Origin of the sequence: Pseudescherichia sp. (assembly GCF_031998825.1) — a bacterium.
GTDB lineage: Bacteria > Pseudomonadota > Gammaproteobacteria > Enterobacterales > Enterobacteriaceae > Pseudescherichia.
In genome coordinates this window covers 1-57,671 of the sequence record NZ_DAMACX010000020.1, presented here as the reverse complement: position 1 = coordinate 57,671, position 57,671 = coordinate 1, and the positions used below count along the sequence as shown (strand labels likewise).

Here is a 57,671-nt window from a genome sequence, read left to right as displayed (position 1 = left end):
GGCAGTACCGGTCATCCCCGCCAGCTTCTCATACAGGCGGAAGTAGTTCTGGAAGGTGATGGAGGCCAGGGTCTGGTTCTCGTTCTGGATATCCACGCCCTCTTTGGCCTCAACGGCCTGGTGTAGACCATCGGACCAGCGGCGGCCCTGCATGGTACGGCCGGTGTGCTCATCAACGATGATGACTTCACCGTCTTTCACGATGTAGTCCACGTCGCGGGTGAAGAGCACGTGGGCACGCAGCGCAGCGGTAACGTGGTGCATCAGCATGATATTGCCTGGGGAGTAGAGCGACTCGCCCTCGTCCATGATGCCCTCACGCACCAGCAGCTCTTCAATCAGCACCAGTCCGCGCTCGGTCAGGTTTACCTGACGCGCTTTCTCATCCACGGAGAAGTGGCCTTCGCCCTGGAAGGTGTCAGAATCCTCTTTCTCCTGACGGATCAGGTTAGGGATGATTTTGTTGACGCGCTTGTACATGTCGGAGCTGTCTTCCGCCGGACCGGAGATGATCAGCGGCGTACGGGCTTCGTCGATGAGGATGGAGTCTACCTCATCCACCAGCGCATAGTGCAGCTTACGCTGAACGCGCTCTTCCGGGCTGAACGCCATGTTGTCACGCAGGTAGTCAAAGCCGTATTCGTTGTTAGTGCCGTAGGTGATATCTGCGGCATAGGCTTCACGCTTGGCCGGTGCTGGCAGGCCGGACATGTTGATGCCCACGCTCATGCCAAGGAACTCGAACAGCGGACGGTTGTTTTCGGCATCACGCTGGGCGAGGTAGTCGTTGACGGTCACCACGTGCACGCCTTTACCGCTCAGGGCGTTCAGATAGGCAGGCAGGGTTGCGGTCAGGGTTTTACCTTCACCGGTACGCATCTCGGCGATGCAGCGATCGTTAAGCACCATCCCGCCCAGCAGCTGGACGTCAAAGTGGCGCATGCCGAACACGCGCTTGCTCGCTTCACGCACCACGGCGAACGCTTCCGGGATCAGGCTCTCCACGGTCTCGCCTTTTTCCAGACGGGCGCGGAACTCGGCGGTTTTGGCTTTCAGCTCATCATCGCTGAGCTTCTCCATAGCCGGTTCCATACCGTTGATGACGGTGACGGCTTTGCGCATCCGGCGCAGGGTACGATCGTTACGGCTACCAAATACTTTTGTTAACAGTTTAATAAGCATAATAAATTCTCAAACGCCCCAAAATGGGCAGATAAATTAAGGTGTTGAAACGGTTAATTTAGCTGAGGCGTTGAGGTCCGGCGCGGATCCCCTGCACCTGCGCGAGCCAGTCAGCGACGGTAAACGCAGCGTGCGGCTCTGGAGTGACGAGGATGCGATGGCGAACAATAACCGGCGGCTTGCCCTCCTGGTTCAGCAGGGCGTTGAGCGTATCCAGCAGCGCCAGATGGTGCGCCTGGACGGGCAGCGGCTCTTCAGCAACCGACAGCGCCTGCGGTGCCATTGCAAAGGAGAGATGACGAATAACGGTGCGGATAGCGTGCTGATGCCAGTAGTCGACGGTAAAGGTCGGACGGCGGCTGGCTTCGAGCAGCGCGAGGCTGGTGAAGTTGACCGGGCTGGTGCGATTATGGTTGCTGGCGGTTGCCTTCTCAGGCTGGGCCGGGCGCTCCTGCGTACCGGGCGCGGGCAGGCCAAGACTCGCCGCGACCATCCCTAAAAAGAGATGCGGCCAGAAGTAGCGTCTGCCAAATTGTCGCCAGCGCGTCAGTAATCCGCTCACTTGCTCCACCATTAATGGGTTAAACCTACCCGATTCATATCAACATCCGTTATTTTGCGACCAAATATTACCATTAAAGGCGCTACACGGCAGTAACAATGAGGGGCATAGCCGGGTGAAAATGCTTAAGAAAACAGCGAACGCTCCGCTTTGGGCAGTAAATTATCTCTGGATTTGTGCATCAGGGGCGAGAAGAGAACCGGTAAAACCTGGAAACAAAAACGACTGGCGCCCCTGACCGGAGAGAGTGCCAGGTTAACCAGTCGAATTTTTACTAAACGGTCTGGAGGATTATGCCAGTACCGTTGAGGGTGCTTTGAATGCCAAAGGCAGTTCAGCGTCGTCCTGGAACGTCACATACTCCCAGGCTTCCTGTTTAGCCAGGACCGCCTGCAGCAGTTTATTATTCAGCGCATGACCGGATTTGTAAGCGGTAAATGCACCGATAATGTTGTGACCGCACATGAACAGGTCACCGATCGCATCCAGCATTTTGTGACGCACAAACTCGTCTTCAAAACGCAGGCCGTCTTCGTTCAGTACGCGATAGTCATCAACTACGATGGCACAATCGAAGCTGCCGCCCAGGCACAGGCCACGAGACTGCAGATACTCGATATCACGCATAAAGCCGAAGGTACGCGCGCGGCTAATCTGGCGCATAAATGCGTCGGCAGAGAAGTTCATCGCGTAGCGCTGGCTGCTGGCATCAATCGCCGGATGGTTGAAGTCGATGGTGAAATCGAGCGTAAAACCATTGTACGGCTTGAATTCAGCCCATTTGTCGCCGTCTTCGACGCGAACGGTCTCTTTGATGCGAACAAATTTCTTCGCACAGTTCAGCTCTTCGATACCCGCATCAAGCAGCAGGTAAACGAAGGGGGCTGCACTACCGTCCATGATCGGGATCTCAGGGGCGTCAACTTCAATCATGATGTTGTCGATACCCAGACCCGCCAGCGCGGCGTTGAGGTGCTCTACGGTAGAGATCCGCACGTCATGCTCGTTCACCAGGCAGGTGCAGAGCATGGTATCACGCACAGATTTGGCATCGGCCGGAAAATCTACCGGTGGATTCAAGTCAGTGCGACGATAGATGACCCCGGTGTTGGCCGACGCAGGTCGCAACGTCAGGGTGACTTTCTTGCCGGTATGCAAACCGACGCCAGTCGCCTGAACGATACGTTTAAGTGTCCTTTGTTTGATCATCGTATAATCTCGCCTAGTTACTAATCCAACCGAATTGTACTATACAACCGGCGGGCCAGTTTAGCACAAAGAGCGACAATGCCCAACTTCCAGCTAATTCTTAGTCAGCCTGCTTACGTAAAAATGCCGGAATATCGAGATAATCTGGCTCTTTTGCGGTCTGCGGCGTCGGGTCATTGACCACTTTCGCGGCCGGTTTCTGCTCCTGGCTCAGCGGTGCCATACCGTGCTGCTGGTAGCGATCCATCACCGGCTGCTGCTGCTGTTTGTTGGTCACCAGGGTAATTTCTGGACGCTTGTCCATACCGATACCGGTGGCAACAACGGTCACGCGCAGCTCGTCGTTCATCTCTGGATCCAGAGAGGTACCGATAACCACGGTCGCGTTATCTGACGCAAATGCACGGATGGTGTTACCCACGGTTTCAAACTCGTCCAGACGCAGGTCGAAGCCCGCCGTAATGTTGACGAGAACGCCGCGTGCGCCAGAGAGGTCGATATCTTCCAGCAGCGGGCTGGAGATGGCCATCTCGGCGGCTTCTTCCGCACGATCTTCCCCTTTCGCCACGCCGGAGCCCATCATCGCGTAGCCCATTTCGGACATCACGGTGCGCACGTCAGCGAAGTCGACGTTCATCAGGCCTGGACGGGTGATCAGCTCGGCGATGCCCTGGACCGCGCCTTTCAGCACGTCGTTGGCCGCGCCAAAGGCGTCAAGCAGAGAGATGCCACGACCCAGCACCTTCAGCAGCTTGTCGTTCGGGATGGTGATCAGGGAGTCAACGTGCTTAGAGAGCTCGGTGATCCCCTGCTCCGCAAAGGCCATACGCTTCTTGCCTTCGAAGTTGAAAGGCTTGGTCACGACGGCAACGGTCAGAATACCTAAATCTTTGGCCACTTCGGCAACCACCGGCGCGGCACCTGTGCCTGTACCCCCGCCCATACCTGCGGCGATGAATACCATGTCTGCGCCGTCAAGCGCTGCGCGCAGTGCTTCACGGTCCTCTTCGGCTGCATTGCGGCCGACTTCCGGGTTAGCACCCGCTCCCAAACCTTTGGTGATGCCGCCGCCGATCTGGATGGTCTGCCCCACCGCGGTCTTACGCAACGCCTGGGCGTCAGTATTCACTGCAAAGAATTCAACGCCTTCGATGCGCTCGCGCACCATGTGCTCAACGGCGTTACCGCCGCCGCCACCGACGCCGATGACTTTAATCACCGCATCGTTGGTCAGTTCCATAGGTTCAAACATAATTTTCTCTCCGATTTTACACATCATCCTGCAGACTGCTGTAAGACTGCAAGAGGGATTCAGTGTAAGTACCTGTCGCCTGAGACCACTAATTTTGTGCGGTCTCTGAAAATATTAAAACTCTTTTCGCAGCCAGCTGTTCAGACGTTTGATCCACGAGCCGACTGACGCACGTTTTTCCACCTCTGCTTCACCACTTAAATGGGACTCCTTCCCGTAGTGCAGCAGACCTACCGCCGTTGAATAGTACGGCTCCTGGGCATAGTCCGTCAGGCCCGTGATATTCAGCGGCGCACCTATGCGCACCTGTGTATGAAACACGCGTTGCGCACAGGCTGCAAGCCCTTCGATCTGCGCTGCGCCGCCGGTTAATACAATTCCTGCTGCAAGATGGTGCTTAACGCCTTGTTGCCGGAGCTGTTCTTGCAGCTGCAAAATTTCTTCGTTCACCAGGTTGAGCAGCTCGGTGTAGCGCGGCTCAATCACCTCCGCCAGCGTCTGACGCTGCAGGCTGCGCGGTGGACGTCCGCCCACGCTCGGCACCTCTACGCTTTCGTCTTTACCGACAATTGCGCCCAGGGCACAGCCATGGCGAACCTTAATGGCCTCGGCATCGCTTGGCGGCGTACCGAAGGCATAGGCGATATCGCTGGTCACCACGTTCCCCGCGTAGGGGATCACCTTGGTATGGCGCAGCGCACCGCCGGTATACACGGCGATGTCCATTGTACCACCACCGATATCCACTACGCAGACACCCAGCTCACGTTCGTCTTCCGTCAACACGGAATAGCTGGACGCCAGTCCGGCAAAAATGAGTTGGTCAACTTTCAGACCACATCGTTCAACCGCTTTGACAATGTTTTTTGCCATATCGTTGTGACATGTGATCAAGTGCACTTTTGCCTGCATCCGCACACCGGATAACCCTACCGGGTTTTTGATCCCTTCCTGGTAGTCAATGGCGTACTCCTGCGGAATAACATGCAGGACCCGGTGCTCGTCGCGCACACGCACCGACTTGGCGGTATGCACAACGTTTTCAACGTCTTCCTGGCTCACTTCCTCTTCGGAAATGGGTACCATGCCGATCTCATTCTGACAGCTAATATGCTTGCCGGAGAGCGCCAGGTAAACCGACGAAATCTGGCAGTCCGCCATCAGCTCGGCCTGGTCGATGGCGCGCTGCACGCACTTCACCACCGACTCTAAATCGTTGACTCCGCCTTTATCCATACCCCGCGACGGGCAACTGCCCACGCCAATGATATTGATCATACCGTCGGGCAGAACTTCCCCTACCAAAGCGGCGACCTTCGCGGTGCCAATCTCCAGTCCTACTACCAGTTTTCTGTCCGTCGCCTTGATCATTATTGCTCTGCCTGTGCCTGATTCTGTTGCTGATTAGGATCCACAATAGGTGCCGGTTTCCAACCGACCGCCGCGCCTGAGTCATAGCGCAGATCGACGTAGCTAATCTCTTTGCCGTCGGTTTGCGCCTGCTGCTGCAGAACAGGATAGAGTTCTACAAAGCGTGACAGACGTTTCATCGTATCCCCCCGGCCCAGGTTGAGCTTGATTCCATTGTTCAGCGTCAACTGCCAGGAGCGACGGGCGGTCATCGCCGCCTCTTTCAACGTAAACTTATCTTTTGCCAGCACCTGCCCCATGTCACGGAAGCCCTGCAACACTTCGCTTTCGCTCCCTTCCGGGCCAAACAGCAGCGGGAGACCCGGCTCTTTAGCACGATCGGTGGGCACGCTGAACGAATTTCCATCTGCATCCATCATGTGCTGATCATTCCACCGCGCAATCGGGACATATTCAACCAGATGAATCTTCAATTCGTCCGGCCACTGCTTTCTTACGCTGGCCTGCTTGATCCACGGCAGACGTTCAATCTGGCTTTGGATGATGTTCACATCCTGGGTCATAAAGGTCCCAGGGGCACCCAGCGCCAGAATCGACTGGCGTATATCATCGTTGCGCGTGTAGTGGCGCTCACCGGTGACCACAAGCTTCGACAGCGGTAGGCGCTGCGCATCGTCCATCCAGCCCAGAATCATCCAGCCGCTCACCAACACGGTGCACAGCACCGCCAGCAGAAACACAATTCCTGCAAGACGCGTTCCATTATTCCGCCGGGAGGCAACAACCTCCTCCTCTTCGCGGTTTCGCGTGTTTAGCGCAGCCTGCGACATATCAGTCCGCCAACTCCAGAATTCGTACAACCAATTGCGAGAAACTTAATCCAGCCTGGCGAGCCGCCATCGGGACCAGACTGTGGCTGGTCATTCCCGGCGAGGTGTTCGCTTCCAGCAGATAGAAGTGACCATCGCTATCCTGCATGGCATCGATTCGACCCCATCCACGGCAGCCTAATACGTTCCAGGCCTTTAGTACCAGATCGCGTAACAGCGCCTCGCGCTCCGCTTCTAATCCGCTGGGGCAGAAATACTGAGTCTCATCAGAGAGATACTTTGCCTCATAATCATAGAAGGTTCCTGCGGGTTGGATGCGAATTGAGGGTAAAATTTCTTCCCCTAATACTGCAACGGTAAATTCCGGCCCGCTCAGCCACTTCTCAACTAAGACTTCTTCATCGTGCTGAAACGCTAAAGCTAACGCCGCATCCAGCGCGCCAGCCTCGTCAACTTTAGACATGCCGACGCTGGAGCCTTCCCGGCTGGGCTTGACGATCAGCGGCAGGCCCAGGCTGGTGATGTGCTGAAGCACGCTCTCGTTCAGCCCCTGCTCAAACTCTTGACGCGTTACTGCCGCCCACGGCGCGACAGGCAAGCCCGCGCCCTGCCACAGCAGCTTGCTGCGCAGCTTATCCATTGAGATGGCCGAGGCCATCACGCCGCTGCCGGTATAAGGCAGACCGGTCAATTCAAGCAGACCCTGTAGCGTACCGTCTTCGCCACCGCGACCGTGCAGGGCGATAAAGACCTTGTCAAAGCCCATGCTCTTAAGCTGGGTGACGTCGGTGTCACGCGGATCGACCGGATGGGCGTCTACGCCACCCTCGCGCAGACCAGCAAGCACCGCTGCGCCAGAGTTCAGCGACACCTCACGCTCGGCGGAGGTTCCGCCCAGCAGGACTGCAACTTTATTAGCCATGACGCTCTTCCTCCTGCGGCTGCTGCGGCTTCAGTTTATTCTCGGCCAGGCTACGGGCGATTTTACCGATGTTGCCTGCGCCCTGAACCAGAATGAGATCGTTACCGGTTAATACCGGGGCCAGCATCGCCGCGACCTGGGCAGCGTCGGGAACCAGAATCGGATCGATTTTTCCCCGGCCACGAATGGTACGGCACAGGGAGCGGCTATCCGCACCTGGGATCGGCGTCTCCCCTGCGGCATAGACGTCCAGCATCAGCAGGGCGTCGACCTGGGTCAGCACGTTAGCGAAATCATCGTACAGGTCGCGGGTACGGGTGAAACGGTGCGGCTGAAAAATCATCACCAGATTCTTATCCGGCCAGCCCGCACGCGCGGCCTTGATGGTGGCATCTACCTCGGTCGGGTGATGACCGTAGTCGTCAACCAGCATGGCGCTGCCCGCTTTGCCGTTTACCTGCTCCAGCGGGAACGCGCCGAGGAAGTCGAAGCGGCGGCCGGTCCCCTGGAAGCTCTCCAGCGCCCGCAGGATCGCTTCGTCGTCAATCCCCTCTTCCGTCGCTACGGCCACCGCCGCCGCCGCGTTCAGGGCGTTATGGCGGCCCGGCGCGTTCAGCGTGACCTGTAAATTAGGTTTGTCCTGGCGCACCAGCACAAAGTGTCCCTGCGGCCCGGTCTGCTGGTAGCTCTCTACCCGCACGTCCGCGTCGTCGCTAAAGCCGTAGGTGGTGGTCTGGCGGCCAACGCGCGGCAGCAGCTCGCGGCACACCGGGTCGTCCACGCACATCACCGCCCGGCCATAGAACGGCAGGTTGTGCAGGAAGTTGATAAAGGTCTGCTTTAGGTTCTCGAAGTCGCCCTGGTAGGTATCCATATGGTCGGCTTCGATATTGGTGACGATGGCGACCATCGGCTGCAGATGCAGGAACGACGCGTCGCTCTCATCCGCCTCGGCAATCAGATAGCGGCTGTGGCCCAGACGGGCGTGCACGCCGGCGGCTTTCACCAGCCCGCCGTTAACAAAGGTCGGATCCAGTCCGGCCTCGGCATAGATACTGGAGACCATCGCGGTGGTCGTGGTTTTGCCATGCGTCCCGGCGATGGCGATGCCGTGACGAAAACGCATCAGCTCTGCCAGCATCTCTGCGCGGCGGATCACTGGAATGCGCGCTTCGTTCGCGGCGACAATCTCCGGGTTATCGGCAGAGATGGCGCTGGAGACGACGACGACGCTGGCGTCACGCACGTTCTCCGGGCGATGGTTGAAGTAGATGGTCGCGCCAAGGGCGGCCAGCTGCTGCGTAACCGGGTTTGGCGCAAGGTCGGAACCGCTGATCTGATAGCCTTCGTTCGCCAGCACCTCAGCGATGCCGCCCATGCCGGCCCCGCCAATGCCAACGAAGTGAATGTGCCGGACGCGACGCATCTCGGGCACGATAGAACGCAGTTTCGCCAGTTGTTGTGTATTCATTCTCTAAACGCCATAAACTTCTAAAATTCGTGCGACGCAAAAGGCGTCGCGATGGTTAAGCCTGTGCAGCAAGGCTTACGGCTTTTGCTACCCGGTCGGTAGCATCAGGAATGGCTGCGGCGCGCGCGCGCTCGGCCATCCCCAGTAACGTAACGCGATCCCAGCTCGCCAGCGTCTCGACGACGGAATCAACGGTAAACTGCGGCTGCTCAAGGATCTTCGCCGCGTGCGCCTGCTCAAGCGGCAGCGCATTCCAGTACTGCTGCCGATCCTTATGCTGGAACGGCACAAACAGCGCGGGCAGCCCGGCGGCGGCAATCTCACTCACCGTCAGCGCCCCGGAGCGACAAACCACCACGTCGGCCCAGGCGTAGGCCGCAGCCATATCATCAATAAACTCGGTCACGCGGTGCTGCGGCTGACCGGCGTCGGCATAGGCCTGCTCAACCGCCTGCTGCGCCCCTTTCCCGCTCTGGTGCCAGATGGTCACCGCATCGCCAAGCTTTGCGGCTACCTGCGGCAGCGTCTGGTTCAGCACCCGTGCGCCCTGCGAGCCGCCGACGACCAGCACCCGCACCGGCCCTTCACGGCCAGAGAGGCGATCCGCCGGTAGCGGTAGCGCCAGCACGTCGGTGCGCACCGGATTACCCACCACGTCGGCCTGCGGAAACGCGCCGGGAAAGGCCTGCATCACCTTGGTGGCGATCTTTGCCAGCCATTTGTTGGTCAGCCCGGCAATGCCGTTCTGCTCGTGCAGAACCACTGGAATGCCCAGCGACCAGGCGGCGAGGCCACCCGGCCCGGAGACGTAGCCGCCCATCCCCAGCACCACGTCCGGTTTGAAGCGCTGCATAATCGCCCGCGCCTGTCGCCAGGCGTTAAAGATACGCAGCGGTGCAAGCAGCATGGCCTTCAGCCCCTTCCCGCGCAGGCCGGAGATGCGAATAAAGTCGATCTCGATACCGTGTTTTGGCACCAAATCCGCTTCCATACGATCGGCGGTGCCCAGCCAGCGAACCTGCCAGCCCTGGGCCATTAAATGGTGCGCAACCGCCAGGCCGGGGAAAACGTGCCCGCCCGTGCCGCCTGCCATCACCATTAACCGCTTCGGTTGCCCACTCATCGAACACCTCGTGTAAACGCCTGGGCTTTTTCCAGACGCGTTTCATAATCTATACGCAACAGCATCATGATCGCCGTCGACATAATTAACAGGCTGGAGCCACCGTAGCTGATCAGCGGCAGCGTCAGACCCTTGGTTGGCAGCATCCCGGCGGCCGCGCCAACGTTGACGAGTGCCTGAAAACTAAACCAAATACCGATCGAACAGGCCAGAAAACCCGAGAAGCGATGGTCAATATCCAGCGCTTTCCGCCCGATAGACATCGCACGGAAAGCGACGAAGAATACCATCAAAAGCGCCAGTACCACACCGATATAACCCAGTTCTTCGCCGATAATGGAGAAAATGAAGTCGGTATGTGCCTCCGGCAGGTACTCCAGTTTTTGCACCGAGTTGCCCAGGCCCTGTCCCCAGAACTCGCCCCGGCCAAAGGCCATCAGCGACTGGGTCAGCTGGTAGCCGCTGCCAAACGGATCTTCCCACGGGTTCCAGAACGAGGTGACGCGGCGGATACGGTAGGGTTCGGCGAGGATCAGCAGCACTACGGCAGAGATGCCCATGCCGATGATGGCGATAAACTGCCACAGCTTGGCCCCGGCGAGGAACAGCATGGCCAGGGTGGTGACAAACAGCACCACCACGGTTCCGAGGTCAGGCTGCGCCAGCAGCAGCACCGCCAGCACCAGAATCACGCCCATCGGCTTTAAGAAGCCGCGCAGGTTATTACGCACCTCATCCACCTTACGCACCAGGTAGTTGGCGAGGTAGCAGAAGAGGGAGAGCTTAGTGAACTCGGCAGGCTGGAAGCGCATTACGCCAAGGTCAATCCAGCGCGATGCCCCGTTAATGGAGCTGCCTACCAGCAGTACCAGCAGCAGCATGACAATAGAGGCGATCAGCATCGCCGAGCTCCAGCGCTGCCAGAACTCCATCGGCAGGCGCAGGGTAATCATCGCCATACAAAACGCAAGGAAGATGTAGAGCGCATCGCGTTTGGCAAAGAAGAAGGGATCGTTGGTCAGGCGCTGCCCTACCGGCATCGACGCGGAGGTCACCATGATAAAGCCCACGGCCGCAAGGCCGAAGGTCAGCCACAGCAGCATTCGATCGTACATGACCAGGCTGTCGGTATCTTTCTCACGCGAGCCCATGACCCAGCCCTTGAGCGCCGCAAACAGCCACTCCAGGATACCGAGTCCCGGTAGACGCGGCATGCGCGGCAGTCTCAGGCGAGGGAGTGATAAGCGCATTAGCCTAACTCCTTCGCCAGACGGGTGAACTCATCGCCCCGTTGTTCAAAGTTCTTAAACTGATCGAGGCTGGCACAGGCAGGTGACAGCAGCACCATATCGCCCGGCTTGAGCTGCGGCGCGATAAGGCGCATCGCCTGCTCCATCGTCTCGGTCTGTGCGGCAATCTCAGGACGTAACGCCGCCAGCTCTGCGCCGTCACGGCCAAAGCAGTAGAGGCGCACGTTACTCCCGTTCAGGTAGCGGCTTAGCGGTGAGAAGTCTGCCGACTTGCCGTCGCCGCCCAGCAGCAGGTGCAGCGTGCCGTCAACGTGCAGGCCGTTAAGCGCCGCTTCGGTGCTGCCGACGTTGGTGGCCTTGGAGTCGTTGATCCAGCGCACGCCGTTGTGCTCCAGCGCCAGCTGGAAACGGTGCGCCAGGCCGGTAAAGGTGGTTAACGCCTTCAGGCTGGTGGCACGCGGCAGGCCAGCGGCATCCGCCAGCGCCAGCGCCGCCAGGGCGTTAGTGTAGTTGTGCTGGCCGCTGAGCTTCATCTCTTTAACGTTAAGCACTTTTTCACCCTTCACCCGCAGCCAGGTCTCGCCCTGCTGGCGGTTGAGGTGGTAGTCACCCACGTCGACGCCAAAGCTGATGCAGCGCTCGTCCGCGCCACGAACCGGCATGGTCAGGGCATCGTCGGCGTTGACCACACAGACTTTGGCGTTCTCAAAAATACGCAGCTTGGCGGCACGGTACTGCTGCAGGCCAAACGGATAGCGATCCATATGGTCTTCGGTGACGTTGAGGATTGTCGCCGCCACGGCGTGCAGGCTGGAGGTGGTCTCAAGCTGGAAGCTGGAGAGCTCCAGCACGTACAGCTCGCGGTTGCTGTCGAGCAGCATCAAGGCCGGCAGACCAATATTGCCGCCCACGCCGACGTTAACGCCCGCCGCTTCCGCCATCTCGCCCACCAGCTTAGTCACGGTGCTCTTGCCGTTAGAGCCGGTGATCGCAATCACCGGTGCCTGGGCTTCACGCACGAACAGCTCGATATCGCCGACGATCTCCACGCCAGCCTCGGCGGCCGCGCTCAGCGACGGGTGCGCGAGAGCGAGACCGGGGCTGGCAACGATCAGATCCGCCGCCAGCAGCCAGTCGTCATTCAGACTACCAAGGTGGCGCTCCACCGACTCCGGCAGCTTCTCCAGCCCCGGCGGCGCGGTGCGCGTATCCATCACCCGCGGCGTCACGCCACGCGCAAGGAAAAAGTCCACGCAGGATAGGCCGGTTAACCCTAACCCAATGATGACGACCTGTTTACCCCGGTAATCTGCCATGATTAACGCACCTTCAGCGTAGCCAGGCCAATCAGCACCAGCATCAGCGAAATAACCCAGAAGCGCACAATGACCCGCGGCTCCGGCCAGCCTTTCAGTTCATAGTGGTGATGGATCGGGGCCATACGGAAGATACGCTGTCCGCGCAGCTTAAAGGAGCCCACCTGCAGGATCACCGACAGGGTCTCTACCACAAATACGCCACCCATGATCACCAGCAGGAACTCCTGACGCAGCAGCACGGCGATAATGCCCAGCGCGCCGCCCAGCGCCAGCGAACCGACATCGCCCATAAAGACCTGCGCCGGATAGGTGTTAAACCACAGAAAGCCCAGCCCTGCCCCGACGATAGCCGTACAGACGATCACCAGCTCACCGGCGTGACGCAGGTAGGGAATATGCAGATAGCTGGCAAAGTTCATGTTGCCGGTTGCCCAGGCCACCAGCGCAAAGCCTGACGCCACCAGCACGGTAGGCATGATAGCCAGGCCGTCGAGGCCGTCGGTGAGGTTCACGGCGTTGCCGGTACCGACGATGACGAAGTAGGCCAGCAGGATATAGAGGATGCCCAGCTGCGGCATAACGTCCTTAAAGAACGGCACCACCAGCTGGGTGGCCGGCGTATCGTTGCCCACCAGATAGAGCGCAAAGGAGACGCCCAGGGCGATAACCGACATCCAGAAATATTTCCAGCGGGCGATGAGACCCTTGGTGTCTTTGCGCACCACCTTCCGGTAGTCATCAACAAAGCCGATGATGCCATAGCCCACCAGCACCACCAGCACGCACCAGACGTAGGGGTTGGAGGGGTAAGCCCACAGCAGGACCGACACCACAATGGCGGTGAGGATCATGATCCCGCCCATTGTCGGCGTGCCGCGCTTGCTGAAGTGCGATTCCGGACCGTCGTTACGTACAACCTGGCCAAACGAGAGCTTTTGCAGGCGGGCGATCATGCGCGGCCCCATCCATAAGGAGATGAAGAGCGCGGTCAGCAGGCTGACAATGGCGCGAAACGTCAGATAGGAAAAGACGTTAAAGCCCGAATAATATTTGACCAAATGCTCGGCCAGCCAAACTAACATGTCCCATTCTCCTGTAATGCGCGTACTACCTCTTCCATGGCAGCACTACGTGAACCTTTCACCAAAATGGTAATAATCTGCTGCTCTGCAATCAGCGCCTTGAGGCGCGCGATCAGCGCAGCTTTATCGTTAAAATGTTCGCCAACGCCGCTGGCGTCGGAGATACCTTTGCTCTGGACGCCCACGCTCAGCACGCGATCGAGGCCGGAGGCTTTCGCCGCCTCCCCCACCTGCTGATGGCACGCTTCGCTCTCATCGCCCAGCTCGGCCATATCGCCCACCACCATCACCCGGTAGCCCGGCATCTCGGAGAGCACCTGCGCCGCCGCGGTCATCGAACCGACGTTGGCGTTGTAGGAGTCGTCGAGCAGCAGCTGGTTTTCCGCAAGCTGGATGGGGAACAGACGTCCCGGCACCGCCTTCAGCTTCGCCAGCCCGGCCTTCACCGCGTCCAGCGGTGCGCCCACCGCCATCGCCAGCGCCGTTGCGGCCAGCGCGTTAGCAATGTTGTGACGACCCGGCAGCGGCAGCAGCACCTCAACGTTGCCGGTTGGGGTTTGCAGCGTGAAGGTGGTCCCGTGCGAGGTCACATGCACGTTATTGGCAGTGAAGTCGCTGTTGGCCGCGTTCGGTGAGAAGCGCCAGATTTTGCACCCGCCGATGATGCTCTGCCAGTTCAGCCAGTCATTGTTGTCCGCATTCATGATCGCCACGCCGTCGAGCGGCAGGCCGGTAAAGATCTCACCCTTCGCTTTCGCCACGCCCGCCAGCGAGCCGAAACCTTCCAGATGCGCGGCCGCCAGGTTGTTGACCAGCGCCGCTTCCGGACGGGTCAGGCTAACGGTCCAGGCGATTTCGCCCTGGTGGTTAGCCCCCAGCTCGATCACCGCATACTGGTGCGCTTTCGTCAGGCGTAGCAGTGTCATCGGCACGCCGATGTCATTATTTAGGTTGCCGGCGGTATAAAGCGTATTACCGCACTCGCTGAGGATGGCGGCGGTCATCTCTTTCACCGAGGTTTTACCCGACGAGCCGGTGAGCGCGACCACGCGGGTCGGCACCTGCTGGCGCACCCAGGCCGCGATTTCGCCAAAGGCGAGACGGGTATCCTTCACCACCAGCTGGGGCAGATCGCAGTCGAGCTTGCGGCTGACCAGCAGCGCGCCCGCGCCGCCCGTCTTCGCCTGCTCGGCAAAGTCATGGGCGTCGAAGCGTTCACCTTTCAGGGCCACAAACAGGCAGCCCGGCGTCAGCTGGCGGGTATCGGTGGTGACGGCATCAATGGTCAGACTCTGACCGTGCAGCTCGCCGTTCAAGATCTGGGCAAGCTCGTTAAGGGTTACGCTAATCATGCCACCACTCCCAGCAGACGCGCGGCAGTGACGCGGTCGGAATAGTCGAGACGGCGGGTACCGACAATCTGATAATCTTCATGGCCCTTACCGGCCAGCAGCACGACGTCGTTCTCTTTCGCCTGCATAATGGCGCTGGTTACCGCTTCGGCGCGGCCTTCCACCACCCGGGCGCGGCCTGCATCGAGCATACCAGCGAGAATATCGTTAATGATGGCGCGTGGCTCTTCGGTACGCGGGTTGTCGTCGGTGACAACCGGAACGTCGGCAAACTCCTCGGCAATGGCACCCATCAGCGGACGCTTGCCCTTGTCACGATCGCCGCCGCAGCCAAAGACGCACCACAGCTTACCGGTGCAGTGCAGGCGCGCGGCCTGTAGCGCTTTCTCCAGCGCATCCGGGGTGTGAGCGTAATCCACCACCACCGTCGGTTTACCCGGCGCAGCGAAGACCTCCATGCGGCCGCATACCGGCTGCAGGCGCGACGCCGTCTTCAGCAGCTCGCTCAGCGGGAAGTCCAGCGCCAGCAGGGTTGCCAGCGCCAGCAGCAGGTTGCTGACGTTAAACGCCCCCATCAGGCGGCTTTCAATCTCGCCCTCCCCCCAGGAGGAGGTGAAGCGCACCGTGGCCCCGCTGTCGTGATAGCTTACCGCTTCGGCTTTCAGCCAGCGGCCATGACAGTTCGGGTTGATATGCCCTTCCATAGAGACCGCAACGGCGTCCGGCAGGTTAGCCAGCCAGCGGCGGCCCACTTCGTCATCGGCGTTAACGATCGCCTGTCCGTAGTGGTGTGCGGAGAAGAGCTGCCATTTTGCTGATTCGTAGCCCGCCATATCCCCGTGATAATCGAGGTGATCGCGGCTCAGGTTAGTGAATACCGAGGCACGGAACTTCAGGGCGGCGACGCGGTGCTGCACCAGGCCGTGGGAGGAGACCTCCATCGCGGCAAAGGTTGCCCCCTGCCCTGCCAGATCGGCAATCACATGCTGAACGTCAATGGCGGAGCCGGTAGTATTTTCGCTTGGGATCACCTTACCCAGCAGGCCGTTGCCTACCGTACCCATGACCGCGCTGGTTTCACCCAGCAGCTGAGCCCACTGCGCCAGCAGCTGGGTGGTAGTGGTTTTGCCGTTGGTGCCGGTGACGCCCACCAGGCTTAAACGCTCGGCAGGCTCATTATAAAAGCGTCCGGCCAGCGCGGAGAGGCGCTCGTTGAGCTGGCTAAGATAGATAACCGGCACGCCGTGAACTTCACGGATCTCACCGTCGGCGGCCTCGCCTTTTGCTTCCGCAATGATGGCCGCCACGCCCTGTGCTATCGCCTGCGGGATATACCGACGCCCGTCCGCCTGGTGGCCTACTACCGCCACAAAGAGATCGCCCGCTGCCGCTACGCGACTGTCGAGTGTCATTTCCCGCAAAGCTCGCGCAGGCAAATTCGCTACCCACGGAGCGAGAAGGTCGCGCAAATTACGATCTGCCACCTGTTCCCTCGCCTTCATTAATTACAAATTCACTTTTTTCGCCCGTTGCTAACGCGTCCGGCTCGATGTTCATGGTGCGCAGTACGCCCCCCATGATGGCCCCGAAGACCGGTGCGGAAACGGCACCGCCGTAGTATTTACCCGCCTGCGGATCGTTAATGACCACCACCAGCGCAAAACGCGGCTGGCTGGCTGGCGCGACGCCCGCGGTGTAGGCAATGTATTTATTGATATAGCGTCCGTCCGGCCCGACCTTTTTCGCCGTACCGGTTTTAATGGCGATGCGATAGCCTTTGATGGCGGCCTTCACGCCGCCGCCGCCGGGCAGCGCCACGCTCTCCATCATGTGCACCACGGTACGAACGATGGATTCCGGGAAGATACGCTCGCCCGGAACGGGCGGATCAACTTTGGTGATCGACAGCGGACGGTAGATGCCGTAGCTGCCGATCGTTGCGTAGACTCGCGCTAACTGTAACGGGGTTACCATTAGCCCGTAGCCGAAAGAGAAGGTGGCCCTCTCTATGTCAGACCACCGTTGTTTTTGAGGATATAAGCCACTGCGTTCTCCGACCAACCCCAAATTGGTCGCTTTTCCCAGGCCAAAACGCGAGTAAGTTTCTACCAGCGCTGAGGAGGGCATCGCTAACGCCAGCTTTGATACACCGACGTTACTCGACTTCTGTAGTACCCCGGTCAGGGTCAATTCGCTGTAGCGCGCCACGTCTTTGATCTCGTGGCCGTTAATACGGTAAGGGACAGTATTCAGAACGGTGTTCTCTCTGACCACGCCGCGCTGCAGAGCGGTCATCACCACCATCGGCTTCACGGTAGAGCCGGGTTCGAACACGTCGGTAATGGTACGGTTACGCATCACGTCTTTCTGCGTACCGCTGAGGTTGTTCGGGTTATAGGAGGGGCTGTTCGCCATCGCCAGCACTTCACCGGTGTTGACGTCTACCAGCACGGCGCTGCCAGACTCCGCCTTGTTAAAGGCCACGGCGTTGTTCAGCTCGCGGTAGACCAGCGCCTGGAGCCGCTCGTCGATGCTCAGGGCAAGGTTGTGCGCCGCCTGGCTGTCGGTGGAGGAGATATCTTCAATCACGCGGCCATAGCGGTCTTTACGCACGATGCGCTCGCCAGGCTGACCGGTAAGCCACTTATCAAAGCTCTTCTCAACCCCTTCAATGCCCTGGCTGTCGACGTTGGTAAAGCCAATGAGGTGAGCGGTTACTTCGCCGGAGGGGTAGTAACGACGCGACTCTTCCCGCAGATGAATGCCGGGCAGCTTCAGTTTTTTAATGTAGTCGCCGATATCCGGGTTTACCTGGCGCGCAAGGTAGATAAAGCGGCCTTTCGGGTTGGCGTTCACGCGAGCAGCAAGCTGATCGAGCGGGAGATGCAGCGCATCCGCCAGCGCTTTCCAGCGGTTGTCGAGCGTAATGCCGCCGGCGTCATGCAGCTCTTTCGGATCGGCCCAGATCGCCTTCACCGGCACGCTTACCGCCAGCGGACGGCCAGAGCGGTCGGTGATCAGGCCGCGAGAGGTAGAGACCTCCTGCACGCGCAGCGAGCGCAGATCGCCCTGACGCACCAGCATATCCGGGTTGATAACCTGTAACCATGCGACGCGCCCCAGCAGAAACGCCAGCGCCAGTAAAATACATCCGCAAAGCAACGCAAAACGCCAACTCACAAAGTTGGCCTGCTCTTCCTGACGTTTTGGTTTAAGCGTCTTCACCGCTGCTTTCATGCGTCGCGTAAGTCCTTATTTCTGTACTACGATGTTTTCTTGTGAAGGATCAACATGCTGCAGCTGCAGCTTCTCGGTGGCGATCCGTTCAACGCGGCTGTGATCGCCGAGGGCGTTCTCTTCAAGGATCAGGTTGCGCCACTCGATATCCAGCGCGTCGCGCTCCAGCACCAGCTGCTCACGCTGCGCCGTCAGCAGACGGGTATGGTGCGCAGTCGTTACGACCGTCACCGCCGTCACGATGATGCAGATGAACAGACAGAGCGGCAGTTTCCCAAAGCGCAAGAGATCGTCCGCGATCACGCCAGGCAACGCATGGCGCTCGGTGTTTCCTAACGACCCTTTTACTTTGCTAAAGGTCTCTGCCACCCTGCCGATCATGCGTTCGTCCTCTCTGCGATACGCAGCACTGAACTACGGGCGCGTGGATTCTCTGCCACCTCTTCTTCGCCCGGCATCAACTTGCCTAACGCTCGCAGATAACGGCCGCCCAGTTTACTGAGCTGCGCTTCAGTCATCGGTAACCCGGCTGGAACCTGTGGACCCCGGCTCTGCTCACGCATAAAGCGTTTCACAATGCGGTCCTCCAGCGAGTGGAAACTGATGATCGACAGTCGTCCCCCTGGGGCCAGCACGTCGAGCGAGTTTTTTAGCGCCTGCTCTATCTCCTCCAGCTCACTGTTTACCCAGATGCGCACCGCCTGGAAGGTACGGGTCGCGGGATGTTTATGCTTATCCTTCACCGGGGTAGCGGCGGCGATGACCTCCGCCAGCTCTTTGGTGCGGGTCATCGGCTCAATGCGGTTACGCTCCACGATGGCGCGGGCGATACGTTTGCCGAAGCGCTCTTCGCCAAAGGTTTTGATCACCCAGGCGATATCGGCTTCGTCAGCGGTTTGTAGCCATTCGGCGGCAGACTGGCCGCGGGTGGGATCCATACGCATGTCCAGCGGACCGTCGCGCATAAAGGAGAAACCACGCTCAGCATCGTCAAGCTGTGGGGAGGAGACGCCAAGATCGAGAAGGATACCGTCGATCTTGCCAGTGAGATCGCGCTCGCGAACGTAGTCCGCCAGCCCGGAGAAAGGCCCGTGCACAATTGAGAAGCGTGGATCGTCAATGGTTTTAGCGATAGCAATCGCCTCAGGATCGCGATCGATTGCCAGCAGCCGTCCTTCCGCCCCCAGCTGGGAGAGGATCAGGCGCGAGTGGCCACCGCGACCAAAAGTTCCATCTATGTAGATGCCGTCAGGACGAATGTTCAGGCCGTTTACGGCCTCGTCGAGCAGTACCGTTGTGTGTTTAAAATTTTCCATCATCGTTATAGAGACAAATCCTGCAATCGCTCTGAAAGTGGTTCAGAGCCTGACTGCTCAGCGTCGATATCTTCCTTGACCCGTTGATACCAGGTCGTTTCATCCCACAGCTCAAACTTGTTAAACTGCCCGACCAGCATCACTTCTTTGTTCAGTCCGGCATGGTGCCGTAAAACGGGAGCAATCAATAAGCGCCCCGCGCTATCCATCTGACATTCACTGGCATGTCCCAGCAGTAAACGCTGCACGCGTCGCTCTGCGGGATTCATGCTCGACAGACGCGATAATTTTTGCTCAATAATTTCCCATTCCGGGAGGGGGTAAAGCAGCAGGCAGGCGTGGTGGATGTCAATGGTACAGACCATCTGACCGGCAGCATGCTCGACAAGTTGTTCCCGGTAGCGAACAGGTACGGACAACCGACCTTTACTGTCGAGATTAACTAACGTTGCCCCACGGAACATGCCAGTTTCACCTCAAAATCAACCTTTCACCACTTTATCCCACAAATCCCCACCGAGGGAGTTTACGGAGCGGAGGAAAAGCTTGTCAAGCCAGCACTGAGGCTAACGAGCCCGAAACAACCACGATTAATAGTGGATAACAGGCCCGCACAAAATGCGCTCAACATGCGCTGCAAATTAACGTCATGAATATTTGCAAAAAAAATAATGCCTCCGCATGAGCCAGTTAAAGACCTCGGCCACGATACGGATTAAATATAAAGTGTCAGTTTGCGACGCGGGCAGCATTTTAAGCCATATTGTCAATGGTTAACAGCGCCAGTTGCAGGCGGAGCGACGTCAGAGGGGTCGTGACAAGCAGAAGTGAATTGTCATACTAACAAAAAGGTCATTAATTCAGCGGCTCTGCCGTAGATGTAACAAAACAATACAAAATTAACGCGCCGTTACCTCCTTTTCCCCTAAAAAAATGCGTTTTAAGAATAAAGGGAAATTTAAAAAATAGCGGCCTATGGATTTTAAGGATTAATCCGAGCCTTAATTTACGTTAATACGCGAATGGCTTTCATATAGAAGGAAGCGCTAAAAGGAAAAGGCAGCTCTCGCTGCCTTTAAAAAAATTCAAACCCGATTCAGCACGCCGCGGCGGTAGAGATTGCGCCGGATGCGGCTCAGGCCAGGTTTTGGCTTACGCGGTTCGTCGAGGCTGGCCAGCACGATCTCCAGCACGCGCTCTGCGACATCGCGATGGCGCTGGGCCACGGCCAGTACCGGACACTGCAGGAAGTCGAGCAGCTCATGATCGCCAAAGGTGGCAATCGCTAAGTTAGCTGGCAGATGGCCGTCGCGGCGCAGCGTCACATCCATCACCCCCTGTAACAGGGCAAACGAGGTGGTAAACAGCGCCTGCGGCATCGGGTTGCTCTCCAGCCACTTATCAAAAAGCTGTGCGGCGGCTTCGCGCTCGTAGCTGTTGGCGTAAAGGAAGCTTACCTCACGCGGATCGTCTTTCCAGGCGGTACGGAAACCCTGCTCGCGCAAAAAGCTGACCGAAAGCTCCGGGAGCGCCCCCAGATAGAGGACGTTCTCTGCCGGGAAGGTGCGCAGCTCCGCCGCCAGCATCTCGGCATCGTCCTGATCTGCACCGACCACGCTGGTGAAGTGCTCCCGGTCTAACGCCCGGTCGAGGGCGACGATAGGAAAAGCGTCGTTGGCCCAGCGCTGGTAAAAGGGGTGCTCCGGTGGAAGCGAGGTCGATACGATAATGGCATCGACCTGACGCTGCAGCAGATGCTCAATGCAGCGCATCTCGTTATCCGGCTGGTCTTCCGAACAGGCAATGAGAAGCTGATAGCCACGCTGGCGTGCCTGCCGCTCAAGGTAGTTAGCAATGCGGGTATAGCTGGTGTTTTCCAGATCGGGGATCACCAGGCCAATCGATCGTGTGCGTCCTGCCCGCAGCCCGGCGGCTACCGCGTTCGGATGGTAGTTATGCTCGCGTACGACGGCCATGACTTTTTCAACGGTTTTATCGCTGACGCGGTACTGCTTCGCTTTGCCGTTGATTACATAGCTTGCTGTGGTGCGTGAGACGCCGGCAAGCCGCGCGATTTCATCCAGTTTCACAATTGCCTCTCAAAAAAAAAGGAAACTCCATAACCTTTTTTGGAATATAGGTTTAATTCCATCACATCTAAACGCAGAATAGTCACTGCGGCAACCGCTTTCGCTCAGCCTTCCGTCTGTTTTCGCAAAAAAAAGCCCGACAGGATCCGCCGGGCTGCTCATTTTGCTTTTGCCTTCAACCTAACGCATGATTTTATCGCCGCGCGACAGCCCCACCACCCCAGAGCGGGCAACCTCAACGATTTTCGCCACGTCGCGGATAGAGGCCAGAAACGCATCCAGCTTATCGCTGGTGCCGGCAAGCTGAACCGTGTAGATCGAGGGAGTTACGTCAATGATCTGCCCACGGAAGATCTCCGCGTTACGCTTCACCTCCTCCCGACCATAGCCGCTGGCCTGGATCTTCACCAGCATGATCTCGCGCTCGACGTGTGCCCCCTGCCCCAGCTCGCTGACGCGCAGCACGTCCACCAGCTTATGCAGCTGCTTCTCGATCTGCTCCAGCACTTTGGCATCCCCCACCGTCTGAATCGTCATGCGGGAGAGGGTCGGATCGTCGGTTGGCGCCACGGTCAGGCTCTCGATGTTGTAGCCACGCTGGGAGAAGAGGCCAATCACGCGCGACAGCGCACCCGATTCGTTCTCCAGTAACACAGATAATATCCGGCGCATAATCAGGTTCTCTCCGTTTTGCTTAACCACATCTCATCCATACCGCCCCCACGGATCTGCATGGGATAGACGTGCTCACTGCCGTCAACGGTCACGTCGACAAACACCAGACGGCCATTTTTCACCTGCGTCAGGGCCTCGCTCAGCTTCGCTTCCAGCTCATCGGGACGGGTAATTTGGATACCCACGTGGCCGTAGGCTTCGGCCAGGCGGGCAAAGTCCGGGAGGGATTGCATATAGGACTGCGAGTGGCGGCCGGAGTAGATCATATCCTGCCACTGCTTCACCATCCCGAGATAGCGGTTGTTAAGATTCAGCACCAGCACCGGCAGCTCATACTGCAGCGCCGTCGACAGCTCCTGAATGTTCATCTGGATACTGCCGTCGCCGGTCACGCAGACCACCGTCTCTTCCGGCAGAGCCATCTTCACCCCCAGCGCGGCGGGCAGGCCGAAGCCCATCGTGCCGAGGCCGCCGGAGTTGATCCAGCGTCGAGGTTTATCGAAAGGATAATAGAGGGCGGCAAACATCTGGTGCTGGCCAACGTCAGAGGTCACATAGGCATCGCCATCGGTCAGACGCCAGATGGCTTCAATCACCGCCTGCGGCTTGATGCTTTCGCTCTGGGTGTCGTACTTCAGACACTGGCGGGCGCGCCAGGTATCAATCGTCAGCCACCAGTCGCGAATGTCGTCGAGGGGCTGAACGCTCTCCTCCTGAGCCAGCAGCTCCAGCATCTGCTCCAACACCAGCCGGGCGTCACCCACAATGGGAACGTCCGCCGCCACCGTTTTCGAGATCGAGGTCGGGTCGATATCGATGTGCAGCACCGTCGCGTTCGGGCAGTACTTCATTAAATTGTTGGTGGTGCGATCGTCGAAGCGTACGCCGACAGCAAAGATCACGTCGGAGTGGTGCATCGTCATGTTGGCTTCGTAGGTGCCATGCATCCCTAGCATCCCCAGCGCCTGTCGGTGAGTGGCCGGGAACGCACCTAAACCCATTAATGAGGAGACGACCGGCAGGTTCAGCTTCTCGGCCAGCTCGCGCAGCTGCTTATCGCAGGCGGCGTTGATCGCCCCGCCGCCAACGTAGACTACCGGCTTCTTCGCGGCGATCAGCGTCTGTAATGCTCGTTTGATCTGTCCCTTATGCCCCTGGGTGGTGGGGTTATAGGAGCGCATGCTCACCGACTCTGGCCAGACGTAGGGTAGCTTATTGGCGGGGCTCATGATGTCTTTCGGCAGATCGACTACTACCGGACCAGGACGGCCAGTGGAGGCCAGCCAGAAGGCTTTTTTCAAAATGCCGGGGATATCTTCCGCCTGCTTGACCAGGAAGCTGTGTTTCACCACCGGGCGGGAGATCCCCACCATATCGCACTCCTGAAAAGCGTCGTAGCCAATCAGCGAGGTGGCAACCTGCCCGGAGAGCACCACCAGTGGAATAGAGTCCATATAGGCGGTGGCAATACCGGTAATCGCGTTGGTTGCGCCAGGCCCGGAGGTGACCAGCACCACGCCCACTTCGCCGGTGGCGCGCGCCAGCCCGTCCGCCATATGGACCGCCGCCTGCTCGTGCCGCACCAGCACATGCTCAATACCGCCGACCGTGTGCAGGGCGTCGTAGATATCAAGGACGGCCCCTCCAGGGTAACCAAAGACCTGCTTTACCCCCTGATCGATGAGCGATCGGACGACCATCTCGGCTCCAGACAACATCTCCATGACTTGCCTCCAGGCTTTTGTTTAATGTCAGTTACCTTAACTGCTGATTACGGGGCAGGCAATTAGCAAACGATTAGCGTTGCAGCAGGTAAAAAGAGGAAGCTGGAGGTGAATAAAAAGTTATTAGTGGATTTAACTGCGATAAGGAGAGCTGATGATGCTTCATCGTTTGAAATGGGCCACGTACAGCCATTCATCCATTTTTCACCTGTCGGCAAAGGATAGATAAATATTACATTAGTCAAAAATAGCGCAGACGAGCCTGTTTGCAGCATAAACCGGATAGCAGCTATCCGGTTTTGATCGATAGCTTATACGCGACGGCAGACGTCGATTAATAGCTCTTCCATCCACTGATGGCCTTTATCGCGCCCGGCTGCCTCGTGCCATGACAGGAAACAGGTGCGGCTATTACGTTTTAACGGCAGCGGCATAATATGTAGCGCCAGACTGTCGGCAAATTTTTCGCTTAACCAGCGCGGGGCAATACAGACCAGCTGAGTTTGCGAAACAACGTTAAGCACGCTAACCAGCGCCATTCCCTGGTAGGCGATACGGCTCTGTTTATCTGGCGTGTCATACCACGGCTGGCTAAAAGAGGCATAACGTTCGAGAGAGACGACCGCATGCTCCTCATTATATATATCAGACTCGGTAAAGGGATTATAAATACGCGGATGTTTTTTACTGGCGACCAGCACCATTTCATCATTAAAAAGCGGCAGGCAGGAGAACTCCGGACGCTTAAACTCCTCATAACCAATAACAAACCCAGTTTCCTGATAGCGCAGCTGATGCTCAATATTTTTATCCAACGCTGAGCTAAAGACCAAATGAATGTTAGGCGCTTCCTTTTCAACACGATTATAGATAGTTGACGTCAGCCAGGTATCCAATGGGCTACAGATACAAATATGGAAAATACGCTCACTTTTAAGTGGATCAAAGCCAGAGCCGGGAAGCTCATTTTGAATAAGCTGTAATGCCTGGTGAACCGAGCCAAAAAGCTGATAGGCTCGTGCCGTAGGCTTGATCCCACGGCCATAACGGGAGAAGAGATCGTCATTAAACAGCACTTTCAACCGGGCTACCGCGTTGCTGACCGCCGGCTGCGACATGCCGAGATTGCGCGCGGCTCGGGTGATGTTTTGCTCCTGCATAACCGCATCGAAAACGGTTAATAAATTCAGATCGACCTGACGGAGCTTTGATTTCATATCATAGGGTATTGAGAGGTATTCATCTTTGGCTTCTGACATTTGTGACTCCACTGTCATGCTAAACTCCTTTTGCTGGCAAGCGAATCGCCGGGCTATAAATATGGTATGCAGAACATATAAATAGGCAAAAGCAGTATGTTACAAATTTAGAAAAAATACAGAGTAATTTTGGATAACCTGACGAGAGGAACACGCTCGACGCTACGTTCTTTTATTATCCAACGCATAACCTGAACAGTATGCGCGCAATAAAAACATAATCATCATGAATAATCAAAGCGATATATACTTAAAATGAAATTCAGATTTTCTAAAATCAATTAATTAAATATTGGTAAAATGAATATTGATTGTTCCATTTTTGTAATCAAACATATAAAAAAGAGATTATAAAAACATTAAAACCTGCTAAATCAAGCGAGTAAGCCGCCATTTTCATTTATGACAATGTATATATATTTGTAAGTAAAATATATTCCGCCACAGCCCTACGCAAAAATGCAGCGCGCATAATGAAAATGTTTTGCCTGAGGTGTCCTAAATAGCACAATAAACTAACCACCCCGATCCCACCGGCACCCTTTTTTCCGCCTCTACTGTTGACATCACTTAGCATATCCAGTACCACTAAAAGCATATCGATTTCATCTGGAGCCTGACGCATGATTCGCAACGTTCGTATCGCCGGTCTACTACTACTAAACGCATCCTCATTGCGCGGTGGACTGGTGGGCGACAAACAGAGTTAAGTCAGCTTACGGTTAAAACAGAGAACCCGCGCCAATGCGCGGGTTTTTTTATGCTCGTAGCACAAGGCGACTTCCGACAGACAAGGACCTAAACCATGAGCCAGCAGCACGTTACCATTTTCGACACCACCTTACGCGACGGTGAACAGGCGTTACAGGCAAGCCTGAGTGTAAAAGAGAAACTGCAGATTGCACTGGCGCTTGAGCGTATGGGCGTAGACGTGATGGAGGTAGGCTTTCCGGTCTCTTCCCCAGGCGACTTTGAGTCCGTACAGACCATCGCCCGCCAGGTGAAAAATAGCCGCGTCTGTGCTCTGGCGCGCTGCGTTGAGAAAGATATCGACGTGGCGGCAGAGTCGCTGAAGGTCGCCGAGGCTTTTCGTATCCATACCTTTATTGCTACCTCGCCGATGCACATCGCTACCAAGCTGCGCAGCACTTTGGACGAGGTGATCGAGCGTTCGATCTATATGGTGAAGCGCGCACGTAACTATACCGACGACGTCGAGTTCTCCTGTGAGGATGCGGGCCGTACCCCGATTGCCGATCTGGCGCGGGTGGTTGAGGCGGCGATTAACGCCGGAGCGAAAACCATCAATATTCCGGATACCGTTGGCTACACCATGCCCTTCGAGTTCGCCAATATCATTACTGGCCTGTATGAGCGCGTGCCTAACATCGATCAAGCCATCATCTCTGTCCATACCCACGACGATTTAGGCCTCGCCGTTGGCAACGCCATCGCGGCAGTCCATGCCGGGGCACGCCAGGTTGAAGGTGCGATGAACGGTATCGGCGAGCGCGCCGGTAACTGCTCACTGGAAGAGGTGATCATGGCGATTAAGGTACGCAAGGACATCATGAACCTGCAAACCCGCATCAATCACCAGGAGATCTGGCGCACCAGCCAGATAGTCAGCCAGATCTGTAACATGCCTGTACCGGCGAACAAGGCGATTGTTGGCACCGGCGCGTTTGCCCACTCCTCCGGTATTCATCAGGATGGCGTGCTGAAGAACCGTGAAAACTACGAAATCATGACCCCAGAGTCTATTGGCCGGAACCAGGTGCAGCTGAACCTGACCTCCCGCTCCGGCCGTGCGGCGGTAAAACACCGTATGGATGAGATGGGCTACAAAGAGAGCGACTACAGCCTGGATAACCTGTATGACGCCTTCCTGAAGCTGGCGGATAAGAAGGGTCAGGTGTTTGATTACGATCTGGAGGCGCTGGCCTTCATCAACAAGCAGCAGGAGGAGCCAGAGCACTTCCGCCTGGACTACTTCAGCGTGCAGTCCGGCTCCAACGCGATGGCCACCGCCTCGGTGAAGCTGGTCTGCGGTGAGGAGGTGAAAGCCGAAGCCGCCAACGGTAACGGCCCGGTGGATGCTGTCTACCAGGCGATTAACCGCATCACCGACTACGATATCGAGCTGGTGAAGTACCAGCTGAGCGCCAAAGGCCACGGCAAAGATGCCCTCGGCCAGGTGGATATTGTGGCGAACTATAACGGCCGTCGTTTCCACGGCGTGGGCCTGGCGACCGACATCGTTGAGTCCTCCGCCAAAGCGATGGTGCACGTGCTGAATAACATCTGGCGCGCCAACGAAGTTGAAAAAGAGCTGCAGCGTAAAGCAATAAAAGAAAACAACCAGGAAACCGTGTGATGTCTAAAAATTATCATATTGCAGTTTTGCCGGGCGACGGTATTGGCCCGGAAGTGATGGCGCAAGCCCTGAAGGTACTGGAAGCAATTCGTCAGCGTTTCTCCCTGCGCATCTCCACCAGCCACTACGACGTGGGCGGAATTGCCATTGACCGCCACGGTAACCCGCTGCCGCAGGCCACCGTTGCCGGCTGCGAGCAGGCCGACGCCATTCTGTTCGGCTCGGTCGGTGGCCCGAAGTGGGAACACCTGCCTCCGGCCCAGCAGCCAGAGCGCGGCGCGCTGCTGCCGCTGCGTAAGCACTTTAAGCTGTTCAGCAACCTGCGTCCGGCGAAGCTGTATCAGGGGCTGGAAGCCTTCTGCCCGCTGCGGGCGGACATCGCCGCTAACGGCTTTGATATTCTCTGCGTGCGCGAGCTGACCGGCGGCATCTACTTTGGCCAGCCAAAGGGCCGCGAAGGCAGCGGCCCGCATGAAAAAGCGTTTGATACCGAGATCTATCACCGCTTCGAGATCGAGCGCATCGCCCGCATCGCCTTTGAGTCCGCGCGCAAGCGTCGGAATAAAGTGACCTCTATTGATAAGGCTAACGTGCTGCAAACCTCCCTGCTGTGGCGCGAGATCGTTAACGAGATCGCTAAAGAGTACCCGGACGTTGAGCTGGCCCATATGTACATCGACAACGCCACCATGCAGCTGATTAAGGATCCGTCCCAGTTTGACGTTCTGCTCTGTTCTAACCTGTTTGGCGACATCCTCTCCGACGAGTGCGCGATGATCACCGGCTCAATGGGCATGCTGCCCTCGGCCAGCCTCAACGAGCAGGGCTTTGGCCTGTATGAGCCGGCAGGCGGCTCTGCGCCGGACATCGCCGGGAAAAATATTGCTAACCCGATTGCCCAGATCCTCTCCCTGGCCCTGCTGCTGCGCTACAGCCTGAATGCCAACGATGCGGCGGACGCGATTGAAGCCGCCATTAACCGCGCGCTGGAAGAGGGTGTGCGCACCGGTGACCTGGCCCGCGGCGGCGCGGCGGTCAGTACTGATGAGATGGGCGACATTATTGCCCGCTACGTAGCGGAAGGGGTGTAATCATGGCCAAGAGTTTGTATGAAAAGTTGTTTGATGCCCACGTGGTCTATGAAGCGCCAAACGAAACCCCGCTGCTCTATATCGATCGTCACCTGGTGCATGAGGTGACCTCCCCGCAGGCGTTTGATGGCCTGCGCGCGCACCATCGCCCGGTACGTCAGCCGGGTAAGACCTTCGCCACCATGGATCATAACGTCTCTACCCAGACGAAAGATATCAACGCCTCGGGCGAGATGGCGCGCATTCAGATGCAGGAGCTGATTAAGAACTGCAACGAGTTTGGCGTAGAGCTGTACGATCTGAATCACCCCTATCAGGGCATCGTCCACGTGATGGGGCCGGAGCAGGGCATCACCCTGCCGGGAATGACCATCGTCTGCGGCGACTCCCACACCGCCACCCACGGCGCATTTGGCGCATTGGCGTTCGGCATCGGCACCTCAGAAGTAGAGCATGTGCTGGCAACCCAGACCCTGAAGCAGGGCCGTGCCAAGACCATGAAAATTGAGGTGCAGGGCCACGCTGCACCGGGCATCACCGCAAAAGATATCGTACTGGCGATCATTGGTAAAACCGGCAGCGCGGGCGGTACCGGCCACGTCGTCGAGTTTTGCGGCGAAGCCATTCAGGCCCTGAGCATGGAGGGTCGGATGACCCTGTGCAACATGGCCATTGAGATGGGCGCGAAAGCCGGTATCGTCGCCCCTGACGAAACCACCTTTAACTACGTCAAAGGCCGTCTGCACGCGCCGAAAGGCAAAGATTTCGATGACGCAGTGGCTTACTGGAAGACGCTGAAGTCTGACGAAGGCGCGACCTTTGATACCGTCGTCACATTGCAGGCGGCAGAGATCGCCCCGCAGATCACCTGGGGAACTAACCCAGGCCAGGTGATCGCCGTAGGTGAAAACATTCCCGATCCGGCGTCGTTTGCCGATCCGGTTGAGCGCGCCAGCGCGGAGAAGGCGCTGGCCTATATGGGCCTGAAGCCGGGCATTCCGCTGACCGAGGTGAACATCGACAAGGTGTTTATCGGCTCCTGTACCAACTCGCGCATTGAAGATCTGCGCGCGGCGGCAGAAGTGGCTAAAGGGCGTAAGGTTGCGCCAGGCGTTCAGGCGCTGGTGGTACCCGGCTCTGGCCCGGTGAAGGCGCAGGCAGAAGCGGAAGGTCTGGATAAGATCTTTATCGAGGCGGGCTTTGAGTGGCGTCTGCCAGGCTGCTCCATGTGCCTGGCAATGAACAACGATCGCCTGAACCCAGGTGAGCGCTGCGCCTCTACCAGCAACCGTAACTTTGAGGGTCGCCAGGGACGCGGGGGACGTACCCACCTGGTCAGCCCGGCCATGGCTGCTGCCGCCGCCGTTACCGGCCACTTCGCTGATATCCGCACTATTAAATAAGGAGACCACCATGGCAGAGAAATTTACCCAGCATACCGGCCTGGTGGTCCCTCTGGACGCCGCCAACGTTGATACCGATGCAATCATTCCGAAGCAGTTTTTACAGAAGGTCACGCGTACCGGCTTCGGGGCACATCTGTTTAACGACTGGCGTTTTCTGGACGACAAGGGCGAGCAGCCCAATCCGGAGTTCGTGCTGAACTTTCCGCAGTATAAAGGTGCCTCAATCCTGCTGGCGCGGGAGAACTTTGGCTGCGGATCGTCGCGTGAGCATGCGCCCTGGGCCCTGACCGACTACGGCTTTAAGGTGGTGATCGCCCCGAGCTTTGCCGATATCTTCTACGGCAACAGCTTTAACAACCAGCTGCTGCCGGTCACGCTGAGCGATAGCGAGGTGGATGAGCTGTTTAACCTGGTGCAGAGCAATCCCGGCATCACTTTTGTAGTGGATCTGGAGGCGCAGAAGGTCATCGCCGGGGAGAAATCCTACAGCTTCAATATCGACGCGTTCCGTCGTCACTGCATGTTAAACGGTCTGGACAGTATCGGCCTGACGCTGCAACACGAAGAGGCGATTTCCGCCTATGAACAACGTCAGCCTGCTTTTATGAACTAATTTGCTCGCGGTTTTACCGACCATAAGCGGCGGGGAGCGATCCTCGCCGTTTTTTTATGCCTTGAATTCCTTAGCATTATTAAATTAGTTAATGGTCATTATAAAATAGTGTTGACGTGCATAGCCGATCGCGCCTATCATTTATCTATCGATCGTTAACTAATTAACGACCCCAGACAAAAATCAAGCTTAAGGAATACCATCATGAAATCGATTAAAACTCTTGTTGCCGCCGTTGCCCTCTCTACCCTCTCATTTGGTGCGTTTGCCCAGAGCGTTACTGCCAGCGGGACCACCATTGATGATGCCGAAGCGAAAATTGCCGCTCAGGCACAGCAGGCCGGTGCTTCTTCCTATAAAATCACCGAAGCTAACGTCAACAACAACGTGCATATGACGGCTGAGCTGTATAAATAAGTCGTTTAGTTTATTATCCGGCCTGCCATTTCGTAGGCCGGATAAGCGTAGCGCCACCGGGCGTTTTGTTGTCAATTACACATCCCTCACCCGCACTGTCAGCCCCAGCGTCAGCAGTGAAATCCCCGCAATAACCCAGTAGACCGCCCCGTGGCCATAGCTTTGCGCCAGCGCCCCCTGAATCACCCCCGCCAGAATCACCCCGGTAGAGATACTGTTGGTAAACAGCGTGGTAGCCGATCCCGCCCGTCCAGGCATCAGATCCTGAAACCAGAGCATGCCGATCCCGGCAACTATCCCGATAAACACCGCGTTAAAGAGCTGTAAGAGCAGCAGCGCCTGTTCGCTATGGAAGAAGAGCAGGCCAATATAGAACAGCACCCCCGCCGCGACCGCCAGAGTCATCATCCGCCGCTTGCCGATGCGTTTGACGTAGTAGCCAGCAAGGATCATTGCCGGGATCTCCAGCCCGGCGGCAGTGCCCATCAGGATCCCCGCCAGCCGGTCGGGCAGGCCGAGATCTCCACTGATCCACAGCGGCATATCAATGATGTACATGGTATTGCAGGTCCACATCAGCGTGGAGGCGATAAACAGCTTGCGCACGTTGCCATCGCGCCAGCCGCTAATCTGCGTCACCGCCACGTCCGCAGGCTGCTCTACTCGCGCCACCGAGGGCAGGATCAGCGCAATCAGCGCGAAGCTGATGATAAAGATCCCGGCGGCGATAGAGAACATGGCGGTAAAGCCGTAGTTTAGCGCCAGCATAAAGGCCAGCGGCGGGCCGATCACCCACGCCAGCGAGAGCTGGGCGCGCATTACGGAGCTGAACATCACCACCTCGCGGGCCGAGCTGTCGGCATACTCCCGGGCGAGGGCAAAGAGCTGCGGCATGGCGGTATTGGCCAGCGAGGCGAGCAGCACACCGCAGGTGATCAGCGTCAGGTAGTGACGGTTAAAGGCGAACAGCAGCGCATTGCCCACCGCCATCACACAGCAGAACATGATCAGCCTGCGGCGATCGCCCTGGCTGTCGGATCGTTTCGCCAGCCACAGGCTGACAAGGATCCCGGCGATAGCGTTGACGGTGTAGAACAGCCCGACCCAGAACGGCTCGGCGCCAACCTCGCGGCTAAGAAAGAGGCTGAGCGTGGGTGCCTGCAACGCCCCGGCAATGCCCATCATAAATGCAACGATCATAAACGCGGCGTAGACCCCGTTTAGCCGCCTTCCCATTGTCATCAGCCAGAGCATAAGCATCCTTTTAGGGTGTGAGAAAATAAAAAAGCCAGCAGAATCATAGCTGCTGGCGTGGCGATAAGCACCAATACTCAGTCACACAGATGAAAGCAGTTGGGCACCGCTTTCATCTGTAAGGATTATTGGCTTAATATAGGGAAAAATAAATTGCTGAGTTTTCGCCGGGAGTTCCCCTTTTATGTCCTCTGGTCGTCTGCAACAACAGTTTATCCGCCTGTGGCAGTGCTGTAACGGCGCATCCCGGGAGACAACGCTCAGCGAGCTGGCGGAGCAGCTAAGCTGTTCCCGCCGCCATATGCGTACCCTGCTCAATGCCATGCAGCAGCGCGGCTGGCTGACGTGGGAGGCGGAGGCCGGCCGCGGCAAACGCTCGCGCCTCTCTTTTCTCTATACCGGCCTCGCCCTCCAGCAGCAGCGGGCGGAGGATCTGCTGGATCAGGATCGCATCGATCAGCTGGTGCAGTTGGTGGGTGATAAAAGCGCCGTCCGGCAGATGCTGGTTTCGCACCTTGGCAGAAGCTTTCGTCAGGGTCGGCATATTCTGCGCGTGCTCTACTATCGGCCGCTGCGCAACCTGCTGCCCGGCACGGCGCTGCGCCGCTCGGAAACCCACATTGCCCGCCAGATCTTTAGCGCACTGACGCGGATAAATGAGGAAAATGGGGAACTGGAGCCGGATATCGCTCACCACTGGAAGTGCCTCTCTCCCCTGCATTGGCGTTTTTATCTGCGCCCCGGCATTCATTTTCACCACGGCCGCGAGCTGGAGATGAGCGACGTCATCACCTCCCTGCAGCGGGTTAACGCCCTGCCGCTCTACTCGCACATCACAGAGATCGTCTCCCCGACGCCCTGGACGCTGGATATTCACCTCTCCCAGCCTGACAGCTGGCTACCGTGGCTGCTGGGCCACGTGCAGTCGATGATCCTGCCCCAGGAGTGGCCGACGATGGAGAACTTTGCCAGCCTGCCGGTGGGCACTGGGCCGTATGCGGTCACGCTTAACAACAGCAACCAGCTGAAGATCCACGCCTTTGATGATTACTTCGGTTTCCGGGCGTTGATCGACGAGGTGAACGTCTGGGTGCTGCCCGACGTCAATGACGATCTCAGCGCGGGCCTGACGCTGGAGGGGCCTGGCGGGGAGGAGAAAGCGGTAGAGAGCCGCCTCGAGGAGGGGTGCTACTACCTGCTGTTTGATGCTCGCACCCATCGCGGGGCCAGCCAGCAGGTGCGGGAGTGGGTGAGCCAGATCCTCTCCCCGGCGAGCCTGCTGTATCACGCCGAGGAGCATCACCAGCGCTACTGGTTCCCGGCCTACGGCCTGCTGCCGCGCTGGCACCATACCCGTCCGGGTGGCAGCGAAAAGCCTGCCGGACTGGAGTCGCTGACGTTGACCTACTACCGGGATCATATTGAGCACCGGGTGCTGGCCCAGACCATGAGCGCCCTGCTGGCGGCGCATCAGGTCACCCTGAACATTCAGGAGGTCGACTACGATGAGTGGCACAGGGGCGACGCGGTGAGCGATATCTGGCTCAACAGCGCCAACTTTACTCTGCCGCTGGATTTCTCTCTCTTTACCCATCTCTATGAAGTGCCGCTATTGCAGAAATGCATTCCCCGTGACTGGCAGGCGGATGCCACCCAGTGGCGAGCGGGCGAGATGAATTTAGCCGCCTGGTGTCAGCAGCTGCTGGCGGGCAAGGCGATCGTGCCGCTGATCCACCACTGGCTGATGATCCAGGGGCAGCGCAGCATGCGCGGCCTGCGGATGAACACCCTCGGCTGGTTTGATTTTAAATCGGCCTGGTTTGCGCCGCCGGACCCATAAAGTATGCTTTCGGATTGCTGACATAATCACTACAATGAGGCCGTGCTCAACGGGGTGCTGCGCAATGCGTGTGCTGAGAAAATACCCGTCGAACCTGATCCGGATAACGCCGGCGAAGGGATTTGAGGCTACTGCTCAAAATCCTTTGCCACTCTCTTTCTATTGAGGTGCAAAGTGTTAAAAAAATGTCTGCCGCTGCTGCTGCTTGTGGCCTCCCCCGTTTTTGCCGCCCCGGCTGCTGATAAACCCGTTCTCACCGTCTATACCTACGACTCTTTCGCCGCCGACTGGGGGCCAGGACCCGCAATAAAAAAAGCCTTTGAGGCCGACTGCAACTGCGAGCTGAAGATGGTGGCGCTGGAGGATGGCGTCTCGCTGCTCAACCGTCTGCGCATGGAGGGCAAAAACAGCAAGGCCGACGTGGTGCTGGGCCTCGACAATAACCTGCTGGAGGCAGCCAGCCAGACCGGGCTGTTTGCCAAAAGCGGCGTGGCGGCCGATGCCGTTAACGTCCCCGGCGGCTGGAAAAACGATACCTTTGTCCCCTTCGACTACGGCTACTTTGCCTTTGTCTATGACAAAAACAAGCTGAAAAACCCACCGAAGAGCCTCAAGGAGCTGGTGGAGAGCGACCAGAAGTGGCGGGTGATCTATCAGGATCCGCGCACCAGTACCCCAGGGCTGGGCCTGCTGCTGTGGATGCAAAAAGTCTACGGGGATAAAACGCCTGAGGCGTGGCAGAAGCTGGCGGCGAAAACCGTCACCGTCACCAAAGGCTGGAGCGAAGCCTATGGCCTGTTCCTGAAGGGCGAGAGCGATCTGGTCCTGAGCTACACCACCTCTCCGGCCTATCACCTGATCGAAGAGAAAAAGGATAACTACGCGGCGGCAGACTTCAGCGAAGGCCACTATCTACAGGTAGAGGTGGCTGCCCGCACCGCAGCCAGCAAGCAGCCTGAGCTGGCGGAAAAGTTCCTCACGTTTATGGTCAGCCCGGCGTTCCAGAACGCCATCCCGACCGGCAACTGGATGTACCCGGTAAGCAACGTGACGCTGCCCGCTGGCTTTGACTCGCTGACGAAGCCGAAGACCACCCTGGAGTTCACCCCGCAGCAGGTCTTCTCCCAACGCGCTGAGTGGATCAATACGTGGCTTCGCGCGACCAGCCGCTAATTCCCGGCTGGCTGCTGCCCGGCGCTGCCGCTGCCACCCTGCTGGTGGCGGTCGCGCTGGCGGCGTTTCTTGCCCTCTGGCTCAACGCGCCGACCACCGACGTCTCGGCGCTGTGGCACGACAGCTACCTGCGTCACGTGGTGGCCTTCTCCTTTGGCCAGGCATTTCTCTCCGCCCTGCTCTCGGTAGTGCCCGCTATCTTCCTGGCCCGCGCCCTCTATCGCCGCCGCTTTCCCGGACGGCTGATGCTGCTCCGCCTCTGCGCGATGACGCTGATCCTGCCGGTGCTGGTGGCGGTCTTTGGTATCCTTACCGTCTACGGGCGTCAGGGCTGGCTGGCGTCGCTGTGCGATGCCCTCGGCCTGCCGTGGGGATTTTCGCCCTACGGGCTGAGCGGCATCCTGCTGGCGCACATCTTTTTTAACCTGCCGATGGCGACCCGCCTGCTGCTCCAGGCCCTGGAGCAGATCCCCGGCGAGCAGCGGCAGCTTGCCGCCCAGTTGGGGATGCGCGGTTTCGCCCTCTTCCGCTTCGTCGAGTGGCCGTGGCTGCGGCGACAGATCCCACCGGTGGCAGCGCTGATCTTTATGCTCTGCTTCGCCAGTTTCGCCACCGTGCTGTCGCTGGGCGGCGGCCCTAAAGCTACCACCATCGAACTGGCGATCTATCAGGCCCTGAGCTTCGACTACGATCCCGGCCGCGCCGCGCTGCTGGGGCTATTACAGATGATCTGCTGCCTGGGGCTGGTGCTGCTTAGCCAGCGCCTGAGCAAGGCTATTCCGGTAGGCAGCAGCCAAATCCAGGGCTGGCGCGATCCCGAAGACAGCCGGTGGGCCCGGCTAAGCGACGGCCTGCTGATGGGCCTGGCGCTGCTGCTCCTGCTCCCGCCTCTGCTGGCGGTGATCGTCGAGGGCGTTAATCGTAACCTGCCTGCGGTGCTGGCCCAGCCGGTGCTGTGGCAGGCGGTGTGGACCTCCCTGCGCATTGCCATGCTGGCCGGGCTGCTCTGTGTGATCCTCACCATGATGCTGCTCTGGAGCAGCCGCGAGCTGCGGGCGCGCGGACAGCCGCGCCGGGGCCAGGCGCTGGAGCTGAGCGGGATGCTGATCCTCGCCATGCCCGGCATCGTGCTGGCAACCGGCTTCTTTCTGCTGCTCAACAACTCTGTCGGCCTGCCCACCTCGGCGGATGGGATTGTGATCTTTACCAACGCCCTGATGGCCATTCCCTACGCCCAGAAGGTGCTTGATAACCCGATGCGGGACATTACCGCCCGCTACAGCCTGCTGTGCGAGTCGTTGGGCATGCGCGGCTTTTCACGTCTGCGGGGGGTGGAGCTGCGTGCGTTGCGGCGGCCGCTGGCCCAGGCGCTGGCCTTCGCCTGCGTGCTCTCAATCGGCGACTTCGGGGTAGTGGCGCTGTTTGGTAACGAAGAGTTCCGCACGCTACCCTTCTATCTCTACCAGCAGATTGGCGCCTACCGCAGCCAGGACGGCGCGGTGACGGCGCTGATCCTGCTGGCGCTCTGCTTTGCCCTCTTTACCGTTATTGAAAAACTTCCGGGCCGCCATGCTAAAACTGATTGATGTTACCTGGCTCTACCAGCATCTGCCGATGCGCTTTACCCTCGCCGTCGAGGCGGGCGAGCAGATTGCCGTGCTGGGACCCAGCGGCGCGGGGAAAAGCACGTTGCTCAACCTGATCGCAGGCTTTATTCAGCCGGTGAGCGGCACGATTATGATTGGCGAGCGGGAACATACCGCTACGCCGCCGTCGCGCCGTCCGGTATCGATGCTGTTTCAGGAGAACAACCTGTTCACCCACCTGACGGTGCGGCAGAACATTGGCCTCGGCCTGCATCCCGGCCTGAAGCTCAATGCCGGGCAGCAGCAAAAGCTGGCGGAGATTGCCGCCCAGATGGGGCTGGAGACCCTGCTCGACCGGCTGCCGGATCAGCTCTCCGGCGGTCAGCGGCAGCGGGTAGCGCTGGCGCGCTGTCTGGTGCGGGAGCAGCCCATCCTGCTGCTGGATGAGCCGTTTTCGGCGCTCGATCCGGCTCTGCGTCAGGAGATGCTGGCCCTGGTGCAGCGCGTTTGCCAGCGGCAAAACATTACTTTGCTGATGGTCTCCCACAGCATTGAGGATGCCGCGCGCATCGCCAGCCGGGCGCTGGTGGTAGCCGAGGGGCGCATCGCCTGGGACGGCGCAACCGCCGATCTGGTCAGCGGCCGCGCGCCCGTCTCGGCGCTGCTGGGGATTGAACGTCAGTGACCGGTGATGACCTTACCGAGAATCGTTAGATAGGCAGGCATCAGCGGATGGCGAGCCACCGCCACGCAGGCAATCACCGCCACGCCGAGCAGCAGCGGAGCCACCCACAGCAGCCGTCCGCGTGGCAGGTATTTTGTCAGCCGATCGCTGCCGGACTTGCCGCTGCGCCACAGTCGCCAGCAGAGCCACACTGCTACCCAGAGCAGCAGCGCCGCGCCCAGCAGCAGCCATTTGAACGCCCCGCTCTGCTCGTCGGCAGGAATATCAATCGCCGCCCCGGCGAGAATACCCGGTAAAAAGTAGAACGGCGGCCAGAGCAGGCAGCCGATAACGTTAGGCAGGATAAACTTGCTGACCGGGAGATCGAGCATCCCGGCAACCATCGGCACCAGCGGGCGGGTTGGCCCGACAAAGCGGCCGACCAGAATGGTAAACATGCTGTGCTGGTGCAGGGCATGCTCGGTCTTATCGAGCAGCGCCTTGTTCTTTTTCATAAACGACCAGCGGTGCAGCGGCTTTTTAAAGCGCCAGCCGAGCCAGAAGGAGATCCAGTCTCCCAGCAGGCAGCCGACAATCCCCGCCAGCCAGGCATACCAGAAGTTCACCTCGCCGCTGCCGATTAGCGCCCCGAGTCCGGCCATCATCACCGTGCCGGGCAGGATCAGTCCCACCAGCGCCAGCGACTCCAGAAAAGCCACAAGGGCGATCGCAATGAGCGTATAGGTCGCTGATTGCGTAATAAAATGTTCCAGAAATGCCTGCATACGCTGTCCGTTTTAGTGACGAAGCAGGGATTCTCCTGAGCCGGTAGCGCCTCGTCAAGCCTGCAATTGTCCGATTAGTTTACTGTCTGTATCAGACCTCGGCGGCGGCATTTCGTTTCTTTACGTTATTCACACCCCGCGCGGAACTCGCTCGGGCTGGCTCCGGTACATTTTTTAAACACCCGAGAGAAGTAGAGCTGATCCTCAAAGCCGACGTTGCGCCCGACGCTGGCGATGGGCATCCGCGTGGTGCTGAGCAGCAGCTTAGCCTGGCTGATGCGCTGATCCTCCCGCCAGCTGAGCACGCTGACCCCCAGCTGCTGGCGGAAGAGGTGCGACAGCCGCGACGGCGACAGGCAGACGTGCTGCGCCACGCCGGCAATATCGAAGTGGTTATCCGCCAGGTGATCGCTGATGTACTGGCAGGCGTCACGCACCCGGTTATCCAGCGGCGGATGCAGCGATTCGTTGATCGCATCCATACGCCGCAGCAGCACCTGCTCCAGCAGGTTGATCGCCAGTAGCTCGCTGTAGCGCCCGCCCCGCTGCCCTGCGCTGATGATCTGGGCAAACAGCTCGCTAAAGCTGGACTGATGGAGGTCGTCAGGACGGAAATAGCCGGTCTGGGCAAAAAGGGTTGGCCAGGTCAGCCACTCATGCCAGTAGGCGCGCGGCCGGAAGTAGACCCACTGGTGATACCACTCCCGCGCCTCAGGGTGACGGCCATAGTGGTGCACCTCGCCAGGCGGGAAAAGCAGGATATCGCCGGGGCGGCAGACAAACTGCCGACCGTTGTTGTTGACGATCCCCTCCCCTCGCACCGTCAGGTTAAGAATGTAGCCCTTCATCCCCAGCGGACGGTCGACAAAGAAATCGAGGTAGCCGTCGGCCTCGATGGGCGTCAGCCCGGCGACCAGATGGGCATTAAACGAATAGCCGGGCAGCAGAGGATCGTTTTGCAATTCAGCCATAAACAGCGCGCTCCAGGTGGTGGTCAAGGAAACCATTTGTCCATATTGGGTTTTATTTCATCACTCTGCTACTCTGCTCAACCTGCGACAAAAACCGCAGCGTGACAACCCCGCCAGATAAAAGCACTTTCCCCGTTTTGTCTAATCTACACCGATAAAAAGGGGTAACAAAAGTGTCTATAAACCCGGCAGAAATGTCCACATTGAATATTTGCAGTGAGTCACACTTTCCGCTGGAACAGCATTTTTATCCATAAGATTAGCGGATCCTGCCTGACGCTTTTTAGCCCCTGTCTCTAATGTTTCTCCATACGGTTATTTTGGATGGAGTAAGACGATGGCAATTGCAATTGGCCTCGATTTTGGCAGCGATTCAGTACGCGCGCTGGCAGTAGACTGCGAGCTCGGCACTGAGATCGCCACCAGCGTGGAGTGGTATCCGCGCTGGCAGGAGGGGCGTTATTGCGACGCTCCGCGCAACCAGTTTCGCCATCACCCACGCGACTATATCGAGTCGATGGAGGCGGCAATCAAGAGCGTGCTGGCCCAGCTGAGCGCCGAACAGCGCGAGCAGGTGAGCGGCATCGGCGTGGACAGCACCGGCTCGACGCCAGCGCCCATTGACGCCGAGGGGCGCGTGCTGGCGCTGCGCCCGGAGTTTGCCGACAACCCCAACGCCATGTTCGTGCTCTGGAAAGATCACACAGCGGTAGAGGAAGCCGAGGCTATCACCCGCCTCTGCCATCAGCCGGGCAAAACCGACTACTCACGCTATATCGGCGGGATCTACTCCAGCGAGTGGTTCTGGGCCAAGATCCTGCACGTCACCCGTCAGGATGCTGCCGTCGCCCAGGCCGCTACCTCGTGGATTGAGCTGTGCGACTGGGTTCCCGCCCTGCTCTCCAACACCGTTCGCCCGCAGGATATTCGCCGCGGGCGCTGCAGCGCTGGACACAAATCCCTCTGGCACGAAAGCTGGGGCGGCCTGCCCCCAGCCAGCTTTTTTGACGAGCTGGATCCCATCATCAATAAGCATCTCAGCTGGCCGATGTTTACCGAGACGTATACCGCCGATCTGCCGGTGGGCAACCTGAGCCCGGAGTGGGCGCAGCGTCTGGGCCTGTCGGAAAAAGTGGTGATTGCCGGCGGCGCATTCGACTGCCATATGGGCGCAGTGGGCGCAGGGGCGCAGCCGAACACGCTGGTGAAGGTGATTGGCACCTCAACCTGCGACATTCTGATTGCCGATAAGCCCAGCGTTGGCGATCGCGCGGTGAAAGGCATCTGCGGCCAGGTTGACGGCAGCGTGGTCCCGGACTTTATCGGCCTTGAGGCCGGGCAGTCGGCCTTCGGCGATATCTACGCCTGGTTTGGCCGCATCCTCGGCTGGCCGCTTGAGCAGCTTGCGCTCCAGCATCCAGAGCTGAAAACCCAGATCCAGGCGAGCCAGAAACAGCTGTTACCCGCCCTGACCCATGCCTGGGCGGAGAATCCTTCTCTCGATCACCTCCCGGTGATCCTCGACTGGTTCAACGGTCGCCGCACCCCCAACGCTAACCAGCGTCTGAAGGGGGTGATCACCGACCTTAACCTTGCCACCGACGCGCCGCTGCTATTTGGCGGGCTGATTGCCGCCACCGCCTTCGGCGCGCGCGCCATCATGGAGTGCTTTACCGACCAGGGGATCGCGGTCAACAACGTGATGGCCCTCGGCGGTATCGCCCGTAAAAACCGGGTGATCATGCAGGCCTGCTGCGACGTGCTCAACCGTCCGCTGCAGATTGTCGCCTCCGATCAGTGCTGTGCCCTTGGCGCGGCGATCTTCGCCGCCGTCGCCGCAGGGGATCATCCGGATATCCCGACCGCGCAGCGCCACATGGCCAGCGCCGTCGAAAACACGCTCCAGCCTGCTCCCGCTCAGGCGCAACGCTTTGAACAGCTCTATCGCCGCTACCAGCACTGGGCGGCCAGCGCTGAGCAACACTATCTCCCTTCAGCCGCGCCAGCGTCGCAGGCCGCTCTGACCCATTAAAGGACACGATAATGACTATTTTTAATAACTACGAAGTATGGTTTGTGATTGGCAGCCAGCATCTCTATGGCCCGGAGACCCTGCGCCAGGTCACGCAGCACGCTGAGCAGGTGGTGAACGCTCTGAACGGCGAAGCCAAACTGCCCTGCAAGCTGGTACTGAAGCCGCTCGGCACCTCGCCGGATGAGATCACCGCTATCTGCCGCGACGCCAACTACGACGACAGGTGTGCGGGCCTGGTGGTGTGGCTGCACACCTTCTCTCCGGCCAAAATGTGGATCAACGGCCTGACCATCCTGAACAAGCCGCTGCTGCAGTTCCATACCCAGTTCAACGCTTCCCTGCCGTGGGACAGTATCGACATGGACTTTATGAACCTGAACCAGACCGCGCACGGCGGCCGCGAGTTCGGCTTTATCGGCGCGCGGATGCGCCAGCAGCACAGCGTGGTGACCGGCCACTGGCAGGATGGGAAAGCCCAGCAGCGCATCGGGGCATGGATGCGCCACGCGGTCTCCAAACAGGATACCCGCCATCTGAAAGTGTGCCGCTTCGGCGACAACATGCGTGAAGTCGCGGTAACCGACGGCGATAAAGTGGCGGCGCAGATCAAGTTCGGCTTCTCAGTGAATACCTGGGCGGTGGGCGATCTGGTGCAGGTGGTTAACGACATCAGCGAAGGCGATATCAGTGCGCTGGTGGATGAGTATGAGAGCAGCTACCGCCTGACCGCTGCCGCACAGGTTAACGGCGATAAACGCCAGAACGTGATTGACGCCGCCCGCATTGAGCTGGGCATGAAACGCTTCCTTGAGCAGGGTGGCTTCCACGCCTTCACCACCACCTTTGAAGATCTGCACGGTCTGAAGCAGCTCCCGGGCCTCGCCGTGCAGCGCCTGATGCAGCAGGGCTACGGCTTTGCGGGCGAAGGCGACTGGAAAACCGCCGCCCTGCTTCGCATCATGAAGGTGATGGCAACCGGTCTGCAGGGCGGCACCTCCTTTATGGAGGACTACACCTACCACTTTGAGGACGGCAACGATCTGGTGCTCGGCTCCCATATGCTGGAAGTGTGCCCGACCATCGCCCTGGATGAGAAACCGATCCTCGACGTGCAGTACCTCGGCATCGGCGGCAAAGCCGATCCGGCCCGCCTGATCTTCTCGACCAAAACCGGCCCGGCGATCAACGCCAGCCTGATCGATCTGGGGGATCGTTTCCGCCTGCTGGTGAACTGCGTTGATTCCGTCGAGACCCCGCACCAGCTGCCGAAGCTGCCGGTGGCCAACGCGCTGTGGAAAGCCCAGCCGGATCTGGCTACCGCCTCCGAGGCGTGGATCGTTGCCGGGGGCGCGCACCACACCGTCTTCAGCCACGCGCTGGATCTCAGCGACATGCGCCAGTTCGCCGAGCTGCACGACATTGAGCTGGCGGTGATCGATAACGATACCCGCCTGCCGGCGTTCAAAGATGCGCTGCGCTGGAACGAAGTCTATTACGGCTCTAAACGTTAAGTCCGTAACGCCCGGTGGCGCTGCGCTTACCGGGCCTACGTGGAGATAACTATGCTTGAAGATCTCAAACGCCAGGTGCTGGAAGCCAACCTGGCCCTGCCGAAACATAATCTGGTCACCCTCACCTGGGGCAACGTCAGCGCCGTGGATCGCGAGCGCGGCGTGTTTGTCATCAAGCCCTCGGGCGTCGACTACGGCGTAATGACCGCAGAGGATATGGTGGTGGTGAGCATCGAAACCGGCGAGGTGGTCGAGGGGACGAAAAAACCCTCCTCCGACACCCCGACCCATCGCCTGCTCTACCAGGCTTTCCCCACCATCGGCGGCATTGTGCATACCCACTCGCGTCACGCCACCATCTGGGCGCAGGCGGGACAGTCTATTCCGGCTACCGGCACTACCCACGCCGACTACTTCTACGGCCCTATCCCCTGCACCCGCAAAATGACCGATGCCGAAATTAACGGCGAGTATGAGTGGGAGACCGGTGAGGTGATCGTCGAGACCTTTAAACATCAAGGCATCGACGCTGCTCAGATGCCCGGCGTGCTGGTGCACTCCCACGGTCCCTTTGCCTGGGGCAAGAACGCCGACGACGCGGTGCATAACGCCATCGTGCTGGAGGAGGTCGCCTACATGGGTATCTTCTGTCGCCAGCTCACCCCGGATCTGCCCGCGATGCAGCAGACGCTGCTGGATAAGCACTACCTGCGCAAGCATGGGGCGAAGGCCTATTATGGCCAGTAAGACTGTATAAAAACCCAGCTAAAACAGTGAAACCAGGCTATAATAACGCCTGGTTTTATTTTATGAGAACACGGCGTGGCGCAGGCGCAAGAAGGCTTTTTACTGACCCGGCACTGGCGGGATACCCCTCAGGGCACCGAGATCGAATTCTGGCTGGCAACCGACAGCGGCCCGCTACGGGTGGTGCTGCCCGTGCAGGAGTCGGTGGCGTTTATCCCCTCGGCGCAGGTGCCCCAGGCACAGCGGATCCTCGCGGGTGAAAGCCATTACCGCCTGACGCCGCTTGAGCTGAAAGACTTCAGCCGCCAGCCGGTGCACGGCCTCTACTGCCGTGCCCATCGCCAGCTGATGCGCTACGAGAAACTGCTCCGCGAGGGCGGCGTAACCCTGTACGAAGCCGACGTCCGCCCGCCGGAGCGTTTTCTGATGGAGCGTTTTATCACCGCCCCGGTGTGGGTCAGCGGCGAAGCGCGCGACGGCGCGCTGGTGAATGCCCGCCTGAAGCCCAGCCCGCACTACCGCCCGCCGCTGAAGTGGGTCTCGCTGGATATCGAAACCACCCGCCACGGCGAGCTGTACTGCATCGGGCTGGAAGGGTGCGGCCAGCGCACGGTCTATATGCTCGGGCCGGAAAACGGCGACGCCTCGGGCCTCGACTTTCATCTGGAGTACGTTGCCAGCCGTCGGCAGCTGCTGGAGAAGCTCAACGCCTGGTTTGCCGCCCACGATCCGGACGTGCTGATCGGCTGGAACGTGGTGCAGTTCGATCTCCGCGTGTTACAGAAGCATGCCGAGCGCTACGGCGTCCCGCTGCGGCTGGGACGTGGCAACAGCGAGCTGGAGTGGCGCGAGCACGGCTTCAAGAACGGCGTCTTCTTTGCCCAGATGGCGGGCCGGCTGATTATCGACGGCATCGATGCCCTGAAGTCCGCCTTCTGGAACTTCCAGTCATTCTCTCTTGAGTCGGTAGCCCGGGAGCTGCTCGGGGAAGGCAAGTCGATCGATAACCCGTGGGACCGAATGGACGAGATTGAGCGACGCTTCAATGAAGATAAGCCAGCCCTCGCCACCTACAACCTGAAAGACTGCGAGCTGGTGACGCGCATTTTCCATAAGACCGCGATCATGCCCTTCCTGCTCGAGCGCGCCTCGGTCAACGGTCTGCCTGTGGATCGCCACGGCGGGTCGGTAGCGGCCTTCAGCCATCTCTATTTTCCCCGCATGCACCGGGCGGGCTACGTGGCCCCGAATCTCGGTGACGTGCCGCCGCAGGCCAGCCCCGGCGGCTATGTGATGGACTCCACGCCCGGCCTGTATGACTCGGTGCTGGTGCTGGACTATAAGAGCCTCTACCCGTCGATCATTCGCACCTTTCTGATCGATCCGGTGGGGCTGATAGAGGGCATGGCACAGCCGGACGAAACCCACAGTAGCGAGGGCTTTCTTGGGGCGTGGTTCTCCCGCGAGAAGCACTGCCTGCCGGAGATTGTCGGCCAGATCTGGCACGGCCGCGATGAGGCCAAACGCCAGGGTAACAAGCCGCTCTCCCAGGCGCTGAAGATCATCATGAACGCCTTTTACGGCGTGCTGGGCACCAGCGCCTGCCGCTTCTTCGATCCCCGGCTGGCGTCGTCGATCACCATGCGCGGGCATGAGATCATGCGTCAGACCAAAACCCTGATCGAGTCCCAGGGTTACGAGGTGATCTACGGCGACACGGACTCCACCTTCGTCTGGCTGAAGCACGCCCATAGCGAAGAGGAGGCCGCGCGCATCGGCCAGGCGCTGGTGGAGCTGGTCAACGACTGGTGGCGGGAGCATCTCGCCAGCAAAGGCTTAACCAGCGCGCTGGAGCTGGAGTTCGAAACCCACTTCTGCCGCTTCCTGATGCCGACCATTCGCGGGGCGGATACCGGCAGCAAGAAGCGCTACGCCGGACTGATTCAGGAGGGCGACAGCCAGCGCATGGTTTTCAAGGGTCTGGAGACGGTGCGCACCGACTGGACGCCGCTGGCGCAGACGTTCCAGCAGGCGCTCTACCTGCGCATTTTCCGCCGCGAGCCGTATCAGGATTACATCCGCGAGACCATTGCCCAGTTGATGGCGGGCGAGCTGGATAGCCAGCTGGTCTATCGCAAGCGCCTGCGCCGTCCGCTGGCGGAGTACCAGCGCAACGTGCCCCCCCACGTGCGGGCGGCGAGGCTGGCGGATGAGCAAAACCAGAAGCGCGGCCGGGCGTTGCAGTACCAGAAGCGCGGCACCATCAAATACGTCTGGACCACCCACGGCCCCGAGCCGGTGGACTACCAACAGTCGCCGCTGGACTACGATCACTACTTAACTCGCCAGCTACAGCCGGTGGCAGAGGGCATCCTGCCGTTTATGGGCGATGACTTTGCTACACTGGTGACGGGGCAGATGGGACTCTTTTAGTGCGTTTTGAATGATGACGAACGGGTGACTATCATCTCAGCATCCAGTACCATAGCGCCCTTTCCAATCCTGGCCCCAATTTTTGACGCGCTGTCATCCCATGACGGTGGTCTAACTATTGCCTGCAATTTGAGATATAGAGCCGAATAACTATGCCTTTTACACTTGGTCAACGCTGGATCAGCGATACAGAAAGCGAACTCGGACTGGGAACCGTTGTAGCGATGGATGCGCGTACCGTTACGCTGCTCTTCTCCTCAACCGGAGAGAACCGTCTCTACTCCCGCAGTGACTCCCCGGTTACTCGCGTAATGTTTAATCCAGGCGATACGGTGACCAGCCACGAAGGCTGGCAGCTCACCATTGATGACGTAAAAGAGCAAAACGGTCTGCTGACCTACACCGGCACGCGTCTGGATACCGGCGAAACCGACGTGGCGCTGCGTGAAGTGCTGCTCGACAGCAAGCTGGTGTTCAGCAAGCCGCAGGACCGCCTGTTCGCCGGGCAGATCGACCGCATGGATCGCTTCTCCCTGCGCTACCGCGCACGTAAATACCAGAGCGAGCAGTACCGGATGCCGTGGAGCGGCCTGCGCGGCCAGCGCACCAGCCTGATCCCGCACCAGCTGCACATTGCCCACGACGTGGGCCGTCGCCATGCGCCACGCGTGCTGCTGGCGGATGAAGTTGGCCTGGGTAAAACCATCGAGGCAGGGATGATCCTGCACCAGCAGCTGCTGGCCGGTGCGGCAGAGCGCGTGCTGGTGGTGGTGCCGGAGACCCTGCAACACCAGTGGCTGGTGGAGATGCTGCGCCGCTTCAACCTGCGCTTCGCGCTGTTTGATGATGAGCGCTACGCGGAGGCCCAGCACGAGGCCGATAACCCGTTTGAGACCGAACAGCTGGTGATCTGCTCCCTGGACTTCGTGCGCCGCAGCAAGCAGCGCCTGGAGCACCTGTGCGACGCCGAGTGGGACATGCTGGTGGTTGATGAAGCGCACCACCTGGTGTGGAGCGAAGAGGCACCGAGCCGCGAGTACATGGCGATTGAACAGCTGGCCGAGCGCGTGCCGGGCGTGCTGCTGCTGACCGCTACGCCGGAGCAGCTGGGTCTGGAGAGCCACTTCGCCCGTCTGCGCCTGCTGGATCCGAACCGTTTCCATGATTTCGAGCAGTTTGTTGAAGAGCAGCAGAACTACCGTCCGGTGGCCGATGCCGTGGCGATGCTGCTGGCGGGCAAGCATCTGAGCGACAGCGAGCTGAACACCCTGAGCGATCTGATTGGTGAGCAGGATATTGAACCGCTGCTGCAAACCGCTAACAGCGATCGCGACGGCGCAGAGGCGGCGCGTCAGGAGCTGGTCTCCATGCTGATGGATCGCCACGGCACCAGCCGCGTGCTGTTCCGTAACACCCGTAACGGCGTGAAGGGCTTCCCGAAACGCGAGCTGCACACCATCAAGCTGCCGCTGCCGACCCAATACCAGACCGCTATTAAGGTCTCCGGCATCATGGGCGCACGCAAGAGCGCCGAAGAGCGCGCTCGCGACATGCTCTACCCGGAGCAGATCTACCAGGAGTTCGAAGGCGATACCGGCACCTGGTGGAACTTCGACCCGCGCGTAGAGTGGCTGATGGGCTACCTGACCAGCCACCGTTCGCAGAAGGTGCTGGTGATCTGCGCCAAAGCTGCCACCGCCCTCCAGCTGGAGCAGGTGCTGCGCGAGCGTGAAGGCATCCGTGCCGCTGTGTTCCACGAAGGCATGTCCATCGTTGAGCGCGACCGGGCCGCCGCCTGGTTTGGTGAAGAGGACAGCGGCGCGCAGGTGCTGCTCTGCTCCGAAATCGGCTCCGAGGGGCGCAACTTCCAGTTCGCCAGCCACCTGGTGATGTTCGACCTGCCGTTTAACCCGGATCTGCTGGAGCAGCGTATCGGTCGTCTGGATCGTATCGGTCAGGCGCACGATATCCAGATCCACGTTCCCTATCTGGAAAAGACCGCCCAGTCGGTGCTGGTGCGCTGGTTCCATGAAGGCCTCGACGCCTTTGAGCACACCTGCCCTACCGGCCGCACTATCTACGACCAGGTGCACAGCGATCTGATTGGCTACCTCGCCGCGCCGGAAGAGACCGAAGGCTTCGACGAGCTGATCAAAACCTGCCGCGAGCAGCACGAGGCATTGAAGGCCCAGCTCGAGCAGGGCCGCGATCGCCTGCTGGAGATCCACTCCAACGGCGGTGAAAAAGCGCAGGCGCTGGCAGAGAGCATCGAAGAGCAGGATGATGATACCGGACTGATCGCCTTTGCCATGAACCTGTTTGATATCGTGGGCGTCAACCAGGACGATCGCGGTGAGAACATGATCGTGCTGACCCCGTCCGATCACATGCTGGTTCCCGACTTCCCTGGCCTGCCGGAAGATGGCTGCACCATCACCTTTGAGCGCGACCTGGCCCTGTCGCGGGAAGATGCCCAGTTCGTCACCTGGGAGCATCCGCTGATCCGCAACGGTCTGGATCTGATCCTCTCCGGCGATACCGGCAGCAGCACCATCTCCCTGCTGAAAAACAAGGCGCTGCCGGTGGGCACCCTGCTGCTTGAGCTGATCTACGTCGTCGAGGCGCAGGCACCGAAGCAGCTTCAGCTTAACCGCTTCCTGCCTGCCACGCCGGTGCGTATGCTGCTGGATAAAAACGGCAACAACCTTGCCGCCCAGGTGGAGTTTGAGACCTTCAACCGCCAGCTGAGCGCGGTCAACCGCCACACCGGCAGCAAGCTGGTGAACGCGGTGCAGCAGGACGTGCACGCGATCCTGCAGCTGGGTGAAGCACAGATCGAGAGCGCGGCGAAGGCGCTGATCGCTGCGGCGCGTCAGGAGGCGGATGAACGTCTCTCGGCAGAGCTGTCACGTCTGGAAGCGCTGAAGGCGGTAAACCCGAACATCCGTGATGATGAGCTGGCTGCCATCGAGAGCAACCGTCAGCAGGTGCTCGATAGCCTTGCCCAGGCGGGCTGGCGTCTCGATGCCCTGCGTCTTATTGTGGTCACGCACCAGTAACAGGAACCCGTTATGTTGATGGAGCCCTACAATCCGCCGCAGTCGCCCTGGCTGGTCGTGTTATACCAGGACGAGCACATTATGGTGATTAACAAGCCGAGCGGCCTGCTCTCCGTGCCGGGACGGCTGGACGAGCATAAAGACAGCGTGATGACGCGCATTCAGCGCGACTATCCGCTGGCGGAGTCGGTGCATCGTCTGGATATGGCCACCAGCGGCGTGATCGTAGTGGCGCTGACCAAAGCCGCGGAGCGGGAGCTAAAGCGCCAGTTCCGCGAGCGCGAGCCGAAGAAGCAGTACGTGGCCCGCGTGTGGGGACATCCTGAGAAGGCGGAGGGTTTGATCGATCTGCCGCTGATCTGCGACTGGCCGAACCGCCCGAAGCAGATGGTGTGTCATGAGACCGGTAAGGCGGCGCAGACCGAGTATACGGTGCTGGAGTACGCGGCGGATAACACCGCCCGCGTGCAGCTGAAGCCCATTACCGGGCGCTCGCACCAGCTGCGCGTGCATATGCTGGCGTTGGGCCACCCGATCCTGGGCGACCGCTTCTACGCCACGCCCGAGGCGCTGGCGATGGCACCCCGCCTACAGTTGCACGCCGAGATGTTGACCATCACGCATCCGGCGTACGGCAACAGCATGACGTTTAAAGCGCCCGCTGATTTCTAGCAGGCGTTTGCCTGCGGGCGGGCGTTACTTCAGCCCGCTCACCAGCGTCTTGCGGCTCTCTTCGAGGGAGATAACGCGGCTGCACACCGCCTTGCCAAACTGCTCGAAGTCCGCTTCCTGATTTTTCCACTCGCTTTGAATCGCAGTTTGCAGGCCGCCGAGGCTGCCCATCACGCTCTGTAACGGATTACCGCCGCCCTTCAGTACTGCCTGGGCACCCATCTCGTTGATGCTGTCCTGCAGGATGCCGCCCATCGCCTGGTTCACCAGCTGTTGGCCGTTGGCACGAACCTCATCAATCGCCTTATAGTGAAAAGCGAGGCCGTCGCTGCGATGCTCCAGAATGCGATTCATCTGCTCTTTCAGCTGCGCGTCGAGCTTGGTTAAGCGCCCGCGCATGTTGCTGCTCTGACCTACTTCCTGGGCGATGATCTTATCCAGCGCCACGCGGCCTTTCTCGACGCGGCTACGCGCGCCCTCGTCGATCCACGGCAGCGCGCTGCGCAGATCGGCCTGATAATCTTTCGCCTGCTCGCGCTGGGCCGCGCTAAGGCTATACTGCTTGCCGTTGAACATGACGTTGCCGTCTGGCGTCATCACCAGATTGCCGTTCTCACCCACCACCTGTACGGTCTGCGGGTTAAGGATCACGTCGTCACGCGGGTTCACGCTACATTTGTATTCTGCCTGGGCGGTAAAGGCGGTTGCCGTGAGTGCCACAGCCAGCAGCGCTTTGCGCATCATAAAAACTCCTGTCCTCTAGAGACAAAACGGGCCGGCAATCGCCAGCCCCGATAGTGACTTAGTCCCACCAGACGTCAAAAAGTTCGCTGATGCGTACATCTTCAAAGCCGCGGCCTTCCAGCCACTTACGCACGATAGCCTGATGCTCTTCAGTGCACTTGCCGATCTCCTGCTTGCAGATCAGCCCTTCCCAGACCAGGTAGCCACTGCCGTCAAACGCCAGCTTGTTTGGCTCAATCACCTCATTGATGAAGGCATCAACCGTCTGGTCGATCTGCTCCTCAGAGGTGCCCTCCGGGAAGCGCCAGGCAACGGAAAAGCCCAGCTCCTGGAACTCATCAATATGTAACTTCTTACGCAGACGACGGCTACGGTTTGTTGCCATTATTTTACCCTCTCGAACATTAAGTCCCATACGCCGTGACCAAGACGATGGCCACGCTGTTCAAATTTGGTTACCGGGCGCGTCTCCGGGCGCGGTACATAGTCGCCGCTCTCAGAGCGGTTTTTATATCCGTCGATAGCGGACATCACTTCCAGCATATGCTCGGCGTAGGCTTCCCAGTCGGTGGCCATATGGAATACGCCGCCCAGCTTCAGCTTGCCTTTTACCAGTTCGGCAAACGTTGTCTGCACGATACGGCGTTTATTATGGCGCGCTTTATGCCACGGGTCGGGGAAAAAGAGCTGCACCATGTTCAGCGAGTTGTCGGGGATCATCTTGTGCAGCACTTCCACCGCGTCGTGACACATCACGCGCAGGTTCTCCACGCCCTCTTCGTGGGCCGTGGCAAGGCATGCCCCTACGCCTGGCGAATGAACCTCAATACCAAGGAAGTTCTGCTCCGGCCTGGCTTTTGCCATCGCCACCAGCGAGGCGCCCATACCAAAACCAATCTCCAGGGTCACCGGCGCATCGCGGCCAAACAGCGCGGTGAAATCCAGCGGCTGCTCGCTAAACTCAACGCCCATCACCGGCCAAAAGTTATCCAGCGCGTGCTGCTGCCCCTTGGTCAGACGGCCCTGGCGGCGGACGAAGCTGCGAATACGGCGCAGCGGGCGACCGTTTTCATCAAATTCGGGTGAAATGACGTCGTTGTTCATAGGTGTCTAGTCTGCTTGTGAGAGTGTTCGGGAAACGGGCATTATCCAAAGTTAATAGCCGGATGCAAGCACCGGAAAGTTCCGGTTTACAGCCCGGTGCCGCTGTGCTGCAATCTGGCCCCTTAATCATGCAATTCGGAACTCCTGCTTTGACCATGCACGCGTCTCAGTTTTCAGCCCAGGTGCTGGAGTGGTACGACAAATTCGGGCGCAAAACCCTGCCCTGGCAAATTGAAAAAACGCCCTACAAAGTATGGCTCTCTGAGGTGATGTTGCAACAAACGCAGGTGGCGACGGTTATCCCCTACTTTGAGCGCTTTATGGCGCGCTTCCCCACCGTCACCGATCTGGCTCGTGCGCCTATCGACGAGGTTCTGCATCTGTGGACCGGGCTGGGCTACTACGCCCGGGCGCGCAACCTGCACAAGGCCGCGCAGCAGGTGGCAGACCAGCACGGCGGCGTGTTTCCCCAAACCTTTGATGAGGTTGCCGCTCTGCCCGGCGTTGGCCGCTCAACGGCGGGGGCGGTGCTCTCCCTTGCGCTCGGCAAACACTTTCCTATTCTTGATGGTAACGTGAAGCGCGTGCTGGCCCGCTGCTACGCCGTTGACGGCTGGCCGGGCCGCAAAGAGGTGGAGAAGCGCCTGTGGGAGATCAGTGAGAACGTGACGCCCGCCGAGGGGGTGGCGCAGTTTAACCAGGCGATGATGGATCTGGGCGCAACGGTCTGTACCCGCTCGAAGCCAAAATGTACGCTCTGCCCGCTGAACAATGGCTGTATCGCCTATGCCAACGAAAGCTGGGCGCAGTATCCGGGCAAAAAGCCGAAGCAGACGCTGCCGGAGCGCACCGGTTTTCTGCTGCTGATGCAGCACGGCGAGACGGTCTGGCTTGAGCGCCGTCCGCCGAGCGGCCTGTGGGGCGGCCTCTACTGCTTCCCGCAGTTTAGCGATGAAGCGGCCCTGCGTGACTGGCTGGCGCAACGGCAGATTCAGGCCGATACTCTTACCGAGCTGAACGGATTTCGCCATACATTCAGCCATTTCCATCTGGATATTGTGCCGATGTGGCTTCCCGTGTCCTCCTTCACGTCATGCATGGATGAGGGAACAGGTCTCTGGTATAACTTAGCCCAGCCGCCGTCGGTGGGCCTGGCCGCGCCAGTAGAGCGCCTGTTACAACAATTACGCGCGGGCGCACCCGTTTAGCGCCGCGACATCACGAGGAGTGACCATGAGCAGAACTATTTTTTGTACCTTCCTGGGCCGCGAAGCGGAAGGCCAGGATTTCCAGCTCTATCCGGGCGATCTGGGCAAGCGGATCTACAACGAGATCTCCAAAGAAGCCTGGTCCCAGTGGCAGCAGAAGCAGACCATGCTCATTAATGAGAAGAAGCTCAACATGATGAACGTAGAACACCGCAAGCTGCTGGAAGAGGAGATGGTCAACTTCCTGTTCGAAGGGAAAGACGTGCACATCGAAGGCTATAAGCCACAAGATTAAGGGCCTCGGCCCTTTTTTTGGAAAGAATAACGACTTAACACAACATACATCCAGGAATGATGAAAAAATATTTAGCGCTAGCCCTTATTGCGCCGTTGCTCATCTCGTGTTCCAGTTCCAATAAAAAGGGCGATAGCTATAACGAAGCCTGGGTAAAGGACACCAACGGTTTTGATATCCTGATGGGTCAGTTTGCCCATAACATCGAAAACATCTGGGGTTTTAACGAAGTCCTGATTGCCGGTCCCAAGGACTACGTTAAGTATACCGACCAGTACCAGACCCGTAGCCACATCAACTTTGATGCCGGTACGATCACCATCGAGACCATTGCCGGTACCGAGCCAGCGGCGCACCTGCGCCAGGCGATTATCAAAACCCTGCTGATGGGCGACGATCCCGGATCTATCGATCTCTATTCCGACGTTGATGATATCCAGATCTCTAAGCAACCGTTCCTTTATGGCCAGGTGGTGGATAACAACGGCGAGGCGATCCGCTGGCAGTGGCGCGCCGAGAAGTATGCCGACTACCTGCTGCAAAACCAGATGAAGAGCCGCACCAACGGCCTGAAGATCATCTACAGCGTGACCATCAACCTGGTAGCGAACCACCTCGACAAGCGTGCGCATAAGTACGTGGGCATGGTGCGCCAGTCGGCACGTAAGTATGGCGTGGACGAGTCGCTGATCCTGGCGATTATGCAGACCGAATCCTCGTTTAACCCCTATGCGGTCAGCCGCTCTGATGCGCTGGGCCTGATGCAGGTGGTGCAGCACAGTGCCGGGAAGGATGTGTTCCGGGCGCAGGGACGTTCCGGCATGCCGGACCGCGGCTTCCTGTTCGATCCCGCCAGCAATATCGATACCGGCACCGCCTATCTGGCGATGCTGAGCAACGTCTACCTCTCCGGCATCAGCAACCCGACCTCACGCCGCTACGCGGTGATCACCGCCTATAACGGCGGTGCAGGCAGCGTGCTGCGGGTCTTCTCTAATGACAAGGTGCAGGCGGCGAACATCATCAACAACATGTCGCCGGGCGATGTGTATGAGACGCTCACCACCCGCCACCCGTCGGCAGAGTCGCGCCGCTACCTCTACAAGGTGAATACGGCGCAGAAGGGGTATCGCGGGGGACGGATTTAAACGCAACCGGGCAATGCCCGGTTACGCTTTTAACACGTACCCATACAAACGCTTAATCCCGTCGGGGTCGGTTTCGCTATAGACCCCCTGCAGCTCCGGCGAAAAGCCCGGCAGCAGGTTGACCCCCTCCTCCAGCGCCAGGAAATAGCGCTGCACTGCCCCACCCCAGATCTCACCCGGCACCACGCAGAGCACGCCCGGCGGATACGGCAGCGCTCCTTCGGCGGCAATACGTCCCTCCGCCTCACTGATGCGCACCAGCTCCACGTTGCCGCGAATAAATTCGCTGTTGGCATCCTGCGGATTCATCGCCACCGACGGCAGGCTCTGCTGGCGGAACATCGCCTTCTGCAGATCCTTCACGCCAAAGCTGACGTAGAGATCGTGCATCTCCTGGCACAGCTCGCGCAGGGTATAGTCGCGGTAGCGCACTGGATACTTATTGAAGATGGTCGGCAGCACATCGGCCAGCGGCGTATCGTCCTCAATATGCTGCTCAAACTGCGCCAGCATCGCTACCAGCTGTTTGAGCTTCTCTTCGCTTTCAGCGGGCGTCAGCAGGAAGAGGATCGAGTTGAGATCGCACTTCTCCGGCACGATGCCGTTCTCACGCAGATAGTGGGCCAGAATCGTAGCCGGAATACCAAACTCGCTGTACTCACCGGTTTCCGCATCGATGCCCGGCGTGGTCAGCAGCAGCTTGCAGGGATCGACAAAGTACTGATCGCGGGCGTAACCCTCAAAGCCGTGCCACGCCGCGCCCGGCTCAAAGCTGAAGAAGCGGCGCTCGCTGGCGATGGCATGGGTGGGATGATCCTGCCACGGACGCCCCGCCACCTCCGGCGGCACAAAGGGTTTGATCATCTTGCAGTTGGCAATGATCGCCTTGCGCGCCTCAATGCCCACCGCCACGCACTCGGCCCACAGACGACGACCGCTCTCCCCTTCGTGAATTTTGGCGTTCACATCCAGGGCGGCGAACAGCGGATAGAACGGGCTGGTGGAGGCATGAAGCATAAAAGCGTTGTTCAGCCGCTTATGCGGGCAGAAGCGCGCCTGGCCACGCAGATGGTTATCTTTTTTGTGGATCTGCGAAGTCTGGGAGAAACCGGCCTGCTGCTTATGCACCGATTGGGTCACGAAGATCCCCGGATCGTTCTCGTTAAGATCGAGCAGCAGCGGTGAGCAGTCCGCCATCATCGGGATAAACTGCTCGTAGCCCACCCACGCAGAGTCGAACAGCACATAGTCACACAGCGCGCCGATCTTATCGATCACCTGGCGGGCATTGTAGATCGTGCCGTCGTAGGTGCCGAGCTGGATCACTGCCAGGCGGAACGGACGCGGGGCGTCGGCTTTTTCCGGCGCAACGGCGCGGATCTGCTCGCGAAGGTACGTTTCATCGAAACAGTGGGCATCGATCCCGCCAATAAAGCCGAACGGGTTACGGGCCGCCTCCAGGTAGACCGGCGTGGCCCCCGCCTGAATAAGCGCTCCATGGTGGTTTGACTTATGGTTGTTGCGATCGAACAGCACCAGGTCACCACGCGTCAGCAGGGCGTTAGTCACCACCTTATTGGCCGCCGAGGTGCCGTTGAGCACGAAGTAGGTTTTGTCGGCGTTAAACACTTTGGCGGCAAATTTCTGCGCATGCTTGGCGGAGCCTTCATGGATCAGCAGATCCCCCAGCTTGACGTCGGCGTTGCACATATCGGCGCGAAAGACGTTTTCGCCAAAGAAATCGAAGAACTGGCGGCCCGCCGGATGCTTTTTAAAGAACGCGCCATGCTGATGCCCCGGACAGGCGAAGGTGCTGTTATCCATCGCCACATACTGGCTCAGTGTGTCGAAAAACGGCGGCAGCAGGTTCTCTTCATAGCGGCAGGCAGCGGCTTCCAGCTCCAGCATCGCCTGCTCTTTGCCGTTAATCACCGCGTCGATGCCTGCGGGCGTATCAGCCTGCTCATCGGCAAACATAAACACCGGCAGGTTAAAGCCGGTGCGCTTGAGCAGCGTAAGGATACCGCTCTGGCTCTCCGCCCGCGTAATGACGACTGCCGCCACATCGGTAAAGTCCGTACTGTCCAGCGTCACCACTTCCCGGTGCGTGGAGAGCGCAGAGACCAGCTCGCGGCCGGCGGCAATTTTCATTGTTTTCATAAGCTAGAGTAACCGTTTAGGGGGTAAATATCCCGGGCGAAGGATCGCATAGTTATGCGATGCGTCTGGCGAGCAAGTTGATGTGTCATCCAGCAGCCCTGTTGTTGAAAGAAGAGATGTAACCGGAGAAATTTCGCGCAATAATGTCACTTTTGCTATGCCCACGCAAGCCACAATCGGCGGGTAAAATCCGACTTTTTTGCGGCATACTATGCAGTTATGCAAACCGATATTTCAGGAGAAAAAGCGTGCTAACCGGACCCTTTATAAATGCCGCCGCCGTGCTGATTGGCGGGACGATCGGTGCCGTGCTGAGCCAGCGGCTGCCGGAGCGGGTGCGTACCTCCATGCCCGCCATCTTTGGCCTCTGCTCGCTGGGCATTGGTATTCTGCTGGTGGTGAAGTGCATTAACCTGCCGGTGATGGTGTTGGCGACGCTGCTCGGCACGCTGATTGGCGAGATATGCTACGTCGAGCGCGGGATCGGCGGTGCGGTGAACGGCCTGCGTCGACTGGTGCAGCGCCGCAGCAAGCAGGATGCCCCTGCTGCCCATGAGACCTTTATTCAGAGCCTGGTCGCGATCATCATCCTGTTCTGCGCCAGCGGCACGGGGATTTTCGGCGCGATGCGCGAAGGCATGACCGGCGACGCCAGCATCCTAATCGCCAAAGCCTTTCTCGATTTCTTTACCGCCGTCATTTTTGCCACCTCGCTGGGCATTGCGGTCGCGGCGATCTCTGTGCCGATGCTGCTTATTCAGCTCAGCCTTGGAGCCTGCGCCACGCTGGTGATGCCGCTGACGACGCCCGCAATGATGGGTGACTTTACCGCCGTCGGCGGGATCCTGCTGCTGGCTACCGGGCTGCGGATCTGCGGCATCAAGATGTTCGCTGTCGCCAATATGCTGCCCGCGCTGGTTATCGCCATGCCCCTCTCCGCCGCTTGGACCGCCTTTTTTGCCTAAAAACGGGTGTAGAAACGGCAAAGTGGTGATAGATTGTGCAGTCTGCAACGATTTAGATAAATTTCGTTGACGACACGAGGCGAATCGGTTTTAATGCGCCCCGTTGCCCGGATAGCTCAGTCGGTAGAGCAGGGGATTGAAAATCCCCGTGTCCTTGGTTCGATTCCGAGTCCGGGCACCACTATTT

At 58.9% G+C, this 57,671-nt stretch carries 49 protein-coding genes, 1 tRNA gene and 1 riboswitch (1 of these 51 running past the window's edge); of the genes, 21 read left to right on the top strand and 29 right to left on the bottom strand.

The window, feature by feature from the left end; all coding sequences use genetic code 11:
- The 22 genes from secA to leuO form a co-directional block, all read right to left on the bottom strand.
- Positions 1-1,182, bottom strand: the beginning of a protein-coding gene (gene secA, locus RTP97_RS11255; RefSeq protein ID WP_312413591.1) for a preprotein translocase subunit SecA. It extends 1,524 nt beyond the left edge of the window; only the first 1,182 of its 2,706 coding nucleotides appear in the window; its start codon is at positions 1,180-1,182; its stop codon lies beyond the left edge, outside the window.
- 58 nt (positions 1,183-1,240) lie between these two features.
- Positions 1,241-1,744: a secA translation cis-regulator SecM gene (gene secM, locus RTP97_RS11250; RefSeq protein ID WP_312413590.1), complete on the bottom strand. Its 504-nt coding sequence runs from the start codon at positions 1,742-1,744 to the stop codon at positions 1,241-1,243.
- Positions 1,745-2,035: 291 nt separating this feature from the next.
- Complete coding sequence (gene lpxC / locus RTP97_RS11245) at positions 2,036-2,953, bottom strand: UDP-3-O-acyl-N-acetylglucosamine deacetylase (RefSeq protein WP_312228638.1); 918 nt, start codon at positions 2,951-2,953, stop codon at positions 2,036-2,038.
- A gap of 100 nt (positions 2,954-3,053) precedes the next feature.
- Positions 3,054-4,205 carry a cell division protein FtsZ gene (ftsZ, locus tag RTP97_RS11240; RefSeq protein WP_042390697.1) on the bottom strand — a complete coding sequence of 384 codons (1,152 nt, stop codon included), beginning with the start codon at positions 4,203-4,205 and terminating at the stop codon, positions 3,054-3,056.
- A 114-nt stretch (positions 4,206-4,319) separates the two neighbouring features.
- Entirely contained in the window at positions 4,320-5,576 is a 1,257-nt protein-coding gene (ftsA, locus tag RTP97_RS11235; protein WP_312212157.1) for a cell division protein FtsA, read from the bottom strand.
- Positions 5,576-6,406 carry a cell division protein FtsQ gene (gene ftsQ, locus RTP97_RS11230; protein WP_312228639.1) on the bottom strand — a complete coding sequence of 277 codons (831 nt, stop codon included), beginning with the start codon at positions 6,404-6,406 and terminating at the stop codon, positions 5,576-5,578. The genes ftsA and ftsQ overlap by 1 nt, the downstream gene beginning before the upstream one ends.
- A 1-nt stretch (position 6,407) precedes the next feature.
- Positions 6,408-7,328 (bottom strand): D-alanine--D-alanine ligase, encoded by a 921-nt coding sequence (locus RTP97_RS11225; RefSeq protein WP_312413587.1) that lies wholly within the window; start codon positions 7,326-7,328, stop codon positions 6,408-6,410.
- Positions 7,321-8,799, bottom strand: a complete 1,479-nt coding sequence (murC, locus tag RTP97_RS11220; protein ID WP_312413585.1) for a UDP-N-acetylmuramate--L-alanine ligase — start codon at positions 8,797-8,799, stop codon at positions 7,321-7,323. The genes RTP97_RS11225 and murC overlap by 8 nt, the downstream gene beginning before the upstream one ends.
- Positions 8,800-8,854: 55 nt before the next feature.
- A complete protein-coding gene (gene murG / locus RTP97_RS11215; RefSeq protein WP_312413583.1) occupies positions 8,855-9,922 on the bottom strand; it encodes an undecaprenyldiphospho-muramoylpentapeptide beta-N-acetylglucosaminyltransferase in 1,068 nt (355 codons plus the stop codon).
- The gene (gene ftsW, locus RTP97_RS11210; RefSeq protein WP_312413581.1) at positions 9,919-11,172 is read right to left on the bottom strand and encodes a cell division protein FtsW; all 1,254 of its coding nucleotides are present in this window, start codon (positions 11,170-11,172) and stop codon (positions 9,919-9,921) included. The genes murG and ftsW overlap by 4 nt, the downstream gene beginning before the upstream one ends.
- Complete coding sequence (gene murD, locus RTP97_RS11205; RefSeq protein WP_312413579.1) at positions 11,172-12,488, bottom strand: UDP-N-acetylmuramoyl-L-alanine--D-glutamate ligase; 1,317 nt, start codon at positions 12,486-12,488, stop codon at positions 11,172-11,174. The genes ftsW and murD overlap by 1 nt, the downstream gene beginning before the upstream one ends.
- 2 nt (positions 12,489-12,490) lie before the next feature.
- On the bottom strand, positions 12,491-13,573 hold the full coding sequence (gene mraY / locus RTP97_RS11200; protein ID WP_042390449.1) for a phospho-N-acetylmuramoyl-pentapeptide-transferase: 1,083 nt from the start codon (positions 13,571-13,573) through the stop codon (positions 12,491-12,493).
- Positions 13,567-14,925 carry a UDP-N-acetylmuramoyl-tripeptide--D-alanyl-D-alanine ligase gene (murF, locus tag RTP97_RS11195; protein ID WP_312413576.1) on the bottom strand — a complete coding sequence of 453 codons (1,359 nt, stop codon included), beginning with the start codon at positions 14,923-14,925 and terminating at the stop codon, positions 13,567-13,569. Before murF ends, mraY begins: the two co-directional genes overlap by 7 nt.
- Positions 14,922-16,409: a UDP-N-acetylmuramoyl-L-alanyl-D-glutamate--2,6-diaminopimelate ligase gene (gene murE / locus RTP97_RS11190; protein WP_312413574.1), complete on the bottom strand. Its 1,488-nt coding sequence runs from the start codon at positions 16,407-16,409 to the stop codon at positions 14,922-14,924. The genes murF and murE overlap by 4 nt, the downstream gene beginning before the upstream one ends.
- On the bottom strand, positions 16,396-18,162 hold the full coding sequence (gene ftsI, locus RTP97_RS11185; protein WP_144817638.1) for a peptidoglycan glycosyltransferase FtsI: 1,767 nt from the start codon (positions 18,160-18,162) through the stop codon (positions 16,396-16,398). The genes murE and ftsI overlap by 14 nt, the downstream gene beginning before the upstream one ends.
- Before the next feature lie 15 nt (positions 18,163-18,177).
- Positions 18,178-18,543 (bottom strand): cell division protein FtsL, encoded by a 366-nt coding sequence (ftsL, locus tag RTP97_RS11180; protein WP_312228648.1) that lies wholly within the window; start codon positions 18,541-18,543, stop codon positions 18,178-18,180.
- Entirely contained in the window at positions 18,540-19,481 is a 942-nt protein-coding gene (rsmH, locus tag RTP97_RS11175; RefSeq protein ID WP_312413571.1) for a 16S rRNA (cytosine(1402)-N(4))-methyltransferase RsmH, read from the bottom strand. Before rsmH ends, ftsL begins: the two co-directional genes overlap by 4 nt.
- 2 nt (positions 19,482-19,483) lie before the next feature.
- Entirely contained in the window at positions 19,484-19,942 is a 459-nt protein-coding gene (mraZ, locus tag RTP97_RS11170; RefSeq protein WP_042390438.1) for a division/cell wall cluster transcriptional repressor MraZ, read from the bottom strand.
- A 621-nt stretch (positions 19,943-20,563) separates the two neighbouring features.
- On the bottom strand, positions 20,564-21,568 hold the full coding sequence (cra, locus tag RTP97_RS11165) for a catabolite repressor/activator (RefSeq protein ID WP_312212147.1): 1,005 nt from the start codon (positions 21,566-21,568) through the stop codon (positions 20,564-20,566).
- A 180-nt stretch (positions 21,569-21,748) separates the two neighbouring features.
- On the bottom strand, positions 21,749-22,240 hold the full coding sequence (gene ilvN, locus RTP97_RS11160; RefSeq protein WP_103820721.1) for an acetolactate synthase small subunit: 492 nt from the start codon (positions 22,238-22,240) through the stop codon (positions 21,749-21,751).
- Between the two features lie 2 nt (positions 22,241-22,242).
- A complete protein-coding gene (gene ilvI / locus RTP97_RS11155) occupies positions 22,243-23,967 on the bottom strand; it encodes an acetolactate synthase 3 large subunit (RefSeq protein WP_312212146.1) in 1,725 nt (574 codons plus the stop codon).
- Between the two features lie 311 nt (positions 23,968-24,278).
- Positions 24,279-25,244, bottom strand: a complete 966-nt coding sequence (gene leuO / locus RTP97_RS11150; protein ID WP_409455937.1) for a transcriptional regulator LeuO — start codon at positions 25,242-25,244, stop codon at positions 24,279-24,281.
- 605 nt (positions 25,245-25,849) lie between these two features.
- Between leuO and leuL the strand changes: the two genes are divergently transcribed.
- The 6 genes from leuL to RTP97_RS11125 all read left to right on the top strand — a co-directional run bounded on the left by leuL (position 25,850) and on the right by RTP97_RS11125 (position 31,130).
- Positions 25,850-25,936, top strand: a complete 87-nt coding sequence (leuL, locus tag RTP97_RS21430) for a leu operon leader peptide (RefSeq protein WP_103820724.1) — start codon at positions 25,850-25,852, stop codon at positions 25,934-25,936.
- 95 nt (positions 25,937-26,031) lie between these two features.
- A complete protein-coding gene (gene leuA, locus RTP97_RS11145; RefSeq protein ID WP_312413567.1) occupies positions 26,032-27,603 on the top strand; it encodes a 2-isopropylmalate synthase in 1,572 nt (523 codons plus the stop codon).
- On the top strand, positions 27,603-28,694 hold the full coding sequence (gene leuB, locus RTP97_RS11140; RefSeq protein WP_312413565.1) for a 3-isopropylmalate dehydrogenase: 1,092 nt from the start codon (positions 27,603-27,605) through the stop codon (positions 28,692-28,694). The genes leuA and leuB overlap by 1 nt, the downstream gene beginning before the upstream one ends.
- A gap of 2 nt (positions 28,695-28,696) precedes the next feature.
- The gene (leuC, locus tag RTP97_RS11135) at positions 28,697-30,097 is read left to right on the top strand and encodes a 3-isopropylmalate dehydratase large subunit (RefSeq protein WP_312413564.1); all 1,401 of its coding nucleotides are present in this window, start codon (positions 28,697-28,699) and stop codon (positions 30,095-30,097) included.
- Positions 30,098-30,107: 10 nt separating this feature from the next.
- Positions 30,108-30,713, top strand: a complete 606-nt coding sequence (leuD, locus tag RTP97_RS11130; protein ID WP_312413563.1) for a 3-isopropylmalate dehydratase small subunit — start codon at positions 30,108-30,110, stop codon at positions 30,711-30,713.
- A 204-nt stretch (positions 30,714-30,917) separates the two neighbouring features.
- On the top strand, positions 30,918-31,130 hold the full coding sequence (locus RTP97_RS11125; RefSeq protein ID WP_312212140.1) for a YdgH/BhsA/McbA-like domain containing protein: 213 nt from the start codon (positions 30,918-30,920) through the stop codon (positions 31,128-31,130).
- Positions 31,131-31,205: 75 nt separating this feature from the next.
- Here the strand turns inward: RTP97_RS11125 and RTP97_RS11120 are convergent, their stop codons facing one another.
- Positions 31,206-32,384, bottom strand: a complete 1,179-nt coding sequence (locus RTP97_RS11120; RefSeq protein ID WP_312413560.1) for a sugar efflux transporter — start codon at positions 32,382-32,384, stop codon at positions 31,206-31,208.
- Positions 32,385-32,568: 184 nt separating this feature from the next.
- Here RTP97_RS11120 and sgrR point away from each other — a divergent pair, with 184 nt between their 5' ends.
- The 4 genes from sgrR (at position 32,569) to thiQ (ending at position 37,668) form a co-directional block, all read left to right on the top strand.
- Positions 32,569-34,224 carry an HTH-type transcriptional regulator SgrR gene (gene sgrR / locus RTP97_RS11115; protein WP_312413558.1) on the top strand — a complete coding sequence of 552 codons (1,656 nt, stop codon included), beginning with the start codon at positions 32,569-32,571 and terminating at the stop codon, positions 34,222-34,224.
- A gap of 40 nt (positions 34,225-34,264) precedes the next feature.
- A riboswitch (TPP riboswitch) is annotated at positions 34,265-34,363 on the top strand.
- Positions 34,364-34,398: 35 nt separating this feature from the next.
- Complete coding sequence (gene thiB / locus RTP97_RS11110) at positions 34,399-35,397, top strand: thiamine ABC transporter substrate binding subunit (protein WP_312413555.1); 999 nt, start codon at positions 34,399-34,401, stop codon at positions 35,395-35,397.
- Entirely contained in the window at positions 35,373-36,983 is a 1,611-nt protein-coding gene (thiP, locus tag RTP97_RS11105; protein WP_312413554.1) for a thiamine/thiamine pyrophosphate ABC transporter permease ThiP, read from the top strand. Before thiB ends, thiP begins: the two co-directional genes overlap by 25 nt.
- On the top strand, positions 36,967-37,668 hold the full coding sequence (thiQ, locus tag RTP97_RS11100) for a thiamine ABC transporter ATP-binding protein ThiQ (RefSeq protein ID WP_312413552.1): 702 nt from the start codon (positions 36,967-36,969) through the stop codon (positions 37,666-37,668). Before thiP ends, thiQ begins: the two co-directional genes overlap by 17 nt.
- Here thiQ and RTP97_RS11095 read toward each other — a convergent pair.
- On the bottom strand, positions 37,662-38,432 hold the full coding sequence (locus RTP97_RS11095; RefSeq protein WP_312413550.1) for a DedA family protein: 771 nt from the start codon (positions 38,430-38,432) through the stop codon (positions 37,662-37,664). The two genes, thiQ and RTP97_RS11095, sit on opposite strands and share 7 nt — an antisense overlap.
- A 125-nt stretch (positions 38,433-38,557) precedes the next feature.
- Positions 38,558-39,403 carry an arabinose operon transcriptional regulator AraC gene (gene araC, locus RTP97_RS11090; RefSeq protein WP_312413548.1) on the bottom strand — a complete coding sequence of 282 codons (846 nt, stop codon included), beginning with the start codon at positions 39,401-39,403 and terminating at the stop codon, positions 38,558-38,560.
- A gap of 337 nt (positions 39,404-39,740) precedes the next feature.
- Between araC and araB the strand changes: the two genes are divergently transcribed.
- From araB to rluA, 6 genes are all read left to right on the top strand, one after another.
- Complete coding sequence (gene araB / locus RTP97_RS11085) at positions 39,741-41,435, top strand: ribulokinase (protein ID WP_312413546.1); 1,695 nt, start codon at positions 39,741-39,743, stop codon at positions 41,433-41,435.
- A gap of 11 nt (positions 41,436-41,446) precedes the next feature.
- Positions 41,447-42,949: an L-arabinose isomerase gene (gene araA, locus RTP97_RS11080; protein WP_312413545.1), complete on the top strand. Its 1,503-nt coding sequence runs from the start codon at positions 41,447-41,449 to the stop codon at positions 42,947-42,949.
- 51 nt (positions 42,950-43,000) lie between these two features.
- Positions 43,001-43,696, top strand: a complete 696-nt coding sequence (araD, locus tag RTP97_RS11075; protein ID WP_312413544.1) for an L-ribulose-5-phosphate 4-epimerase — start codon at positions 43,001-43,003, stop codon at positions 43,694-43,696.
- A gap of 75 nt (positions 43,697-43,771) precedes the next feature.
- Entirely contained in the window at positions 43,772-46,129 is a 2,358-nt protein-coding gene (polB, locus tag RTP97_RS11070; protein WP_312413542.1) for a DNA polymerase II, read from the top strand.
- A gap of 152 nt (positions 46,130-46,281) precedes the next feature.
- Positions 46,282-49,188 (top strand): RNA polymerase-associated protein RapA, encoded by a 2,907-nt coding sequence (gene rapA, locus RTP97_RS11065; protein WP_312413541.1) that lies wholly within the window; start codon positions 46,282-46,284, stop codon positions 49,186-49,188.
- Between the two features lie 12 nt (positions 49,189-49,200).
- Entirely contained in the window at positions 49,201-49,860 is a 660-nt protein-coding gene (gene rluA, locus RTP97_RS11060) for a bifunctional tRNA pseudouridine(32) synthase/23S rRNA pseudouridine(746) synthase RluA (protein ID WP_312413540.1), read from the top strand.
- Positions 49,861-49,884: 24 nt separating this feature from the next.
- Here the strand turns inward: rluA and RTP97_RS11055 are convergent, their stop codons facing one another.
- Genes RTP97_RS11055 through trmB form a run of 3 tightly spaced genes read right to left on the bottom strand, consistent with a single transcriptional unit; the run spans position 49,885 to position 51,708 of the window.
- Positions 49,885-50,604 carry a DUF2884 domain-containing protein gene (locus RTP97_RS11055; protein ID WP_312413539.1) on the bottom strand — a complete coding sequence of 240 codons (720 nt, stop codon included), beginning with the start codon at positions 50,602-50,604 and terminating at the stop codon, positions 49,885-49,887.
- 58 nt (positions 50,605-50,662) lie between these two features.
- Complete coding sequence (locus RTP97_RS11050; RefSeq protein WP_312413537.1) at positions 50,663-50,989, bottom strand: YggL family protein; 327 nt, start codon at positions 50,987-50,989, stop codon at positions 50,663-50,665.
- Positions 50,989-51,708 carry a tRNA (guanosine(46)-N7)-methyltransferase TrmB gene (gene trmB, locus RTP97_RS11045; protein WP_312413536.1) on the bottom strand — a complete coding sequence of 240 codons (720 nt, stop codon included), beginning with the start codon at positions 51,706-51,708 and terminating at the stop codon, positions 50,989-50,991. The genes RTP97_RS11050 and trmB overlap by 1 nt, the downstream gene beginning before the upstream one ends.
- Positions 51,709-51,863: 155 nt before the next feature.
- Between trmB and mutY the strand changes: the two genes are divergently transcribed.
- From mutY to mltC, 3 genes are read left to right on the top strand one after another with little or no spacing between them, the layout of a single operon-like run.
- The gene (gene mutY, locus RTP97_RS11040; protein ID WP_312413619.1) at positions 51,864-52,916 is read left to right on the top strand and encodes an A/G-specific adenine glycosylase; all 1,053 of its coding nucleotides are present in this window, start codon (positions 51,864-51,866) and stop codon (positions 52,914-52,916) included.
- A 25-nt stretch (positions 52,917-52,941) separates the two neighbouring features.
- Positions 52,942-53,211, top strand: coding sequence for an oxidative damage protection protein (locus RTP97_RS11035; RefSeq protein ID WP_042390388.1), 270 nt, complete (start codon positions 52,942-52,944; stop codon positions 53,209-53,211).
- A gap of 59 nt (positions 53,212-53,270) precedes the next feature.
- Entirely contained in the window at positions 53,271-54,359 is a 1,089-nt protein-coding gene (mltC, locus tag RTP97_RS11030; RefSeq protein WP_312413534.1) for a membrane-bound lytic murein transglycosylase MltC, read from the top strand.
- 21 nt (positions 54,360-54,380) lie between these two features.
- Here the strand turns inward: mltC and RTP97_RS11025 are convergent, their stop codons facing one another.
- Positions 54,381-56,519 carry an ornithine decarboxylase gene (locus RTP97_RS11025; RefSeq protein WP_312413532.1) on the bottom strand — a complete coding sequence of 713 codons (2,139 nt, stop codon included), beginning with the start codon at positions 56,517-56,519 and terminating at the stop codon, positions 54,381-54,383.
- 248 nt (positions 56,520-56,767) lie between these two features.
- Here RTP97_RS11025 and RTP97_RS11020 point away from each other — a divergent pair, with 248 nt between their 5' ends.
- Together RTP97_RS11020 and RTP97_RS11015 are read left to right on the top strand one after the other, a co-directional pair.
- Entirely contained in the window at positions 56,768-57,484 is a 717-nt protein-coding gene (locus RTP97_RS11020; RefSeq protein WP_312413530.1) for a DUF554 domain-containing protein, read from the top strand.
- A 105-nt stretch (positions 57,485-57,589) separates the two neighbouring features.
- Positions 57,590-57,665 (top strand) — tRNA-Phe (locus RTP97_RS11015).
- Positions 57,666-57,671 lie beyond the last annotated feature (6 nt).

What these genes read in the sequence shown, in the direction of transcription:
- RTP97_RS11025 (WP_312413532.1), bottom strand. Translation starts at nt 56,519, where the DNA reads ATGAAAACAATGAAAATTGCCGCCGGCCGCGAGCTGGTCTCTGCGCTC.
- murF (WP_312413576.1), bottom strand. Translation starts at nt 14,925, where the DNA reads ATGATTAGCGTAACCCTTAACGAGCTTGCCCAGATCTTGAACGGCGAG.
- mutY (WP_312413619.1), top strand. Translation starts at nt 51,864, where the DNA reads ATGCACGCGTCTCAGTTTTCAGCCCAGGTGCTGGAGTGGTACGACAAA.
- rluA (WP_312413540.1), top strand. Translation starts at nt 49,201, where the DNA reads ATGTTGATGGAGCCCTACAATCCGCCGCAGTCGCCCTGGCTGGTCGTG.
- araC (WP_312413548.1), bottom strand. Translation starts at nt 39,403, where the DNA reads ATGGCTGAATTGCAAAACGATCCTCTGCTGCCCGGCTATTCGTTTAAT.
- trmB (WP_312413536.1), bottom strand. Translation starts at nt 51,708, where the DNA reads ATGAACAACGACGTCATTTCACCCGAATTTGATGAAAACGGTCGCCCG.
- ftsQ (WP_312228639.1), bottom strand. Translation starts at nt 6,406, where the DNA reads ATGTCGCAGGCTGCGCTAAACACGCGAAACCGCGAAGAGGAGGAGGTT.
- ilvI (WP_312212146.1), bottom strand. Translation starts at nt 23,967, where the DNA reads ATGGAGATGTTGTCTGGAGCCGAGATGGTCGTCCGATCGCTCATCGAT.
- murC (WP_312413585.1), bottom strand. Translation starts at nt 8,799, where the DNA reads ATGAATACACAACAACTGGCGAAACTGCGTTCTATCGTGCCCGAGATG.
- mraY (WP_042390449.1), bottom strand. Translation starts at nt 13,573, where the DNA reads ATGTTAGTTTGGCTGGCCGAGCATTTGGTCAAATATTATTCGGGCTTT.
- sgrR (WP_312413558.1), top strand. Translation starts at nt 32,569, where the DNA reads ATGTCCTCTGGTCGTCTGCAACAACAGTTTATCCGCCTGTGGCAGTGC.
- rapA (WP_312413541.1), top strand. Translation starts at nt 46,282, where the DNA reads ATGCCTTTTACACTTGGTCAACGCTGGATCAGCGATACAGAAAGCGAA.
- leuB (WP_312413565.1), top strand. Translation starts at nt 27,603, where the DNA reads ATGTCTAAAAATTATCATATTGCAGTTTTGCCGGGCGACGGTATTGGC.
- mltC (WP_312413534.1), top strand. Translation starts at nt 53,271, where the DNA reads ATGAAAAAATATTTAGCGCTAGCCCTTATTGCGCCGTTGCTCATCTCG.
- RTP97_RS11050 (WP_312413537.1), bottom strand. Translation starts at nt 50,989, where the DNA reads ATGGCAACAAACCGTAGCCGTCGTCTGCGTAAGAAGTTACATATTGAT.
- mraZ (WP_042390438.1), bottom strand. Translation starts at nt 19,942, where the DNA reads ATGTTCCGTGGGGCAACGTTAGTTAATCTCGACAGTAAAGGTCGGTTG.
- ftsW (WP_312413581.1), bottom strand. Translation starts at nt 11,172, where the DNA reads ATGCGCTTATCACTCCCTCGCCTGAGACTGCCGCGCATGCCGCGTCTA.
- leuO (WP_409455937.1), bottom strand. Translation starts at nt 25,244, where the DNA reads ATGACAGTGGAGTCACAAATGTCAGAAGCCAAAGATGAATACCTCTCA.
- RTP97_RS11225 (WP_312413587.1), bottom strand. Translation starts at nt 7,328, where the DNA reads ATGGCTAATAAAGTTGCAGTCCTGCTGGGCGGAACCTCCGCCGAGCGT.
- murG (WP_312413583.1), bottom strand. Translation starts at nt 9,922, where the DNA reads ATGAGTGGGCAACCGAAGCGGTTAATGGTGATGGCAGGCGGCACGGGC.
- RTP97_RS11095 (WP_312413550.1), bottom strand. Translation starts at nt 38,432, where the DNA reads ATGCAGGCATTTCTGGAACATTTTATTACGCAATCAGCGACCTATACG.
- ftsA (WP_312212157.1), bottom strand. Translation starts at nt 5,576, where the DNA reads ATGATCAAGGCGACGGACAGAAAACTGGTAGTAGGACTGGAGATTGGC.
- araA (WP_312413545.1), top strand. Translation starts at nt 41,447, where the DNA reads ATGACTATTTTTAATAACTACGAAGTATGGTTTGTGATTGGCAGCCAG.
- lpxC (WP_312228638.1), bottom strand. Translation starts at nt 2,953, where the DNA reads ATGATCAAACAAAGGACACTTAAACGTATCGTTCAGGCGACTGGCGTC.
- RTP97_RS11055 (WP_312413539.1), bottom strand. Translation starts at nt 50,604, where the DNA reads ATGATGCGCAAAGCGCTGCTGGCTGTGGCACTCACGGCAACCGCCTTT.
- leuA (WP_312413567.1), top strand. Translation starts at nt 26,032, where the DNA reads ATGAGCCAGCAGCACGTTACCATTTTCGACACCACCTTACGCGACGGT.
- RTP97_RS11035 (WP_042390388.1), top strand. Translation starts at nt 52,942, where the DNA reads ATGAGCAGAACTATTTTTTGTACCTTCCTGGGCCGCGAAGCGGAAGGC.
- murD (WP_312413579.1), bottom strand. Translation starts at nt 12,488, where the DNA reads ATGGCAGATTACCGGGGTAAACAGGTCGTCATCATTGGGTTAGGGTTA.
- ftsI (WP_144817638.1), bottom strand. Translation starts at nt 18,162, where the DNA reads ATGAAAGCAGCGGTGAAGACGCTTAAACCAAAACGTCAGGAAGAGCAG.
- RTP97_RS11120 (WP_312413560.1), bottom strand. Translation starts at nt 32,384, where the DNA reads ATGCTCTGGCTGATGACAATGGGAAGGCGGCTAAACGGGGTCTACGCC.
- rsmH (WP_312413571.1), bottom strand. Translation starts at nt 19,481, where the DNA reads ATGATGGAAAATTTTAAACACACAACGGTACTGCTCGACGAGGCCGTA.
- leuL (WP_103820724.1), top strand. Translation starts at nt 25,850, where the DNA reads ATGATTCGCAACGTTCGTATCGCCGGTCTACTACTACTAAACGCATCC.
- ftsZ (WP_042390697.1), bottom strand. Translation starts at nt 4,205, where the DNA reads ATGTTTGAACCTATGGAACTGACCAACGATGCGGTGATTAAAGTCATC.
- araD (WP_312413544.1), top strand. Translation starts at nt 43,001, where the DNA reads ATGCTTGAAGATCTCAAACGCCAGGTGCTGGAAGCCAACCTGGCCCTG.
- ftsL (WP_312228648.1), bottom strand. Translation starts at nt 18,543, where the DNA reads ATGATCGGCAGGGTGGCAGAGACCTTTAGCAAAGTAAAAGGGTCGTTA.
- leuC (WP_312413564.1), top strand. Translation starts at nt 28,697, where the DNA reads ATGGCCAAGAGTTTGTATGAAAAGTTGTTTGATGCCCACGTGGTCTAT.
- araB (WP_312413546.1), top strand. Translation starts at nt 39,741, where the DNA reads ATGGCAATTGCAATTGGCCTCGATTTTGGCAGCGATTCAGTACGCGCG.
- ilvN (WP_103820721.1), bottom strand. Translation starts at nt 22,240, where the DNA reads ATGCGCCGGATATTATCTGTGTTACTGGAGAACGAATCGGGTGCGCTG.
- RTP97_RS11125 (WP_312212140.1), top strand. Translation starts at nt 30,918, where the DNA reads ATGAAATCGATTAAAACTCTTGTTGCCGCCGTTGCCCTCTCTACCCTC.
- thiQ (WP_312413552.1), top strand. Translation starts at nt 36,967, where the DNA reads ATGCTAAAACTGATTGATGTTACCTGGCTCTACCAGCATCTGCCGATG.
- leuD (WP_312413563.1), top strand. Translation starts at nt 30,108, where the DNA reads ATGGCAGAGAAATTTACCCAGCATACCGGCCTGGTGGTCCCTCTGGAC.